The organism is Treponema primitia ZAS-1 (assembly GCF_000297095.1).
Taxonomy (GTDB): Bacteria; Spirochaetota; Spirochaetia; order Treponematales; family Breznakiellaceae; genus Termitinema; species Termitinema primitia_A.
The window spans coordinates 115344-161727 of sequence record NZ_AEEA01000019.1; the positions used below are offsets into that span (position 1 = coordinate 115344).

The window sequence follows — 46384 nt, forward strand, 5'->3', positions numbered from 1 at the left end:
CAATGCTGACATAGGGAAAAAGCCGTGGATATACCTCTTGATACCGCATGACGAAGTAAAAGATAATATGACCTTGATAAGCTTTAGAAGGTCAAAATAAAGGCAAAGAAAAACCAGGGATATGCATTGAAAAAAGAGATCGAATCGAACCGCATAAACTTGGAAAGGAAGTATTCAGCATGAACATGGTCCCGCATGAAGAATTCCAGAAACTTCTCTCAGAAATAAGCAAATTGCAGGATACATTGGCCTATCTATATTTTGAAAAGGATGAATTGCAATTCCAGACATGCAAAAATATCGAGATGGAATACATGCTTAAAATCGGTGTTCTGGAATACAATCTTTATGAAATAGAAACACAGATTTTGCGTATAAGACGCAAATTAGAATTGATCCGTCAAAAAATAAACCGCCAGGAAACATTTATTATTGAAGCAATAGAAAAGCAGTTGGATGTCGAGTATGAGGAGTATACCAAAAAGCTCAAAGCCCAATATGAAATTTTCCAAAATGCGCTCACCCGTAAAGAAAGCGGTTTTCTTGATAAGGATAAGGCCAAAGAAGTAAAAAAATTGTATGGTGTTATAGTCAAAAAACTCCATCCCGATTTATTGCCTGAACCTGACAATGCAAAGAACGAACTTTTCCTTAAAGCGGTGGAAGCCTATAAAAACGGGGATTATGAAACCCTTTCCGCAATCAGTCTCATGGTAGACAAACCGGACCCGCAATCCACAAACCCCAGCACCATGGAAGAACTGAAAAAGAAACACTCCTCCTTGCAGGAGCGGATTATCAATATCACGGCCATTATTGCGGATATAAAAAGGTCTTTTCCCTATGATCAGATTGATTTCCTAAATTCTCCTGAACTGGTTGAGCAGAGAAAAAACGAACTGACTGAAAAAATCAATGAGTATAATACTGCCTACGGCCAATACGAACAAAAATTAAATGAATTAACAGGGGGTACTACCCAATGAATGATATCATTAAACTCGATGAAACAAATATTGCAAGCATCCTTCATAGCGGGGGTATACTCCAAGCAGCCGGAAAGCCCTTTGTCAAACAGATTTATTTGGTAGACGCACATATCGCCGGAACCATGTATGTTGATAACATTGATGAATTAGAACCAAATCTTGTGGTGGGTAAGAAATTAAATTTTTTCCGGGAACCGGATAACCCCCATGACAAACTCGCCATTGTAGTAAAAGATGACCAGGGCAATAAAATCGGCTACATTCCTCGTAATAAGAATGAGGTTTTAGCCAGACTTATGGATGCCGGAAAATTGATTTATGGAACCATCCATACAAAGGAATATCAAGATGATTGGCTTAATGTTTCCATGCAAATTTATTTGGATGATTAGGAAGTGGTAAAAATCCGGAAGAATGAAAGGAAGGTATTACTCAATTGACAAAAATAGGCGGTGAAAGAATTGAACTTCTCGATCCGGTATATTAGACCGGTGTAATCAAACCGATATACGAACTACCTTTACAACAGGTGTAGGACGGGAATTGAACCCGCATAAACTGGACCCGCAATCCAGTGCGTTGACTTGTGGAATGGTTTTATTTATAATAAAAAAATGGTCGCCAGGAAACGGAATGCCGATATCAATTCATTTTCTACTCAGATTAAAGGAGATTGGAAATACTTTAATTCATCGGACTATAATTATCGTTTCAATCTTAAAAACGGCTATTTTGCCCGTTGGGGTAAATTATTAGATGATGATCCTTCATATTCCTGTTTTGGTCCTGAAATTGCGGATATAGAGATAAGTACTATTTGTGGAGGTATAGTCAGTTCTGATGATGTTAATGGTATTCATTGTCCATACTGTTATAAATCCAATACAGATAAGGGTAAGAATATGGCCTTCGGCTTCTTCAAGAAGATAATCGAAAGGATAAATACAAATAATCAGCTTACACAGGTTGCTTTTAGTTTAGGCGCTACAGGAGAAGAGAATCCGGATCTTTGGAATATGTGCGTATGGCTGCGAGATCAGAACATTATTCCTAACGGTACAGTTGCCAATGTTACTGAAGAGACCGCCAAAAAAATAGCTGCCCATTTTGGCGCCTGCGCGGTGAGCAATCATTTTTTAACCGCTGTAAATGGTAACAATCTTTGTTATGATAATATAGAACGCCTCTCTGATGCCGGCATGAAACAGGTAAATATCCATTATGTTATTGCCCGCGAAAGTTTAGAAAATGCCTTTCAAGTACTTCAGGATATTAAAGTTGACAAACGTCTTAAAGGGTTAAATGCCCTGGTCTTTTTATCTCTTAAACCAAAAGGAAGAGCTTTAAATAATGATTTTCATCAGATTGACCCTGATAAATTCATCGATTTGATACGAACCGCTTTGTCCATGAATATCAGCATAGGCTTTGATTCCTGCGCCTTTCCAATATTTGCTGAAGCTATAGAGGACTTGCCTAACAGAACAAAGCTGCTTATGATGGCTGAAGGCTGTGAATCCTTCGGGCGCTTTTCATTGTACATAAATGTTGACGGTCGCTGTTTTCCTTGTTCATTTTGTGAAAATGAAGCGAGCTGGGGGAAAGGTTTTGATTTACTGGCAACTGATTTCATGGAAGATATTTGGAATAGCCGCGAATTTGGAGAGGGCCGAAAGATACTGTTAAAGAACAATGGAACTTGTCCGGTATTTAAAATCTAATAAGGCGGGGGTATGATATGAAAGTTAGAACGGGTTTTATTTCCAATTCTTCATCTTGTAGTTTTATTATTAATCGAAATTCTGTACCCAAAGAAAAAGTTGAACTAATAAAACAATATGTAAATTGTGGAGACCTTGATAAATGCAGGGAAAGCTCAACAAGATGTATAGGCTGCAGGGATGATTTCTGGGAGTATAATGATCAATGCTGGGGAATTGAAATAAACGATGAAACCATCTCCTGTCAAACCAGCATGGCTAATTTTGATTTATATTCTTATATTACCCGTGTTTTGGAAATAAATCCCCGTGATATTATTGTGCAGGAAGATGAAGGAATTAATTTATGGGATTACCACTCAGGTAGTACTTTTGAAGAAGCGAAAAAGCGCAGGGACGAACAATTGAATAGAATGCGTGAGTTTATAGCAAGTCTTAAAACGAAAGAAGGCGCTGAATGAAATTCCGCAATGGTTTTGTGAGTAATAGCAGCAGTTCATCATTTATAATTTGCTCAAAAAACAAAGACAAAGAATTTATAAGAAACCGGCTGGCAGAACTTTTTCAGTTTAGCAAAGCGTCACCCGGCAAAGTATTTACCGATGATGACGATGTGGATTTTCTGTCACATATAATGGCAGATGAATATCTTGATCCCCATGGAGATGCAGAAATTGAACGATACTATTCGTGGAATGAATACGCTCACCATTTACACGAGGAGTATTTTTTTGGGCCTGAAGAAGATTTTGATAGATACCTAAAAGACTATGCCGACATTGAAACTCTTTTTAAAGAAGGCTTTATCGTTTTTGAGGGTTCTATGCCTGATTATGGAATGGGAGGTTCAGCCATGCAGTATTTTCTACGCTTTAGAAAATACTGCCGTATTGAAAACGATTTTGGATTTATTCAATGTGATGGGGGGGATGCCCCTGGTATTGCTAAAGCTTTAAAAGAACGGGAAGAAAGGAATCGTTAAACAAAAGCGCTCCTGGGTATGTACCCTTCGTCCCGAATCATACAACTGCGGCATAGTTTGCTATTTCCGATAAGCCCTCCTTTTTCCAGCTTTGGTTTATTTCGCTGAACTCGTCGGCGATACCGGCAAACAGATCCGTCAGGACCGGATCAAAGTGGGTTCCCCTGCCGTTCATAATAATATTTACGGCTTCTTCATGGGTAAGCGGCGCTTTATAGGGCCTTGTGGAAATAAGTGCGTCATATACATCTGCTATTGCCATAAGCCGGCCCTGCAGCGGGATGTTCTCTCCCGATAAGCCGTAAGGGTATCCGGTTCCGTTCCATTTCTCATGGTGGGTTCCGGCAAAGATCTTGGCGTGCTTGAGGAAACTGCTTTCCGGGGTATGCCGCTCAATTTCATCAATGATCTTTACCCCAAACACGGTGTGGTTTTTCATCATGTTGAATTCCTCATCGGTCAGCTTTCCGGGTTTGAGCAAAATATCATCCTTGATGTGGATCTTACCCAAATCATGTAATTGGGAAGACCGGAGCAGAAAATCCCGGTTCCAGGATTGAATTTCCTCAAGGTACATCTTCTGCCCGATCAGAGAGTCAAGGAGAATTTCCAGATACCTCCGGGTACGCTCCACATGGCCTCCGGTGATCTCATCCCGGCTTTCCACCAAATCCGCCACCGTTTTTAAAACCGAGTTCTGCATATCCAGAACCATTTTAGTGAGGTTACTGTTATAGAACATGAGTTCCTTCTTCTGGAATTCTACCAAAAGATGGAGTTCAATCCGTTTAAGCAGCAAGGGAGGGGACAGGGGCTTGGAGATATAGTCGATGGCCCCCAGATTCAAACCTTCCAGTTCGCTTCCGGTATCGTTCTTGCCGGTAAGAAAAATAACCGGTATATTCGCAGTAACAGTGTCGTCCTTGAGTTTTTTTATTACTGCATAACCGTCCATCTCGGGCATATCAATATCCAGCAGTATTAAATCCGGGGATACCCTTTTAAGGAGTATAAAAAGTTTTTCGCCTGAAGGAACGGTAAAGATATTGTACTTTTCTCCCAATGTAAAACTGCCCAGAGTTAAGGTGGTGATATTGTCATCCACTAAAACAATTTTTTTCGTGAGTTGTCCATTTTGTTTTGGGTTCTCCCGGCCCCAATAGTATAAATCTTTCATGCGACTTTAAACTTCTCCACCTCAGCTACAAGGGTGTTGATTTGCTCTCGGTTATCTACACTGATTTCATTGACCCGGTGTACGGCCACGTTAATCTGGTTTGCACCTGCGGCCATCTCACTCATCCCGTTGGAGATTTCCTGGGTTACCCGTCCAAGATTTTCGCTTTCGGTTATAACTTCCTTGCTGCCTTCGAGCATTTCCATAGAACCGCTCTTCACCATCAGGGTAATTTCGTTCAGCTGGCCGACTGCTTCCAGGATCTGCCGGCTTCCGGTTTGCTGTTCTTCCATGGCGTCCTTGATGTTTGAAGTCTGATCCGATACGGTTTTGACTTCCATATCAATAGTTTCAAATTTGTTTAACGCCATATTCGTAGAACCGACGATCTTTTCGATTCCTTCCTTTATCTTTACAAGAACTTCGGATATGGTCTTTGACTGTGTAAAGGAAGATTCGGCAAGTTTGCGGATCTCATCGGCTACCACCGCAAAACCTTTTCCCGCAGCGCCTGCATGGGCAGCCTCAATGGCGGCGTTCATGGAAAGAAGATTAGTCTGGGCCGATATGTCCTTCATTACCGCGTTAATCTGCAAGAGGCCCATGGATTCCTTGGCAATTTCCTGTATGTCCATGGAAACGGTCTGTACCGCGTTCCTGCCCAGCTGTGACGATTCGGCAAGATGCTGAACATTTTCTGCGTTCCTGATCAGGGTTTGGGTAACACTTGAGATGTTGGCAAGCATTTCCTCAATGGCCGAAGAAGACTGTGATACGCTGGCGGACTGGTCCTCCACGTGGTTATTCAGCTTGTCAATGTTCGTTGTTACCTGGCTCATGGTAGTACCGGTCTGGATAACACTGGCGGACTGATTAATGACCTGCCCCTTAATACTCTCGATATTGGAAGTAATCTGGTTAACCGCCGCCGCAGTCTCGGTCATATTGGAAGCGAGTTCCGTACCGATGGTGGAAAGGGCGGAAGTCTGGTTTTTAATGGTAATTACCAGATTTTTTATCTTGTCCAGGGTCAGGTTAAAAAAATGAGCCATGGCGCCGATTTCATCGTTGCTTACCACATTGAGCCGTTTGGTAAGATCCCCTTCACCTTCGGAAATATCCTTAAGCATGTCGGAAATCCTTACAATGGGCTTTGTTACGCTTGAGGCCACAAAGTAGATGATCACCGCCGATACTACCATAAAAATCACCGCGATAAGAATGGTAAAAATAGTCATCTGCCGTATATCGGCCAGTATGGTCTCTTCAGAAACTGACATCATGATGGTCCAAGGATTGGCGGAAGTACCGATAGCTATCGGATAGAGGACCATGCGCAGATTCATTTTTAACACCGGGGAGAATTCCCGCAGGTGGGTTATTTCCCCGTTTTGTATTGCTTCGTAGGCCAGGTCGATTTCGTTGGCGTAAAGAGCAGCGTCGGCTTCGTGCATATCCTTGCCAACCCGTTCCGGCACAATGCTTGCCAGGACAGTCCCGTTTTTGCTGTATACCGACATGACATCAATCTCATTGTTATTTTTGATAATATTTTCTACATAACCCTGCAATCCGTCGATGATAACATTGATGCCTACTACCCCAACTACTTCATTTGACCCCTGGGCAATAACGGGCACAGAGATATTAAAGGTATAGGCGGTCTTTCCGTTCACGATCTGGGCTTCAGGTTCGTAAACTTCTTCGGCGGCTATCATGGTTACGGATCGATAATTCTTCCAGGTTTTATACTCGATCTCTCCTGAAGCGCGGCTGTACCATGCGGCGTACTGGCCCTTGTCGGTATATCCGGTCTGTCCGGCAAATTCGGCGTCCATGCCGTCCAGGGCATCGGGCTTCCACACGGAGTAAATACCGATAAAGTTGGGATTCGCCTCCAGAATGGCTTTCATGGTTTCATTGTATCTGGTGCGCCGTACCGATATATCCACCGACTTGTAATCCCCCATGACATTTGCCAGGGTCTTCGCGGTTTGGAGGTAGATTTCCTCCCGGCGCTGTATGTCCTTTGCCTGCTCCGCAGCCAGGCGTTCGGTACTCTTGAGAGCCGTCACCATCTGGGTAGCTGTGGCCTTGTTAAGCAGAACGATAGATATGGTGGCTACGACAGCTACCAAAACGGCGATGACGATTATACTTAACCTGATTTTAAGTTTCATAATTCTCCTCCGATAAAATTCGTTAATTTGCCAAGGACCCCATGGGTCCTCTTTTCAAAAAAGTTATTTTCATGACCGGACTTATTATATTTGGCAAAAAGAACTTTAAAATGAAGTCCCCTTTCCCTTACTATAATAATTTTTTTAAATATCAAAATATTGCTGTTCATTTTCACTCCCTTTGAACCGGTAATGGTTCCCCTGAAATTGCTTTATGACGCTTACCTCCTTCATGAAACTCATTACTTGATTTCTATCCCAAATGCAGAAGCTGCACAGCGGTACGTTTTTATCATTTTTTGAAAAAACGAAAAAAAGGTTTTTTTGATATGAACGTACCGGATGATTTAAATGAAGCTGATATGATCGTATCATGGTGGAAATCCTGTTTTTAAAGGGGGTATAGCTGATTTTGCGTAGTTTTGATATACTTTTAAGTATGGTGAGTAAATCCGGAAAGCTCGGCCATCGGCAAAGGGGATATTATACTACTTATCCTATAGATTTACTAGTATATATAAGCTTTTTTACCCTGGTCATTTTTTTTCTGTCAGGCTGTCAAAATCCCGATCGGCCCAGCCCAAAAAATCCGGTAAGCCTTACCGTATGGCATACCTATGTACGGCCCATGGACTTCGGTTTTAAGACGTTGGTGGACGAGTTCAACGATACTGTCGGCAAACGGGAGGGGATTTTTATCACCGTTACCTCCACCGCAGATGCGCCGAATCTGAATGAAAAATTGTTTGCGGCAATTGAGGGTGATCCCGGCGCACCGGAAATCCCCGATATGGCAGTGGTGTATCCTCCGATAGCGGCTGCCCTTGCCAAAAAGGGGCTTGTAATGGATTTTGCTTCCCAATTCAGCGCTGATGAAATTGCCCGCTATGTAAACGATTTTGTGCAGGAAGGAACTATAAACGACACACTCTACCTGCTGCCCATTTTAAAATCCACCGAAGTCCTGTACCTCAATAAAACCATATTTGACCGGTTTGCCGCCGAGGTTCCCGGTATTAGCCTCCTGCAGCTTGAAACCTTTGAAGGTATTGTCGAAGTGGCGGAAAAATACTATCAATGGTCGGGAGGTAAAACCTTTTATTTTCCCGACCTTTTATTTAATTATACGATGATCGGCATGGAACAGATGGGTGAACATTTTGTGCAGAACAGGAAACTCAGGGTAAGCTCCCCGGCTTTCGAGCGGATCTGGAATATTTATTACGAGAGCGCCGTCAGGGGATACGCTGCAATTTTTAACAGCTTTGGTAACTATTTAGCCATGACCGGTGAAGTGGTCTGCGTTACCGGTACCTCTGCGGCGGCCATCTATTATCCCGATTCTATTACCTACAAGGATAATACCAAGGAAGCGTCGGAATTTATCGTATTACCCTTTCCCGTTTTTAAAGGCGGGGAAAAAGTCGCGGCCCAGCGGGGCGCCGGTATGTGTGTCATAAAGTCCACCCCGGCAAAGGAATATGCCGCCGCCCTGTTCCTGAAATGGTTTACTGCGCCGGAGCAGAACCTCAGGCTTACCGCGTCTACCGGGTATATCCCAGTAACGAAGCAGGCCTTTAAGGATGTCATGGAAAATGGCCTCCGGACTATTGAAAATGCCATGGTAAAAAAGGCCTTCCTGACCGCTCTGGCCATGCAAAAGGAATATCGGTTTTACGTCCCCCCGGTATTTGACGGCTTTGACGTACTGCAGAGCCAATATATAGAAGAAATTCAAAAAATTGCAAAAGTCGCCCGGGAAGAAAGAATACAGAAAGGCATAAGCAGCGATGCGCGGGGAACTGCGTTGCAAGTGGCGCGGAACAAGCAGGATCTTGCCGCGTTTATTGCCGTCTTTGGGAATTAAAATATGCAAGAATTCTCCGCCGAACGTCCGAAGCCCAAAAGTTCTCCTCCGGAAATACAAAATGAACCGGAAATAAAAAAGGAAAGGGCGGCTTTTAGGCAGCGCTTTTTTCTGTCCCTTATTCCTATTGCGTTCTATACTCTGGGTTTAGTGGTATTCATAATCCTGCTTTTAAACGGGGTAATAAATTACGGCAGTAAAGAAGTGAAAGAGCAAATCTTCCGGGAGCGCCACCGTATTGCCCTGGATCTGGAACGGCGATTGGGAGATGTTGTCGTGGATTCCATACAGTTTTCCCAAACCCTTGCGCGGAATATTGAAAATCATCTGCGGTTTTCGGAACTTAGCATGGCTGAGTTGTCCTATCATCCTGATATTCTTGAAATAATAGCCGATGACGAGCTTGACCTGGTTCTTTTTGCCCTGGACAAGGCAAAGGTGTCGGGGGTGTTCGTAGTACTTGATACAACCGTTAATCCCTATATTGAGGGGGCGGATATCTCCCATTCCGGCTTCTTTATACGGAACACGGAACCGGTTGTACCAAGCAGCTCTTATAAATTGTTTCTCCGGGGTTTTGCGGATCTTGCATATCAGAAAAATCTTTCCATGCTGTCAAATTGGAGGCTGGAATTTACTATTACGTCAGACAGGGACTTCTATACGGCGCCCAAGGCAAGCTACCAGGAGAATCCTTCCCTGCCCCTCGCCCGTTCCTATTATTGGACCTTTAACGGTCTCTTTGGCGAGTATCGAGAAGAAGAACCTACCATACTCTGCAGCATTCCTATCATCAGTTCACAGGGAGAGTTCCTGGGTGTATGCGGGTTCGAAGTAAGTACCATGAATTTCAGGGCTATCCATAATTCCATTACCGATCCCTATCCGCGGCTCCTCGGTATATTCGGCCCACACAATGGAAAAGAATTTGAAGGCGGGCAGTACTTTCTCTCCGGAAGCAAAGGCGACCGGCAGTTTACGGATTTTGTTTTTTTGGATAATGTCGAAACCGTCAAACTCTATCCCGGTAATTCCCCCTATACGGACAAGATGATGGCCGTGGCGCTGGGTATGCCCAAACAGGATTATAACCGGATGCTTTTTTCCCATAACGGTATTCTTTTGGTAATTCTCCTTCTCCTGGGCGGCGGGATATTCATCCTTTCATTATTGCTTAACCGCTACTACCGGAAATCCTATAGCGAGCAGCTTGCAAAACTCCAGGGGCAACTCGTCCGTGTACCCCCCGATTTTGACAAATTCGGCCTTTCCAAACGGGAAAAAGAAATTTGTACCCTTCTGCTGAAGGGCTATACCATCAAAGAGATAGGCGCTGAGCTTTTCATTGCCTTTGCCACCGTGAATAACCACTGCCAGAATATTTACCGGAAGCTGGATATCAATAGTCGCCAGGAATTGTTTTTGAAATTTGGATCTTAACTGAAGCAGGAGGTATTTTATGAAACCCAAGCTGATAGTCCAAGAAAATTACAAACAGTTGATATTTGTTATTCTTGCATTCCTGGCAATGGTCCTCATCAGTTCCTTTTTTGCCGCCGGGATAGTAGAAAAATATATGGCCACCACTGCGGAGGGCATACTGAGTACCGCAGAAACCATAATCGAATCGGAATTCAAGGAAGCGGAAGTTTCGGTGCTCAATACCGCCTTTTCGGTCCGCAGCCGGCTGCAGGCAGGCCAGTCCCCCGAGGAAATAGGACAATACCTCATCGAACTGACCGATTGGCTTAAAACACCCCTGGGGGATACGGATTTTATAAGCCTTTACGGGCTTTTCGACGGGAAATTTGTGGACGGCAGCCGGTGGATACCGCCGGAAGATTACCGGCCCGGGGAGCGGCCCTGGGTTATTGCAGCCAAAGCGAATGAGGGCAGCGTGACCTTTACTGTTCCGTATCCGGATGCCAGGGACGGCACGGTCATTATCAGCGCTTCAATAGCCCTACGGGGAACGGACGGGAAAGATTACGGGGTTGTCTCCTACGACATGGTACTCAATAGTATCTCCGAATATGTCAAGGGCCTTCACTTTTCCAAGAGCGGCTACGGTATGCTCATGGGCCCTGACTTTGTATTTATCGCCCACCCCGACGAGTTCTATTTGGGCAGGAAAATGCAGGAACTGAGCGAAGGGCATGCGGCAATTGTGGACACCCTTCAGACAGGCGGTCGGATTTCCAGGGTAAACCTGACGAACAATCAGGGGGTTAAGGTTGTTGCCCTTTATCAAAAAATGAAAAACGGCTGGTATATCGGCATTGCAGATCCAATGGAAAGTTATTACCGGGATGTCAATTTTATGATTCTGGTACTGTCCATTGTGGGCGCCATCCTTATGGCGATATTGTGCTACATCCTTATCAAATTAAGCATGGCAAAGATCCGTTCCGACGAGGAAAATAAAAGCAAAACTTCCTTCCTCGCCCGTATGAGCCATGAAATACGCACCCCCATGAATTCTATTTTGGGTATGTCGGAAATTATACTGCGCAAGAATATTTCCGGTGAAATTTTTGAATACATTTCCATTATACGCCAGTCGGGGAATACCCTGCTTTCCATCATCAACGATATCCTTGATTTTTCTAAAATAGAATCCGGTCATGTTCAGATAGAATCAAAGGATTATTCCTTTGCCGCCCTCATAAACGATGTGGTCAACGTAATCCGGGTGCGCATGGTGGACAAGCCTTTGGATTTTTTTGTAACCCTGGACAGCAATATCCCGGCGGTACTTCAGGGTGATGAAGCGCGGATCAGGCAGATACTGATCAATCTGCTCAACAATGCGGTGAAGTATACCCGGCAAGGTCATATCGCCCTGGATGTGGGAATGAAACGGATTGGCCCCCACAAAATAGATCTTGTGTTCCGGATCAGCGATACCGGTATCGGTATAAAAGCGGAGGATATGAAGGATCTGTTCAACGATTTTATCCGGGTAGATGTGGATCGCAATCAGGGTATCGAAGGAACCGGGCTGGGTCTTACCATTGCCAATAACCTGTGTTTGGCCATGGAAGGGGGGATCACCGTATCCAGTGAATACGGCAAGGGTTCGGTCTTTACCGCTACGATAGTTCAGATATTTTCTGATGACCGGCGTATTGCCTGGGTGGATAATCCTGAAAGTAAAAAGATTCTGGTATTTGAAGAACGTCCTCTTCATGGTGACTCTCTGAAAAGCGCCATGGAAAATCTCGCCCTCAATCCTGTGTATGCATCGGATCTTGCTGCTTTTAATAAAGAATTGGGGGAGGGTGATTATGCATTTGCCTTTGTCTCCTCCCGCTATGCCATGGACTGTATCCCAATCTGGGGCAAGCGGGGTAATTCTATGCAGCTGATCATTATGACGGAACTGGGGGAAATAGCGGTCTACCGGGAGACAGGCAGTATTCTTATGCCTATCTATTCGGTTATCCTTGCGAATGTTCTGAACGGTGTTGTTACCAAGGGTTATTCTTCCTATGACGGAGATGCCCATTTTACCTTCCCATGGTCGAAAATATTGATTGTGGATGACATTCCTACTAACCTTCGGGTGGCCGCAGAATTAATGGCCCCGTACCAAATGCAGATTGATACCTGCCAAAACGGCGCCGATGCAGTACGGATGGTAAAAGATAAGCGCTACGATCTGGTTTTTATGGATCACATGATGCCCGGCATGGACGGGATCGAAGCGGTGTCGCTTATCAGAAAAATCAACGCCGCTGATAACTACTATCAGAATTTACCGGTTGTCATGCTTACGGCCAATGCGGTATTCGGCCAGCGGGAGATTTTTCTGGAAAATGGCATCAATGATTTTCTTGCAAAACCTATTGAAGTTCAAAAATTAAATGCCATTTTGAAGCGGTGGATCCCCGAATCAAAACGCAGGGAAGCCAATATCCTCGCCGCAAGTCAGGATAACGAAAAAGCGGCGTCCATGGATATACCCGGGGTTCTTGTCGCCCGAGGGCTTGCAAATACCGGCGGTACTTTTGCTGTCTACCTTGATATCCTTGCTGTTTTTTGCCGGGACGCTCTGGAGCGATCCGATGAGATAAAGGAAGCTGTGGAGAAAAAGGATTACCGTTCCTATACCACCCTGGTTCATGCCCTGAAAAGCGCCGGCCGCAGCATTGGCGCCTACGACTTTGGAGACAGCGCGGCTGCTCTGGAGGAGCTGGGTAAAGCGCAACTTGCGGCGGGAATAGCAGAAAGGACGCCTCAATTTCTGGAAGACCTAAAGACCCTTACCGTCAATATTTCCGAATTTATTGCCAAGGCTTCCGCTGCAGTGGAAACCCTCAAGGAGATTGATATTTCAGCCCTTCATTTTGAAGCCCTGAAAGAAGCCCTGGTAAACATGGATATTGAAACGGTCAATAAAATCATGCTGGAATACAGTGTTATGCCCCTGGATTCCCATACCAAGGATCTGGTTAACAAAATTAAAGAGGATATCCTGCTCTTTGAATACGACAAGGCTGTGGAGAAGATCCAGGCGATGTTTAAGGAGGAAAATAAAAATTATACTAAAATTTATAGTAAAAATTTACAGTTAATTCTTTATAATACAATGAAATATATATAATCTTTAATTATAAATTTTTTAAATATTTTTTGATATTTTTCATTAAAGGACTATAATGTAGGTAATGAAAAATTCCCTTGAATATATCGCATTTAAACGTACATGGACCGTAAACGAGCGGATTGCCAACCTCTTGGGTCAATGTTATGCCTATATCCAAGCAATTACCAATACCCCCATCCGTCCGGATTATTTCCGAAAATTGCTGTTAGTTTCCCTTCGCCGGGGCGCCCTTGCAACTACTGCCATTGAGGGTAATACGCTGTCCGAAAAGGATCTGGACCAGATTGAGGCCGGCAATGATTTGCCGCCCAGTAGGCAGTACTTGCAGAGGGAGGTCCAGAATATTCTGAACGCCTTTAATTTATTGCTTGCGGAATTAGGACATGATAAAAAAGCGGAGATGATCACCGTCACCTTGATAAAAAGGTTTCACGAGATGGTTGGCAAAGATTTGGGCGATAGTTATGGAGACCCAGGGCATTTCCGCAGGAAAAATGTTACGGTTGGCAATTATCGTCCGCCCAACTTTGAACAGGTGGAAGAACTGATACAAATATTTTGCGACTGGCTTTTCAAAGAGTTTCATTATGCCAGCGGCCAAAATTTTGATGAGACCATAATACAAGCTATTGTTTCCCATATTTATATGGTTTGGATACATCCCTTCCTGGATGGAAATGGAAGAACCGCCCGGCTTCTGGAATTTTATCTCCTCCTCCGGGCCGGGGTTCCCAACATCGCATCCCATATTCTTTCAAATCATTATAACAATACACGGGATGATTATTATCGTCAGCTTCAAAACGCCTCGGAGACCGGAGATTTAACCGGTTTTATACAGTACGCCCTGGAAGGATTCAGAGATGGTTTGGAACACGATGTTTTAAAGGTTATCCATGATGATCAAATAGATATGACCTGGAAAAATTATGTCCACGATATCACAGAGGATCTGCAAAAAACCGAGGGGAAAAATGAGAAGATTATTAAACGTATAAGACAACTTGCATATTATCTTCCTGCAAATATTTTTTTGACTATAAATCAAATAAAGGATGTGGATATTCATATTAATCAGGTATATGGAGGTCTAACCAGGCCAACTTTGAAAAGCGATCTGGAACTTCTGGTAACGCATAAGTTACTTATAGAGGCGAATGGTAAATATTGCAGTAATAAAGAAGCCCTGCATATGTTTATGCCGGAGACGAGTGCCGGGATAACGAAGCATTATTAATGGACGTAATTTATAAAAATATGGGTTAAATCATAGTACTTTATGAATATACCCTGTATGTTTTTTAATACGATTTCAGTACCCATGGCCTTCCGAATAGATTTCACCTTTTTTGTAACTCCTTACCACATAACAAAATAGATAATTTTTCCTATGTATTAACCAACATGGCACGGTACTTGCTAGTATTATAGTATGGAAGGGATGAATCTTACTAAAAATAGTTTTAGCATTTCTCGTTTAATTGGGTTTGATATGGAGACTTCTGAGCTCCAGGAAATAAAGACTGAGCTTGTCCGGAAATCCATGCATTTTCTTATTGCCCTTAGCCCCAGTATGGCATCCCTAAACCGGCCCCTCACGGCGGCGATCCTCATGGTGGGGACCCTGTTCTATGCCGTTATGGAGACCCTCCGGCTTGCCGGTATTGAGGTTCCCCTGGTGTCTTCCCTTACCAGTATGGCTTCCCGGCCGCGGGACCGGGATCGTTTTGTGCTTGGACCGGTTACCCTGGGCTTAGGCGCCTTGCTTGCGCTGCTTCTGTACCCCTCCCCGGCGGCGTCCATTGGCATTTATGCCCTGGCTTTTGGCGATGGCTTTGCCAGCCTTATCGGTAAAACCTTCGGCAAGCATCGCCCCGATTTTATGTTGGGTAAGAGTATCGAAGGGTCTCTGGCTTGTTTTGGTGCGGTGTTTGTTACCGCCTATGGCGTTTCCCGCAGCTTTAAGGTGGCCTTTATAGCCGCCATGACCGCGACCCTGGTGGAAGCCCTCCCTCTAAAGGATTATGACAATATTGCCCTGCCCATAAGCGTTGGTTTTGTGGTGCAGATGTTCATCCTATAAGAAAAGCGTAAATCAGCATAAATTCTCAATTTTCCTTTGACATAAACTTGTCTGATGGGTACAGTCGACATATGAACCAATACTTCATTGAAGGCGGTGTTCCCATCAGCGGGACTATCCGGGCCAGCGGTAATAAGAACGCCGCCTTGCCCTGTATTGCCGCCGCCCTCCTTTCCGACGAGCCGGTGATACTCCGGAATATTCCCGATATCGAAGATGTCCAGGTGATGCTTTCCATATACCGGTCCTTTGGCGGGGCCGTGGAAGTCTTGGGGCCGAATGCCTACCGGATGAAGCTGGAGAATATTAGTTCCTCCGAGGTGCCCCTGGAGTATGCGCGGAAAATCCGGGCGTCCATCCTTTTTGCGGGGCCCCTTTTGGCAAGGACCGGGAAGGTGGTGCTGCCGCCGCCCGGGGGAGATGTTATTGGCCGCAGACGGCTGGATACCCACTTTCTGACGCTTACCGAATTGGGCGCCCAGGTGGAAATTAACGATGCCTTTAACTTTACCGCCACGGAGCTTCGTGGGGCGGATATTTTTCTGGACGAAGCTTCGGTAACTGCCACGGAAAATGCCGTCATGGCTGCGGTTCTGGCCAAGGGGGAGACCATCCTGACCAACGCCGCCAGCGAGCCCCACGTCCAGGACCTTTGCCGTATGCTCAGCGCCATGGGCGCCCGGATCGACGGCATAGGCTCCAATATCCTCAGAATAAACGGTGTAACAAAGCTTTCGGGCTGCGACTTTGAGATTGGCGCGGACTTTATGGAGGTGGGTTCCTTCATCGGCCTTGCGGCGGTTACCGGGGGGGAGCTCTCCATCGAAGGTCCCCGTTTCCAGGATCTGCGGCCCGCAAAGATTGCCTTTGGCAAGCTGGGGATAGTCTGGGAACATGAGGGAACTACCCTCCATGTTTCCAAAAACCAGGAGATGGCGGTGAACTGCGACCTGGGTGGGATGATTCCCAAGATAGACGATGCGCCCTGGCCGGGTTTTCCCCCGGATCTAACCAGCATTATTACGGTGGTGGCAACCCAGGTTACCGGTACGGTTCTGGTTCACGAGAAGATGTTTGAATCCCGGATGTTTTTTGTGGATAAGCTCATCGGCATGGGCGCACGGATTGTGCTCTGCGATCCCCACCGGGCGGTTATCTCCGGACCTGCAAAGCTGGCGGGGTCGGAACTGCAGAGCCCGGATGTGCGGGCCGGGATGGCCATGGTTATCGCGGCCATGTGCGCCGAGGGTCGGAGCGTTATCCGCAATGTTTATCAGATAGAGCGGGGTTACGAAAACTTAGTGGCGCGGCTTTCTTCCCTGGGCGCCAGGATCCGGGGGGTCGAGGACTGAGCGGACTAAATTTTTTCGTTCAGGGATCTATTTTGATGGGGATATAGTCAGGATCCAGCGCCTGGTGGATAAAACCTGCCTCCCTCAAGGCCTGTTCCCCCTGGGCCAGGGATTCCAATTCCTGCCCCAGCAGCTTAATATCCCCGAACCTGGAACGCCGGGCGATTAAACTTTCCGCCAGGAGATCCGGGTTCAGCCGCTCCGTCATGGAAAGGGCGATCCTACAGAAGATTTCCATTTTGGGAAGAGCCGGGGAACTCCTGGGGAAAATATACGTGGCACTGCGGATTACCCGTTCGGAAATAAGTTCCGCCCTCTGGCTTTTACCCGGCACAGCTTCCGGAACCGGCGGAACCTCTCCGGCGGATTCCCGGTGAAATAGCAGCCCCGGTTCGGCAGGCCTGACGGACTGGGAAACGATTATGGTCCCCAGGGCACAATAGGCAGTTAAACCTGGTATGCCCTCATCAAAATCAATTTTTCCGGGCGCCTCAAAATAGCGCGCTATTTTTCTGTTTATACAAAACTGACCGATTAATTGCTGTATTAAACACCCTACAAAAGAGCCAATCAGGATTCCGGTTATCCCTCCAACGGCTCCGACAATCGCCCCCAGGAGGGGGCCTATCCAATTTTTTACAGACGAAAATTTCATTGTACTATCCATGTTGGGATGCTAAAAATATCAGGGACATGATGAAACAGAGCAATGCCCCGGCGACAGCGATTATGATGGCGGCGGAAAATCCCAGGGAAAGGAGCATCCAGAGCTCCAGGATATTGGAAATTCCCCGGATTAAATCTATCATCCAGTTGAAGACCAGCGGGATAATTACCAGCATGGGGAACCCCAGGTACCGGGGCTTCGTTTTTGCCCGGAAGCGCCAGCCTATGATGATAGCCAGAATGGAAAGGTATAAAAGGCTTATCGGATCGGAAATACGGCGCATAATTTCCGCTTGGAATACCTGCGGGATATACCCATAGTTTCCAAAATCCCTGCCCATGGCTAGGATATCCACCAGGAAGAGGCTGTCCACCCTGCGGCGGGCTTTGGAAAGCCGCAGGAAATGTTCGTAGGTGGTATCCAGGGCTATCTGAGCATCCCCCAGGTCGGAATGTCCCGGACCGGTCCATAGGGGCTCCCACCGGATCGTTTCATCGTACCGGCTAAGGGCTCGCAGCAGGATAAGCAGCCTGGGCTTTCCCTGGACCGTCATGGGGATAAGCTTGGCATACCGGGCTTCCATCTCGTATAGGGGCTGGTTGTTTCCGTCAAAGGCAACAATCTCAAGACCGATGGCGTAGGAAAAATCCGGGTAGGTCATGAGGGAGTCGGCCCGCATTACGACCCGACCCCCGGGAGTTCCTGCGGACGACTGACCAAGCGCCTGGGCCGTGGGTACCAAGGGGATGGAGAATACCGCTCCGGTGAGGTTTTCCCCTATGCCCGCCTCTATTTCATCAATAAAGAAGGCAACCCCGGTGGTTCCCTGCTCGCTCATATCGAGGAATTTAGCCACATCCGGATCTTCCGGGCTTAGTTCAGCAAGCTCCCTGAAAATATAATAAGCCCGGATCCAGTCACTGGAAACCATGGCCTCGTACCCTTTCCGCTTAAGATGGTACAGGGAATAGTTTTGGGCTTCACGAATGCCGGGCTCCATGGAAGAGACGGCGTTCCAGGCAAGACTTGCCGTCCGGGCAGCTTCCTGGGCTTCAATACTCCCCGCCCTGGCTAATTGGGATGCCAGGGTGGCAAGCCAGTGGGCGTCATAGTACCGTTCTTCGGCTAAGGCCGCTTTGGCCAAGTTCAGGGCCTCCGAGGCATCCCGAAGCGCCTTCCGTAGTTCAGCCAACTCGCCTTCCCGGTTTGCGGACCCTGGTCCCGAAGCCGGCCGGATACCACTTCCCAAGGCGCCTCCGGAAAACCGGACCGTCTCTATCCCTACGGTGACCGTTGCCCTAGCCTGGTCCATAACGGAACTCAGGGGCCATATATTTTCACAGATTGCGAGAAAATGGGATGCTTCCTCCCAATTTCTTTGTGCGGCGGCTATTTCTGTCCTCTCCTTAGCCATTTTGAATAGTTCGCCCTTAAAGCGCATATTCGATTGGTATTCCTGGGCAAGGGGAAAGGCGATAAAGAACAAAAGCCCGTAGCATGCGGCGGCGATTATAGCAGCAAGGATAGCCCCCTGAATATTTTCGATAAATTTTGGAGAGAACCGGGGGAAATTCTCGTCTATATCCGTTTTAAATCCAAAGGGAATAACCAGGGATGCCATGGTCAAAGCCGGAAAGAGACCGATAAAATCCAGGACACCCTGCGTAAAACGCCACGGCAGGGAAAAGTACTCCAGGGGGATCGCCCCGCCGGGGAAAATAAAGCGGTAGGCCACCACAACGACAAAGGAAACCACGATATAGATGATAAAAATTCCTACTTTGTTTCCGGCGAATTTCCCCGCAGAGGAAACAAGACTCTCCCGGTTTATCATGGGCGCCCCTCCCGCCGCTTCTTCCGGCGCGGCTCATGGCCCCTCCCGATCCGGCCACGGACCAGGCTGCCCAGGAATGTATACAGAAGGATAAGCAGCGCGAGTCCGATAAAAATAACAGGACTTATTATGGAGGCGTCTATCCGCTTGTCAAAAAAATTGAGGATAAAGTCCTGGACGATCCGGGAATCGACGAAGGTTTGAAACGCCAGGATGCCTCGAAATACCAGGGCGCCGGAAAAGAGATTCGCCAGGGGCCAGGAACTGAGATCCAGCACAAAGCGGAGGGACACCAGCAAAAAGATAAGGGCGCCCCCATAAATAGCGAAGGGAATGAGCCCCTTACCTAGTCTGGTTTCAAACTGATTCGCCACCAGGGCTGAATCAACGAGAAAACCATTCATCAGGTAGGATTCCTCATCCCTGAAGGGGGCCGGTGGCAGGGCTATGATGGTATTATTAGGCCCCGAAGGTACCTCCTGGTAAATCAAAGGGCGCCCGGGGATTGATACCATCCGGGGACTTCCCGCTTCACCGGGATCCCCCAGGACCACCATTACCGTATCCCCCTGGGAAAGAATAAGCCCTGGGGCGCCCAGGGTTTTCAGCTTTTCGCCGGATCGGCTTGATGAAAACAGAGGTAATTGGAGAGTATTATCGGATTTAAGATGGAGGAGACCCAGGGATACCCCCAGGGCAGCGCCGCCGGCCAGAATAAAGAGGCAAAAAATAGCCGCGGGCATGGGAATAGCCTGACGGGCGGTATAACTAAGGCTTATCAGGATAGAAATATATAGGATCAGGGGCACTATTTTCTGGAGGGCGGAAAGAAATTCCCGCAATTCCACCGGGGAGCCGATAGGAATGGTCCGTGCGGCATCTAAGGTAAGCTGCATGTACCTGAGAACCCCACCAAGAATAAGGGCTACGATAAAAGTGAGGCTAAAAAAGAGCACCAACCGTGCTATGTTTTTCATTACCTCTAGCCTAGCATGAGAAATCCCGGTTTGCAACATGGGGGAAAAGCCTTCCGGGCACTTATCCTATACACAGTTTATGCACAGAGGAACACTTGGTGATTTTGCATGGGTTTTTAGGCGGGTGGGGAAAATTTAGATAACTCTAAACGGAAAAAACATTAAATATAGTAAATAAAATATATAATTCCTTGTATTGTATAGAATTATAAATCAAACTATAAATCCCGGATACATAGGAAAACCGGCGGTGTATAAAAACTGATACACCATCTTTATAATTCCCAGGGTATCAACAATTTATCCACAGGTATTTAACACAATACGGATTAGTATTATTCGAGAACTTCTCGGAGATTTATTCGGTTTTTTCCGGTAAAGCTTTCATTTTTTCTTTTAGCTCCAGGAGCATCAGATCCGCAGTATCATCCGACTTTTCCAGTTCGGCAAACTTCTTTTCCAGGTCGTTATTGGCGGAAAGATCCTCCAGCTCCTTAGCTGCATCCGCCTGGGCTTCCAGTTGGTCCACCTTCTGGGCTATACGGTCAAAGGCGTCAAAGGCGGTTCGATTACCGGTTACGCTGGACATGGTGCTCTGGATCTTCTGCTGGGCTTCCGCGCGCTTGGCCCGGGCTATAAGTAAGTTCTTTTTCCGCTGGGCCTCGTCAATTTTGCTCTGCAGTTCCTTCAGGGATATTTTAAGCTTATCCACCGCCGCTTTCTGGGCTTCCCACTGTTTACGGTACTCCGCCGAAGCGTTTTCGTATTCCTGCTTACGGAGCAGGGCTTCCCGGGCCAGGTCGTCCTTGCCCGCCCGAACCGCCAACATGGCCTTCTTTTCCCATTCCTGGGCCAGGCCTTCCTGGTTTGCGGTTTCTCGCTCAAGCTTTTTTTCGTCCGCAATGGCCATGGCCACCGCTTTCTTTGATTCAATGAGCTGGGTATTCATATCGATCAGAAGCTGGTTGAGCATTTTTTCCGGGTTTTCGGCCTTATTTATTAGATCATTCACATTTGAAGAAACAAGGGTTTTTAATCTTGAAAAAATTCCCATAGTATCTGACCTCCCGCCAAATTATCGGTATTGAGCAAGCAACGGATAATGCTGAATCAGGGCAAGACTAAAGGCGTCAAGGGAAGCCCGGAATTCAGTATAATCCATGGTATCGTATTCCAATGTATCAATTAAAACTATTTTGTTCTCCTCCAGGGCATAGGCGCCATGCACTAAATCGCTGGCGTTGAGCTCCAGGAGCTTGGTGAACAGTTCGAGACGGTTTTCCTTGGGGGCGTCCATTACCACCACCCTAAAAACTACCAGGGGTTCGTTCAGGGCTACCGCCACCCCTTCCATACCGTGTTCCTCATCATCAATAAGCCAGACATTTTTGCCAATTTCCTGATAGGTAAACATGAGGTCGATAAGGTACTGTTCGATCTTATTCTCTCCGCGGGAAACTTCGTTATAAGTTGCCATGGGATCTCCGATGGGTAAAATATGAATCAGGTCTAACCGAGGAATACCTGTCCCGAATTATCAATAGCCAGGATGGTTTTACATTCGGAACATCGGAAACGGCCAGGTTTCAACGCCTTAAGTTTTTTGGAACAAATGGGGCAGGAGAAAACCTTTGGGAAGAGTGAAAGCTGCTCTCCGGGTACGCCGCTGCGGAAGAAATTAACCGAATCATCAAGGTTATCCTTAATATTGAAAAACTGGGAGAACCCCAACAATTGGAATACTTCGTACACCTTGGGCTGGATTTCCAGCAGAACCAGATCACCGCCCCTGGGCTTTACGGACTTGAGGAAGGCGGTAAAAGACCCGATACCGGTGGAGGAAACATAGTTAAGCCCCCCGCACTGGAACACCAGACGGATAAATCCCGCATCAATGGCCTTGGCCACCCGCTTTTGGAAATAATTTGAATTATACGTATCGATATAGCCGGAGAGGTACAGAACAAGGCACCCTTCAACCTCAGATATTTTTTGTAGTTTTATCTTGAGGCTTTCGTCCTTTTCGTCATCGAACCCGGATACGATCTCGTTGTTAGTCATGACGCTCCCTTCGCCCAAAATCAACTCCCTATAACTTCGTTGACATAACCCACCGGATATTCCGGCATCGGCCCTTAACACTCTAATATATCATATTAGCTCGTTATGGCTTTGTCAAACCTCGTTATTCATTTAAGATTTCCTATCAATATATAGCATATTACAATACCGGTTCATCGTCAACCGCTAAAATTGGGGCAATTTCTACGCTTCCCTATCTCCGAAAAAAACGGATAAAATAACCCATGAATCTCTCGGATCTGGTGATAATTCTCTGCCGCCCCTCAGAACCGGGAAATGTGGGGGCAGTTTGCCGGGCTATGAAGAACATGGGCCTTACCCGGCTGCGTCTTGTAGCCCCGGCGCCTGGCGCTAAAACATCCTGGGATGACACTGTGCTGCTGGCCCGGGCGGTTCATGCGGAGCAGGTCTGGGAGGATGCGGAAACCTTCGACACCCTGGCCGCCGCCGTGGAGGACCTTTCCCTGGTAATCGGAACCACCCGGCGCCGTGGTCACCATCGGAAAGCGGTAACCCAGACCCCGGAGGAATGCGCCGCCTTCCTGAAATGCCACCCCGGCCCGGCAGCCCTGGTTTTTGGCAACGAGCGTACCGGCCTTGAGGATGCGGAACTCAACCTTTGCAATCTGGCCTCCCACATCCCTGTGGACGATGCCTTCCCTTCGCTGAACCTTTCCCATGCGGTCCAGATTTATGCCTACCAGCTCTTCCGTACCCTGGACCCCCGCCCTTCCCCGGTGGCAGGAACCTGGGTACCCTTAGACCGGATCAGCCAGGATGCCTTGGTCAAGTCGATAAGCGATTCCCTAGCCGGCCTGGGCTTTTACAAACAGCGGGGCCGGGAAGAACAGGAGCGGTTCCTCCGGGACGTTTTTGCCCGGGCGGGACTGACCGCCGATGAGGGGCGGTATCTGGGGAATATCTTTGCAAAAGCGGCGAGACTTAGTTCTTCTTAAACACCCGGTAAATCAAAAGCAGTATTTTATAGTAAAAATAAGGGAACAGGCGGAGAAAACGGAGGGGGTGCTGGAAACAGTAACCGAACCATTCAAGGCCCCGGTCAAAAACCGCGCGGGAGGGGCGCTTTTTACGTTCCGCAAAGACATCGAAGATATCGCTGCACCAGAGCCGCAGGCCGGAGTTGAGAAGGTTGGTGTTTCGGGCAATCCACCGTTCTCCGCCGTGGACCCCCTTGCCGATGAGCAGCAGCGAGGGGGAGGCTTTTCGTATGGCTTCCAGTATGGTGTTTTCGTCCTGGCGCTTGAAGTTGCCCACAAAGCGGCCGACTATCCGGAGTTTCGGGAAGGTTTGGCGTATGTTTTTTTCGGTTTTTTTGAGGATCCGTGGTTTTGCCCCTAAAAGGTAGACCGATAGTTCCCGGTTTTCCAGGATAGTCAGAAGGCTGATGATAAAATCAAAGGGCATATACCGTACCGGAGATTTACCGGTTAAGAACCGGGAACCGCCGATTAAACTTTTCGAAATGGGGAGGATCAGGGCGGCTTTTTGTACAAAGTCCCGGTATTCGTTAGCCCCCCGTGCCCGCAGCAGATCCCAGAGGGACAGGAGGACGATGTGTTTGCCCTTAATACGCCCATCCTTCTCCGGGGCGAGCAGCTCATAAACCTTTTCGGTTAATGCTTCCTGGGGCACTATATCTAGGGGAACCTTTAGGACGTTAATCCGCTCTATCGGTGCGGTGTTGTCAGAGTCCACGTTGTACTCTCCAAAAGAATGATCCGAACCGCCGCTGCCGCATAGAGAGCGGCGGTCTCGGTCCTCAAAACGGTATTTCCTATAACCAAGGCTTTGAATCCCGCCGTCAAAAACCGGGAAACCTCTTCCGGGGAAAATCCTCCTTCAGGGCCTATTGCGAGGACAACCAGATCAGGATTAATACTAAGATAACCATGGAATCCGCTCTGTGCAAGGGGTACGGCGGGACCTATAGGGTCCTGATGGAGGATGATCCCCAGCGGGCGTAGGGCCCGTTTTTTTACGGTTTCCCAGTAATCCAACAAAGCCTCCATCGTACAGGGGGGAGCAATTTCCGTAGCGGTGGAGGAACCGCTCTGCTGCCGGGCTTCCTTAATAATCCGGCGCCACCGTTCCACCCGTCCTGCCCCCTCGGCCTGGGGTATGGAATAATCGGAGCTAAAGGGACGGATTTCGGCAATGCCGCCCTCGACAGCCTGGCGGACTATGAGATCCAGCTTGGCGCCCTTGGGCAGAGCCTGGAACAAAATTATGGGGGGCAGGGATGTTTCGCCGATCGGCGTCCGGTTGATCTGCTCTCCGGGGTGACATTCCCCGGTAAGGCAGTTATCAGACACAGACTGCACCAGGACCCGGACTTCGCTGCTAAGGCTTTCGGCGCCGACTGGGAGAAGGGCATTAAAAACCGCCCCCTCCTTTAAGCGGCGGACCCGGACCAGATAATGAAAATCCTTGCCGGTTAGCCGCACTATCCCCTGGGAATCCGGAAGGGAGGGTAGGATGAACAGTTTCACTCTTATGAGGCCAGGGCGGTATCATCCTCCAGAGCCGCCTCGTTCTGCAATTCCCGCAGGGTCTTGGTGGTCTGCATCAGCTGACCGTAATTTCCGTTCCGCAGAATGTTTACCGCCTCTTGGAGCTGTACGTCATATTCCAGATCGTAAACCGGGGCAATGGCGGTACGGTTCTGCTCATTCCGGATAAGCCGGCGGAGCAGGGAAAGATCGATTTTGTATTCGCCGCTCAATTCCCGGGCAAAGGCGTTTACCGCTTCGGAGCCGGCATTGGGATTTGCATCCACAAAGGCGGGGATCCGGTTATCGTTAATAAGGCTGTTCAGTTTTTCCGCTTCATCATCGGAAAATTCCGGGAATAGTACCTCCCTATCCGGGGGTATGCCGATTTTATCGATGTTTACATCGCTGGGGGTATAGTACCGGGCGGTGGTTATCCGGAACCCCGCTTTGTCCAGGGGATACACCTGCTGCACCGAGCCCTTTCCGTAGGACTTTTCGCCCACCAGAAAGGCCCGGCCCCGGTCCTTCAGCGCCCCCGCCACAATTTCCGACGCCGAGGCAGAACCGCGGTTGATAAGGACGATAACGGGAATATTTGACGGGACCACCGTACCCCGGCGGGCGGTAAACACCTGGTTCTCCGAAGAAATCCGGGATTTAGTGGATACCACCACTCCGCCTTCCAGAAAGAGATCGCTGATGCCCACCGCAGAAGTGAGGAGCCCTCCGTAATTATTTCGCAGATCCAGGATAAAACTGGTATAGTTCTTACTCTTTAAATCGTCCAGGGCTTCCCTGGTTCTATCCACACTCATCGGGGTAAAGGTGAGAAGTTTGAGATATCCAATGTTTCCTATCATGTCATGCTTAACCGTGGGGACCTCAATAATAGCTCTGGTGAGGGTAACGGGAAATTCAAGCTTTTCTCCCCGGCGAATCAGGAGCTTTACATCCAGCCCGGGGGTTCCCCGGAGGCGGTTTAAGACTTCGTCCATGGACAGGGCATCCGTGGATTCATCGTTTATTTCGACGATAAGGTCGCCGGGGTTAATCCCTGCCCGCCATCCGGGAGTATCCTCCATGGGGGAGGCCACCTCCACATAGGGGGGTCTGCCATCGGGTCTGGCCGCAGTTGGTTTGGTTATATACAAGCCCACCCCGCCGAAATTTCCCTGGGTAGTATCGTTTAGATCGGACATTTCCGATTCCGGCAAAAAGGCTGTGTAGGGATCTCCCAGGGCTTTAAACATACCGGACATAGCCCCCTCATACAGGATCTTTGGATCGACATCCTCTACATACCGTTTTTGAATAAAGTCAAAAACATTCTGAATAATAGAAGTATACTTTTTGGAATCCTGTTCATTGCCCTGGGCGTACATACGGGGTACGGAGGCAAATATAAATATCACACTGAGGATCAGGATAGCAGCAAGCCATACCATCGGCACAGTCTTGGGTGCCGCCGGCACAGTCTTGGGTGCCGGCGGGTAGGGCAGCTTTTTCTTAATATCATCCATAACAATACATCCTTTTTGTATTTCCTTCAGTATTTATCGGCGTTTTTGCCGTTGAATATGCTGAATACTTAATTGTAGGAAACCTGGGAGCTTTGTCAATTACCAGAGTCCCAGCAGTTTCATCCGTTTCGCGGTTTTTCGCATATCATATTCAAGTCGTTTGAACTGCCACAGCCCGGATTCGGTGTCGAAGAAGGCGTACCGGGCTGCGGCGTGGTGATATTTTAGAAAATGATGGGCATCCGCCTGGTCCCGGGGGAAACCGATGCTTCCCGGGTTGAGCAGTACCCGCAGGTTTTCCCGGCCCGTTTCGATGGTAGAATCCGGTTTCCCATACCCTATTTGATAGGATACGGTCCCCTGGGGTTCCCGGGATGCAAGAAAAAACGAAGGGAGATGGGTGTGCCCAAAAAAACAGCGGGTAAAATCGCCCTGGGCAAAGGCGGCTTCGGCATCGGTCTGGGAAAAAACATAGCCCCAGATGGGATTTTCCGGACTGCCGTGGGACAGAAGCAGATCCTCGTAGGTGGTTTTAAGGGGAAGTTTGGAAAGATAGGCGCTATCCTCCGGTGAAAGCTGGGGCCGGGTCCATTCCAGGGCGATCCGGGCATGATCCGCAAAGTAGGAAAGGTCCGTAACACCCCCAGCGGCGAGATCGTGGTTTCCCCCTAAAACAACGGTACAGTGTTCGGCGGCCCGGGCGATACACTCCCTTGGATCCGGTCCGTAACCTACCAAGTCCCCCAGGCAAAGAACCGCATCCCGGTCCGCCCGGGTCTTATGCAGAACCGCATCAAAGGCAGCCAAATTGGCATGTATATCCGAAACAACCAATATTCGCATTTTATAATTATTTTAGTATAATATAGTTGTAAACGTAAGTAGGAAGGACATGGAAGAAAAAAAATCAGGACATCTGGCCGATATGTTTTCGGATAGGTTTTCCGATGTTTGGAAACTCCTATCTGAGACCACCGTTTTTTTGAGCAGAACCAAAGAATTTGACTCCTATGAAAGTCAGCTCCGTGCCTGGCGTTCCGAGCTGCAATCCTCCGGCAAGAATCCCGATGTAGCCCAAAGGATCCGTTCCGATCTGACGGGGCTCCGGAAAAGCCTCCGTCTCCAGGGCTATGATCTGAGCATGGGAAAGCAGAGCCTCGTTATTGACGGATTCCGAAACGATGCCTGTCTTGGCGAAGGGTTCCGGCGGGTGGTCATATTTATCACGGACAACAATATTTTTTCCCTTGCGGGGGATGATAACCATATTGCCCTGGCGGAATATCTTGAAGCGCAGGTACAGGCTCAGATTAACGCCCACAAGCAGCCGATTCGAATTCTGGACAGGCATTATCTATGGTATCGCCGTCAGGGGCAGGACCTTATTCTTTCAGGGTCGGATACGGAAACTAAGGAAGACTTTGAGCGGTTTGCTGCAATGTGTGATGCCAATAGTCTGCTGTTTTTGAGCGGACTTAAGGGTCTGCGGTAAGGGGTATATCATCGTAGCGGCCGGAGTTGTTCCAGTAGGTCAGTCCGTTTGAACCGGCGTCCCGGACCCCCTCAACCTGGCGGCGGACATAGTCGGTGTTGTAATACTGCCTATCGTAGGAAACGTTAAGAAAAAAAGCCTGCACATAGGGCCGGACGATGATCTGTCCCCGGCCTATACGTTCGGTGCGCTGGGTACCCTGGAAGTAGATCCGGTAGGGCCGGAGTTCCGCCGGAGCCTGGGCTAAAAAGTCCTGTTCAAAGTGGCTGGGGTAGTACATGGGGCAGATAACGTCCACGTACGGCGCCAGGAGCTCCACCTCCTGGCCGGTACGGGCGCCGGTACGGTACCAGCCGTTGGCGCCGTAGATGTCGATGGATATGGGGGCGTCCACCCGGGAATGGATGTGCCGCATAAACGAGAGGATGGCGCTTTCCATGTCCATGCCGCTTTCCCGCCAGCGATACTGTGCGTCGGCGAGGTTTGCCCCATCGGTGGGGAACCGGATATAGTCAAACTGGATTTCGTCAAAGCCCCGCTGGTGGAGTTCTGCGGAAATGGCGGCGGTGTATTCCCACACTTCTTCTGAGTAGGGATCCACCCAGCGTTCATCGTAGTAGGTTCGCTTAATTTCGTAAGCCGGATCGTCTGCGCTCAGTATTTCTGCTTCATAGGCGGAATCCTTGTCCACGCCGGTTCCCTTGGCTTGTCTCGAATCGTAATAGCCTACCCAGGGCTTCCCCCTGCGGCTGTCCCACACGGCGTACTTGCCCCCTTCCTTCCGGGCCAGTTCCGGGTCCTTAAACACCACAATGCGGGCAACGGTATATATACCCCGGTTCTTCATGTTTTTTAAAAGTGCGTCGATATCCACCGGCCGGAAGACCCTGCCTTTTTCAGGAATGGCGGGATTGTTCGGACTGAACCTGAGACGGCCGTAGTCGTCCTTCATATCGATTACCACCATATTAAGACCGCTTTCTTCTATCACCTTGAGATAGGGGGCGAGGCTTCTACTTTCCATGGAATGATTCACCGGAAGGTACAATCCCTGCCTGCCCCTGGCGGTGTTCCGCGGGGGTGAACTGATCAGGGTATTTTCGGGAACCCGTATTGGATCCTCCGGGGCGTTTACCGCATCCAGCAGCCAAAGCTCCGACAGGGTAACCGGTTCAGTATCGGTGAAGGCATCGCTGCCCCAGGAGATAAAGCATGAAGGTTTGATCCCCCAGGCTGCGGGGATGGACCGTATAAAGGCACGGAGATCCTGCCTGGTTCGGCCCGCTGCGGGAAGCGTTGCTGCGGGTGATGCCAGGGGGTAGTTCAGTTCCACTATGGCCCCTTCCCGGACAAAGCGTATCCCCGCGCCGGTGATGTCCAGGGAATCTACGGTGCCGAAATCGGCGGCGTCCGACCAGACAGGGGTAAACCGTTTCTGTCCCCAATCAAGCTGGTAGATCCTGCGGCGAAAGGTCTGGGAAGCGTAGATTTTCTGCGTTCCCCCCACGGTTGCCACCGCAATGTCCGATACCTCGTCGGGGTTTGCGGTGGTTTCCAGCCGCTCAATCCCCTGGTTAAGCTCCACCCATTGATTATTGCGGCTGTCCGGAAGGAGGTAATGTACCCCATAGGTACTGTGGGAGAGAAAAACCGTAAGCGCCGGTACTGATGCTGTTGGCAGTGTTGCTATGGCCACCGCCTTTATCCCATTGGTTCTGTAGGGCGGCGACCCCAGGCTTTCCCAGTTCCGGCCGGCGTCCCGGGAAAGGAACACCGTGTCCTTGGTGGCGCACACCATAATATCCGGGTTTTCCGGAAGGGCCCGGAGATCCTTTATTTCCTGGACCTGGTAGGTAAAGGTTTTTATCCCCCGGCTATAGTTTTTTATCGTTTTTACCGGCAGCCCCCTGTTCCGGGGCTCCCATCGGAGCAGATCCGTCGAAACCAGTATCCCCTGATCCCCCAGGATGGCCCAGTATCCGGCAGTGTTGAGTATTTTTCGTACGGCGCCTCCGGACCAAAGGGGCCGTACCATACCCAGCCGATCCACCCCGTAAAGCCCCTTGTCGGTTCCCATGATCGTAGGCCAGGTAGTCTGGACAGACATCCCGGTTTGGGCGCCGGCGCCGGTGGGCAGGAGCAGAGCCAAACAGGAAAATAGTATAAAAGCCCTTAGGAACCGGCCTTTACAGGTACCTTTTTGGTTCACCGTTATCTACCAGTGCATAGAGTTCAATATAAATCTTGGCGGTACTGGTGGCGATTTTTGCCAACAATACTTCCTCAATCTGGAAGAGGCCCACCTCGCTGGACATCTGTATTTCAATGCGTATCGGCTTTTCCTTGCCCGGGAAAATCCGGACATCCTCAATGGAATTGGCCGATAACTGGTGAATATCCCCGGGCCGGGGACCGCCGGCCACAATCAGGGGAATTCGGGCCCGGCCCTTGGTCATGTCACAGCCGTCCGCAATCTGAACAACCCCCGCCTCCAGGGAATGGATGGTCCTGCTCCCCATGTGGCCGGATATACCCTCCAGAGCCAGGGACCGGACCGTTACCATTTTTTGCAGACTCCCCGTATAGACCTTCCTGAGGAGCCGGTCCAGAATGGGGTAGGCCAGATAAATGCTGTGCAGCTCATGATCCTGGCGGCCAATGGTCATGCCCAGGTCGTGGAGTATGCCCGCAAGGAACACCGCGGTAAGGCTATCGTCAAAATTACCGCAGTCCTCCTTCTCTAAATTGGTCTTGATCCCCGCATCCCGGAGGAGCCCCATCATAATCAGGGCGTTCAGCGCCACGGTACGCATATGAACCGGGCCATGGTCGTTGAAATTCAGCCGCATAATGGAAACCGTATTGGCATATTCCTGCATAGCCTGAACCTCATCGTCCTCAAGGACGAGCTTAACCGCCTCCACCGTCTTCCCGCCGAGGCCGAAACTCTTAACGGTTTCGAGGATTTTGGCATCAAGGGCTAGTTCTTTCTGTGATCTCATACCTATAAAATACGATTATATGAGGTTTAGGTCCAGTAGGAAGGCCAATGTTATTGATAAATTGTTGAAGTCCCCGTAGAAGTGCTTTGTGAAGTTGTATTTGTTTGGAAAAATTGATTGGACAGATTAAAGAGCGATAATGATATGATTGGTTTAATGAGCTTGCATTTCATTAAACCAATTTCTGAATTCGTTCTAGTGACCAGTACCGATTTTCCCGTAAAACCTGCTCTGTTCCATTTTTAGCAAAAATTACGTCCGGCTCACCGGTATTATCAATGATATAGCATTCATCGCAAAGATTAAGCAGTTTTGGTATATTTGCTAGGGATTTATAATAACGGCTGCGGATTTTCCCCACCGGTACATCATGACCACCGCTCTTAATCCTGCTTTTAACCCGGAAAATGTTGAGAGCTGGATCGGCGGTAAGAACATAGATACTTTCAATAAAATATCCCACCTTCTTAGCTCGTTCCAACAACTCAAGATTCCGCTCGGTTGAAAGGACGGTCTCAAATGTAAAATCCTTTGTTTCTTTTAAACATAATTCTCGGAGTTTTTCCGCTTCTTCTGCAGCTTTAAGATCGCTGCAAGCCCGATGTTTCTTGATTTCATCGGCATTTATATATAAACCGATAGTTTCCCTGTTTTGGGTTATTGTGCTTTTTCCGGATCCATTCGGCCCGGCAAAACAGAGTATCTTTGGTTTATTTACTAATACGGTACTGTTTTCTGCCATCGGGGTATTCCAGATAGGGTTGTTTTTTCACCGAATCGTATAGGGCAATGGGAACCCCCTTCCCCTTCATTTCACTAACCGTTTCCTGTACCGCCCTTTTGGCGTTCTGTTCAAGGACATCCGCTTTTTTGCTAATTTCAGAAGGTTTTTCCAAAGTAAGGGGGAAGGGGATTCTCTTCTGGGCAGCCACTTGGGTTAGATAAATAGTAATCCCGGCACTCATATTCAGCCCGAGGTTGCGGAAAACCTCATCGGCCTGTTTTTTAATTTTTTCATCAATCCGTATACTTAATCTTGGTTCAGCCATATTTTAAATGTAACCCATTGGCTACCCATTGTCAATACATTGGATCTTTGCTTGTTTTTAAGGGTCTGACGGTTATAATCCCAATGAAATCCTTGAATACGAGGAGGGACTAGCCGCCATGGGCAGTCCTCCTCCTGCGGATCGCTAAACCGGGACAAAACACCGCCCTGGTTTTTCGGCCAGGGCGGTAAGTTCGTACTGCTAAGTTACACCCCTTGTCTGTTCCGCCTAATCAGATCCAGGGTGGTCTGCACCGTTGCGCTCTGGTATCCCTTCAGCGGCAGGATCCGCTCGTGGATGGCGTCGATGATCCAGTTGATCTGGGGGAAGTAGAGTTCCTCCATTTCCGCCGCCGGTGTAATCCAGTTGCGGCTTCCCACCACCGCCACCGGCGCGTCCAGGTAATCAAAGGCCATGGTCTGGATGTTCGAAGCCACCGTGTGGAGGTAGGAACCCCGTTCCGCAGCATCACTGGTCAGCAGCAGTTTTCCTGTTTTTTTGACGGACTCGATGATCTTTTCGTAGTTCAGGGGATTGATAAAGCGGAGATCGATGATTTCCGCTTCCAGACCAAAATCCGCCTGAAGTTTTTTTGCCACATCCATGGCCTTGTACAGGGTCGCCCCCAAGGTAACGATGGTAAGATCCTTCCCCTGCCTTCGTATGGCTGGCTCTCCTTCGGGTACTTCGTAATAGCCTTCCGGGACGCCGCTCTTTTCAAACTGTTCGCTCACATCGTAGAGGAGCTGGCTTTCAAAGAAGATCACCGGGTCGGTTCCCCGGAGCGCTAAGTTGAGCATGCCCTTGGCATCGTAGGGAGTGGCGGGGAAGTAAGCCTTGAGCCCCGGGATATGAGCCACCAGACCTGCCCAGTCCTGGCTGTGCTGGGCGCCGTACTTGTTGCCCACCGAAACCCGGATTACCAGGGGCATTTTGAGAAGCCCCGCGGACATGGACTGCCACTTGGATGCCTGGTTGAAGATTTCATCCCCGGCCCGGCCGAGGAAGTCGCAGTACATCAGTTCTACTACCGCTCGGCCGCCGGAAAGGGCGTAGCCAACCCCGGATCCTACGATGGCGCCTTCGGAAATAGGGCTGTTGAAGAACCGGTTGTAGGGCAGTAATTCTGTGAGCCCCCGGTATACCGCAAAAGCGCCTCCCCAGTCCCGGTTATCTTCACCCCAGGCCGCCATGGTGGGGTCCGTGGCAAAGCGGTGGGCCATGGCCTCGAAAAGACCGTCCCGGTACTGGTAAACCTTGTTCTTGGAAACCGGTTTGCCCTCCGCATCAAAGCCGTACCGGGATTTACCCGCCAGGGCCTTGACCCGGGCATTATCCGCCAGGGGCTGAGAAAGGTCACTCTTTCGGTCATCCAGTTTTTCAACCTTGCCGTTGGAGAACATTACCGATTCGATAAAGGCCCCGCCTAAGCGGGGGGAGACATCATTATTGGTGGCAAGCTTGACCGCATCCAGGAGCTTGGCGCTCACATGGGTACGGAGATTTTCCAGTTCAGCCTTGTCGGCGATTTTATTTTCAATAAGGTAGGCGCCGTAGGATTCGATGGAATCCGCTTCCTGCCAGAGTTTCACCTCCTCGGGGGTGCGGTAACTGGAGGCGTCCGAGGGGGAGTGGCCGGAGACACGGTAGGTCATGGTGTCCAGGAGTACCGGACCCTTGCCCGCCAGGAGTATCGCTTTTTTCCGGGTAATGGCATCCGCCACCGCCAATGGATTGTAGCCGTCCACCCGTTCGGAGTGCATGTTCTCGGGGTTCACCCCAGCGCCGACCCGGGCCATGATCCCGTAGCCCATGGTTTCCCCAACGGTCTGGCCGCCCATACCGTAGAAGTTGTCAAAGAAATTGAACAGTATCGGCGGCGCGCCGCCGGCATCCTTTGGCCAGAGGGTATTGTACTGATCCATGGCTGCCATCATCATTGCTTCCCAGACCGGGCCGCAGCCCATGGAGGCGTCACCAATGTTGGCGATAACGATACCAGGCTTTTTGTTGATCCGCTTGTACAGCGCCGACCCGGTGGCGATATCCGCCGAACCGCCGACAATAGCGTTGTTGGGCATGGAACCGAAGGGGGTAAAGAAGGCGTGCATGGACCCCCCGAGCCCGCGGTTGAACCCGGCTTTGCGGGCAAAAATTTCCGCTAAGGTACCGTAGAGGACAAAGTTTTCCGCCAGGTCCTTTACATTCTTGTAACTGGCCTTTTCCGCCGCAGCCAGGGTCTCCCCGCCCAGGAAACCCTTCATGATTTCCTCAAGCTTTTTCTCATCCAATTGCCAAATCGCGGAATAACACTTGGCCAGAATTTCTCCGTGGCTCCGGTGGCTGCCGAAGATGTAGTCGTCGGTAGTAAGATTAACGCACTGCCCCACGGAAGAAGCTTCCTGTCCCAGGGAAAGGTGAGCCGGCCCCTTGTGGTTATACTCAATGCCGTTCCAGGTTCCCTGGGTCTTAAAGGTGTTGAGCATGGTTTCAAATTCCCGGATGGTCACCATATCGTACCAAATCCGCTTAAGCTTATCCTTTCCGTAAAGATCGATTTCTTTCTTGATATCGCCCTTATACTGATTAACCGGAATATCCTTGAGTTTGAGAATATCCGGTTTCCGTACTGCTTTTGGATCCACCACTTGTGATTTAGGCATTTTCTGTTCTCCTTAGTTTAATTGTTTTTATAGCTCCCACACCGCATCACGGATCAGTTCGCTGACCGTGGGGTGAGGGAAGATGATCTGCTTCACGTCTTCGATCCGCAGTTCCTGTTCTATTAAAGCAGCGCCGCCCCAGATAAATTCCGAAGCATAGGCGCCAACGGCATGGATCCCCAGGATACAACCGGAAGCGGCATCGGCGATTACCTTTACTGCTCCCTGCCCGGTGAACGTGTTTTCCGCAGCAAAACGGCCGGAAACCCGCATGGGCAATGACGCCTTGCGGATGGCGATTCCCTTGGCTGCCGCTTCCTGCTCGGTCATCCCTACCCCGGCGGCTTCGGTAACCCCATAAACCGCCCAGGGTACGGCGTTGTAGCGCATTCGGTTGGAAGTCCCGGGGGCGCTGCTGTCCAGGTTCGTCAGTATATCCGCCACCGCTACCTCCGCCATGCGATAGGCCGAATGGGCCAGGAGGCTCTTCCCGGTTACGTCCCCGGCGGCCCAGACACCCGGTACGTTGGTCCGCATCCGGTCGTCCACGTTGACCCCCTTGGGTGTCAGGTCCAGCCCCGCAGCTTCGGCGCCCCAGGTATTGAGCACCGGCCGACGGCCTACTGCTACGAGCACTAAATCTGCTTCCACGGATTCAGGCGCCTTGCCCTTGGGCGTAAAGTGAACCGTGGCGCCATCGATCTTTTCAACCTTGCAGCCCAGTTTAAAATTAACGCCCTTCATAGCCCGGCGGAGCAGGGGCGCCTGTTCCTTGTCCATAAAGGGGATGATCTCATCCATCATTTCTATGACCGTAACTTCCGATCCAAAACTGGAAAAGAGGCCGGCGAATTCTACCCCGATAACCCCACCCCCAATGACGGCGAGCCGTTTGGGCACGGTAGTTACGCCGAGGAGCCCGGTGGAATCCACCACCCGGGAATTGTCCTTTGAACCCGGTATGGGAGGGATAGCAGGAACGGAGCCTGCGGAAACCAGGATAGTCCGCCCCTCATGCTCTTCGGTTCCGCCGCCGCTCAGGGTTACTTTTACTTTTCCCGGCGCGCCTCCCCTGGGCGGGGTAAGAATTTCCCCCCGTCCGTTGGCCACATCCACGCCGAAACGTTTCATCTGCCCCGCAATCCCTTCCCGCATTTTTACTGAAACATCTTCTTTCCATTTTTGGATGATCCCCCAGTCAAAGGAAACATCCGCAGCGGTAACGCCGAATTTTCCCGCCTCCTTTGCGTGGACGTAGAGCTTAGCCGAGTTGAGCAGAGTCTTGGTGGGGATGCACCCCACATTCAGGCAGGTCCCTCCAAGGTGTTGTTCTTCTATCAATAGGACCTTTTTTTTAAGGTGTCCCAGCCGTTCTGCCGCGAGGTATCCCCCGGGGCCGGCGCCGATAATTATGGTATCGTACATTGTTAACTCCCCTTATATCGCCAGGGTGAGGTCGATGTTCGCCACCGCCTCTCCCAGTGCTTTTAGAAATTTCGCCGCCGGAGCGCCGTCCACCACCTGATGGTTGATGGTCAGGCTGAATCCGATATGGGGCAGGAACTGAACCCCGCAGCTGCCTTCTTCATCAGCCTCCACGGGCTTAAGTTCGATATTGCAGACCCCCAGGATGCCCACCTCAGGTGCGTTGAGTACCGGTGTAAAGTTGGAAACCCCCAGGCTGCCCAGGTTGGTTACCGTAAAGGTGGATCCCGAAAGTTCATCGGGCTTGACCCCGCTGCCCTGGCAGGCCGCGGCTAGCCGTTTCGCCTCGCCGGAAATCTGCTGCAAGGACAGGAGATTGGCGTTCCGGATTACCGGCACCATGAGTCCCCGGGGTGTATCCACCGCCACCCCCAGATGTACCCGTTCAAAGGTTTTCAGGGTGTCCCCGATTTTGAGGGCGTTCATGAAGGGATACCGCGGCAGGGTTCGTGACACCGCGTAGAGGATCAGGTCGTTAACGGTGATCTTGGAAAGCCCTAAGCTTTCCCCGGAGCCCTTCATCCGGGCCCGCAGTTCCTGGAGCCGAACCGCCGGGGCGCTTCCGCTTAAGGTGAACTGGGCGCTTTCCGCCAGGGACTGGTGCATACGATCCGCGATAAGCTTACGTATTCCCTTGATGGGCGTCTCGGTGATGGCCCCTTCGCCTGCGTTGACAGCCGCGGCTGCAGAAACCGGCGCCGCAGCAATGCTGCCCGCTCCGCCTGCCGTACCGGGCGCTGTAAGGTCCGCCGCAGTAACTCTGCCGCCAAGCCCTGACCCTGACGCCGGTACTGTTCCGCCCCCTGCCGCTAACGCAGCCTTGGCCGCAGCGCTAAGGGCAGGTCTGGTTTGCAGGGCCGCCTGTATATCCCGTTCAATAATCCGCCCGTCCGGGCCTGTTCCGGCAATGCCGGCCGTAGGAAGGCCTTCCTTATCCGCCAAGTGTCGCGCCCGGGGGGAAATAGCTCCCTCAGATATAGCGCCCCCTCCCTGGCCCGCCACATTTGGTGTGGCCGCCGAAACGGGAACAACCGCCGCAGCAGCGGGAACCGTGGTATCGGCGGGAGCGGCAGTGGAGGCCGCTGCATTTGCGCCGCCTACTGCGGCAGCCCAATCTTCCCCGGGCTTACCGATCACCGCAATGGGTTCCAGCACGGGAACATCGTCTCCGTCTGCCCGGACTAGTTTGAGCACCGTTCCGGTTTCCCCTGCGGGGACCTCGAAGGTGGCCTTATCGGTTTCCACCACGCAGGCCACGGAATCGGCATCCACCGAATCTCCTTCCTTTACCTTCCATTCCACAAGGATACAGGATTCCACCGTATTGCCCTGACGGGGCATAATCAACACATGCGCCATACACGCTCCTTATATAGTTTAATTTCTCACCGGTAATTCTAAGTTTTTTATTCCCGAGGGCTCGCGCCGAACCGCAATCCCTGCTTCGGCCAAATCCCGTGTCGCCCCATCACCAAGCCCGTCATCGGTGATGATGAGGTCCAAGTCCGACAGGGGCAGTACGGTTGAGAAGCCGAGTTTCCCGTATTTACTGGAATCCGCCACCAGCACCGTGGTTTCCGCATGGGCCTTCATGGCCTTAACGATCTCCGCCCCCTCCATCAGGTGGGTGGTGATCCCCCGTTCCAGGGTGAAGCCGTCGGTTCCCACAAAGGCAAGCCGTACGTTCAGCCGGGCAATAGTTTGGAGGGCAATGGGCCCCACCAGGGATTCCGTGGGCCGCCGGAATTCGCCGCCGGTCATGGTAATCTGGAGATTAGGATTCATCCGGGCATAGGAAAAAACCAGGGTTGAGTTGGTCACGATATGAATGTCCCGTTTTCCCATCAGATACCGGGCAATCAGGGCGGTGGTTGTCCCCGCCTCAATCATGATCACATCCCCGTCCTGTACCAGGGCGGCTGCGGCTTTGGCTATGGCGTTTTTCTGCTCCGGCCGCTCCCGCTGCCGCTCCATGATATCCCGGTGTATTGCCGGCGCAGCCCCGCCCCGGGTCCGGTTGAGCCAGCCCTTGTCCTCCAGCTCCTTCAGGTCTCCCCGTATGGTCACCTCGGATAGGCCAAGATCCTGGGCCAGCGCGGTCACCGTCACGGCGCCGTTTTCCGAAAGCTTCCCGAGTATTGTCTTTTCCCTTTCGCTTAATTCGGATATCACTTGCCTTTCCCTTTCGGAATACTTACGAAACTATTGTGATTATATATCGATACTCAGAAAAGCGCAAGTAGGGGATAAAGAGTAACCACGTGTGGTCAGTGTGGTCCGTGGGTGAATTCAGAATTCCTGAAATATCCGCCAAATTTTTTATATATCGATTGTGGGTCAAAATTGCACTCTCAGCCGATAATCATAGGTATGCGTCTTAAGAGTATGGTGCTTACGGGGATTATTGTTCTTCTTGGAATAGCCCAGGCCTCCGGGCAGGATCTGTCCGTAAATATTGAGGATCTGCGGATCGAACAGCGGGTGGACGGCGGATTCCATCTATTTATACGAAAGAAACCCGGTATTAATTCGGTTCTGCTAACCGAATCTACCAAAGACCCTTCCCTTAATGAAGACAATTACGCCTACCGCGCCGCAGCATGGAACCCCATAAACGGTGACGAGCCCCGCATACTGAACGGCGTCCCCATACCCCGGGAAACCGGAATCTGGTCTATTGTCGATTCAAGCCCGGAGCCGGACTCCCAGTTTGGCCAGGCTTTCCGGCTCTATATCCCCTACCTTCTCTATTATGGTTATGAATCGACCCGTCATGGGGAGGTCTATGTAGTGGACGGTACCTACCTTAATATACGCGCCTTTGCCCTGCCCTACGGTGATTACCGGGATCGCTTTCGGGACAATCCCTTTGTGGTGCGGGTTACCCAGCAGCCCCTGGCCGGCCCCCCGGAGGGGAACTATATGAAGGATACGGTGGATTCCTTTGCGGAAATCGTTGACGGCAGGGGAGAACTTGTCTATTCAAAGGGTCCGGATGACTTGGTGGAGAAGATTGGAGAAATCCTGGAAGATGAAAAGGGCAAAAAGGTGGATCTGGTCATCTGTCTGGACACCACGGGAAGTATGCGGGACGATATCGATTCTATTCGGGAACTCCTCATCCCCCGGCTGGAGGAACTCATTGCCGAATTTGACGGATTCCGGATCGGTATGGTTCTTTACAAGGATTATAATGAATTATACCTCACCCAGGTCGTCCCCTTTACCGATGATTTCGGGAAATTCCGGACCGCCCTAAACGCCATCCGGGTTGGGGGCGGCCGGGATATTCCCGAAGCGGTCCACGAGGCGCTCTACGAAGGGTCGATTAAATTCCCCTGGGATGCGGAAACAAAAATGATAATCCTCATTGGCGACGCGCCCCCCCATCCACGGCAGCGGGGTAAGATCTCTAAGGACATGGTGATTAAGGCCATGGATGATAGGGGTCTAAAGCTCAACGCAATTATTCTACCCCAGTAACTCCCGGATTTTGTCCGCCACGGCGCTGCCCAGTTTGGTGTGATCCTCCCGGCTATAGTGGAGGCCATCCCGGGGGTTCAGGGTAAACTTGAGGGGGGCGCAATCGATAAAGGCGCAGCCCCGGGATGCCGCTATCTGTTTGTAAAGACAGGAGAATTCCAGGCTTTTTTCGTATGCCTGGGGGCCAAACTCGTGACCGAATATATATTTGCCTATATCGGGACTTACCGGAGCGGGGGCTATCACCAGGACCTGGGGTACCGGATAACCATAGTATTCCTGCTGAGCGGTGAGGACAAGTTTATCAAGTCCCCGGCTTATCTTCCGGGCGCTCAGGTTAAACATCTGTTTCAGTTCATTTGCCCCAAGCTGTAGTATCACCAGATCCAGAGGCGCATTTGCGTCCAGGGTCTCCTCCAAACTTGCAAGGCCGAGCCTATGGGGCTGGTAGGGGTCTTCCCACATCAAGGTACGGGCGTTCAGGGTATTTTCGATGATGTGGTATTCACTTCCAAGAAGTTTCTGCGCCAGCCCTGGCCAACGGACCTCGTAGGGCATACGTTTAGCGATACCGGTTGACAGATCGTAGGACTCGGCGTCCCAGCCCCAGGAATTTGAATCTCCAAAACAGAGTATGTGTTTCATAGCTCCTCCTAACAATATTATTTAGAAGCACAGTTCTGCGGCGCCTGTGGATCGGATCCGGAGAACCGTAACCGAATTGGCGCCAAAAACAGCTTCCATTTTCAATTTGTATGCATCCATACGGTCCAGGGGGATATAAACCTGGATGGCCCCCGCAAAACCACCCCCATGGACCCGGCAGGCGCCTAATCCCGCGGCTTCGGTTTCAATAAAGTTCCGGGTTAAAGCCAGGGCTGTGGAGACACCCTGTTCTTCAGGATGTTTGGGGGAGTAGATATTCTGCAGCAGTTCCCAGGAGGAGTCCCCGGACCGGTTGACCAGATCCAGGAAATCGATGATGGCCCGTTTTTCCAGGGCGGCAAGCATGGCATCCACCCGCCGGTTTTCGCTGAAGAAGTGTATAGCCCGCAGCAGGGATCGATCACCGGCGGCCTTCCGGATTTCCGGGGCCTTGGCCAGGACCTGCTCCAACGTAAGTTCCCGCAGGACCTCCTTGCCGAAGAATCCCGCTACGGCCTTCATTTCCGCAGGAATAGCGGCGTAATCCGGGGTCAGGTCCGCGTGGCTGCCGTGGGTATCCACCACACAGAGGGCGTACCCCGCAGAAGCGAGATCGAAGTTTATCTGTTTTACCTTTGGATGGGGAGGATCCTCAAAGTCGATGGCCACCGCCCCGCCGGAGGCGCAGGCAGTCTGGTCCATGAGACCGCAGGGTTTTCCAAAATAGGTGTTTTCCGCTATCTGCCCAATCTGGGCCAGTTCCAGGGCGGATCGTTTTCCCCCGTCATAGAGGCTGTCAAAAATGCGTCCAAAGAGAACCTCCACCGCTGCGGAGGATGAGAGCCCCGAACCGGGCAATACCGTGGATGCGGCATTGGCGCTAAAGCCCCCAACATCCACCCCCCTCCGGGTTAATTCCGCCGCGATACCCCGGACCAGGGATTCGGTACTTCCCCTTTCTTCCGGCTTGCTTGCCAGGTCTGACGTACCATCGGCCTTTGCCAGATTCACCGACACATCGGGGTAGCCTGTGGAGCGGAAGAAAACCTTTTTATCCTGCCGCCTCGCCACAATAGCCACCGAATCCAGCTGTATGGAAGCGGCCAGCACCTTTCCCCGGTTGTGATCCGTATGATTGCCCCCCAGCTCGGTACGGCCGGCGGCGGTAAAAACCCTAAGATCCTCCCCCTGGGCTTCCGGAAGTATCCCTTCGATAAGACCAGCATAACGGCGCCGTGCGGTTTCCGCCTGGCCCGGGCCATAGAGATCCTCAAAAATACCCGCAGCTTTGGCGGTTTGAATAGCTTCAAGCAGTACTTTCCCGGTCATAAAAAAACCCCCATTCCCGGTGATTATACCGGAATGGGGGTAAAAATTGTAATATGGAAATTAGTTAAAGTTCCAGGAGCGCATCCAAATCCAGTTCATCCTCATCATCGGTATCTTGAACTGCGGCCGGGCTTACATTCGCAGGGGTCTGCGGAGCCGGAGCAGGCGCCGCACTTGCGGGAGTCCGGGCTGGCTGGGGCGTACGGCCTGGTACGGTGGTTTCCCGAACCGCTGCGGGAGGCGGAGCTTCAACCGGGGCCTCGTAAGCAGCCTCGGGGGCATTTTCCCGGGATGCCACATAACGCCCCCGGAGTTCCCTGGTTCTTGGCCGATCATCGGTTTTCTCATCCAGTCTTACATATAGATAGGGAATCTCCCCTTTAAAATCCACCTTATAGGTTTCGCTGCCGTATTCGGTAAATTCACCGTATTGCCGGTCTTCTCTGAATGCCAGGTAAAAGCGGCTATCCGCCGGATTTTCCCTGAAGGTCAGGGTATGTTCATCCACATCATCAAAACAAATTTTAAGTGCCCGGGGCCCTCCGGGAATAGTGGGACCCGTATCGGGTATCAGTACTCCTCCCGTATCTTTTGGAATGATAATTTTTTCCTGGGCGTTAATTTCTTCAATTATACCTTCGCCGCCCTGGTATATTTCGATATCGATCTGCATACCCTTACCATGTTCCAGGGTAATACCGGATGAAATAAAGTATTGGAGATCCCGTGTCTCATAGGCGCTTTTGCCTATCAGTTCCAAAATACCCCGGGTAATTGGCCGCGCGGGGATTTCCGGCGGTGGCGGCGGCGCAGGGCGGGCTTCCCGGGTAACAGGCGCTTCCCTCCTTACCGGAGGCGGCGGAGCCGGAGCAGGCTCAGGAGGCGGTGGGGTTTTGCACCCAGCCAGGGCCCCGGCGAGAAAAATCCCTAACGCTAAAAATATGGCTGTACTTTTATAAGTCATTTGTTAAGATTATCGGAAAATATGATGGGCAGATTAGGTCAATTAACCAGCATTTCCAATAAAATTTGTTTTACCGCTGCTATTATGCTTGAACTTAACTTCCCGAGTTTTTTAACAATTCGTGCCAGCGGAAACCGTCCAATATTTTGTTTTATATTGAATAATCCCCGTAAAAGATGGATATTAATATATAGATACATTTTGTGCCGCCTCTAAGGAGCGTTTGATGAGTGATACCCAGTCCGAAGGACCCGGAAGCGATAAGAAGAAACCCAAGAATTCGGGCCCCCAGTTTCCCTTCGGGGGTCCTAAGCTGCCGGATCCAAAGCGTTTTGGCGGATGGCGGTTTTCCATCGTATACATCCTCATCCTGGTTGTGGCGATGAGTCTTTTTAACTATGTGTTTCTGAATAAGGTTAACCCCACGGTCGATTTTTCGGAGTTTAAGAACAAGATCGTCGCCGGGGAAATTAAGCGGGTGGAACTGACCGATTCCTACTTTACCGGGTATACCACCCTCCAGCGGCTAACCCCGTCTTCTACCCCCAGCCTCAGACCTTCCTACGGGGCGCCCTCTGAGCCGGTCTACCGGACGGTTCCCATCAATGACCCTGAACTTGTCAAGCTCATGGATGAAAAAGGGGTCTCCTACTATGCGGTTTCCCGGGAGGGAAGCACGGTGCTTAATATCATCTTTAGCTGGGTCCTGCCTATCGCATTTTTCTTCTTTATCTGGCGTTTCCTGATGAAGCGGCTGGGTAATATGGGGGGCAATGTTCTTTCCGTAGGCAATTCCCGGGCGGTGATCGTGGCCGAGGGGGATATTGCGACCCGGTTCCCCGACGTAGCCGGTGTGGACGAGGCTAAGGATGAACTGGTGGAGGTGGTGGACTTCCTGAAAAACCCAAAGAAGTACACCGACATAGGCGGCAAGATACCCAAGGGGGTGCTTTTAGTGGGGCCCCCGGGAACCGGGAAGACCTTATTGGCCAGGGCGGTAGCCGGAGAGGCGGGGGTATCCTTCTTCCGTATGAGCGGCGCCGACTTTGTGGAGATGTTCGTAGGTGTCGGGGCGGCCCGGGTGCGGGACCTCTTCAAGCAGGCCCGGGAAAAGGCGCCCTGTATCATTTTTATTGATGAATTGGACGCCATCGGCAAGAGCCGGATCAACAATATCGGCGGGGGCAATGATGAGCGGGAGCAGACCCTGAACCAGCTCCTGGTGGAGATGGACGGCTTTGACGCCACCAGCGGCCTTATCATCCTGGCGGCCACCAACCGCCCGGACGTGCTGGACCCGGCGCTGCTCCGGCCCGGCCGCTTTGACCGCCAGGTCCTGGTGGATAGGCCGGACCTGAAGGGCCGGGAAGCTATCATCCGTATCCATTCCAAAGCGGTAAAGCTCGACGCCGCGGTGGATCTTGCCGCCATTGCCCGGGTTACGTCCGGTTTTTCCGGGGCGGATCTTGCCAATATCGTGAACGAGGCGGCCCTGCTTGCCGTACGGGGAGGCCGGAAGCTGGTGGAGCAGCAGGACTTTAACGAAGCCATCGAAAAGACCGTGGCGGGGCTCCAGAAAAAGACCCGGGTGCTGAAACCGGCGGAGCGCAAACTCACCGCATACCACGAGGCCGGCCACGCGCTGGTTGCCGCCTTTACCCCCGGTTCTGATCCGGTGCAGAAAATTTCGATCATTCCCCGGGGTTATGCCCTGGGTTATACCCTGCAAATGCCGATTGAGGATCGGTATACCATCACCCAGTCGGATCTGCTGGGGCGGATCGACGTGCTCCTTGGCGGCCGGGTTGCGGAAGCTATGGTGTCCGGTGAGTTTTCCACCGGCGCCTCCAATGATCTAACCAAGGCTACGGACATAGCCCGGAAGATGATAACCGATTACGGTATGTCGAACCGCTTTAAAAACGTGGCCCTTACCACCCGTGGAATGCGTATGCCCGGCGATGCGCCCCAGGAACCCACGTTCCACCGGGAATATTCCGAGGCAACCCAACAATATATTGATGAGGAAATCGCCAAAATCGTAGAGGAACGTTACACCGGGGTAATGGCGACCCTGGGCCGGAACCGAAGCGTGCTGGATACGGTGGCCACCCAACTCCTGGAAAAGGAAACCCTGGACGAGAAGGAATTCAAGGCTCTGGTCGGAGAATCTCAATCCTCTCCGGTAGAATCCTGAAGGTAGCGGCCCTTAAGATCTTTCACCATCGTCACATAAGCATCGGCCATATCATCCAGGCGCTCCGCCAGGGCTGTTGCTGCCTGATCGGGTATCGTTCCTTCGGGCATTAAAAACTGGTAGGGTTCCAGCTTCAGTGCCTTTGACAGCTTGACGAGAGTCTGTGGGGAAAGCCATTTTTTACCGTTTTCCAGGTCATTGATAAAATTATGGGTCAACCCGGCCTTCACCGCCAATTGTAATTGGGACAGTTTTTGTTTGGCCCGGAAACGCTTTAAGTTTTTACCCAAGGTAGCCCGAATTTCGGCTTCAAAGATATCGTCCGCCATCACGAGAATTTCTGCTTTAATCGATGTTGTTGCAAATAGCCGTTGGATACATGGTGTCGCTAATAGCTTGGTGACAATGCCTTTGGAAAAGAACCTAATTAGCGGTCTTGACGGATAAATTGTTCAGGATCAATATTTCCGGCCGGTATTCAAAATGCATGGTATCAAAAAAGAGCCATTTTCCGCCCCAGATGAAGCCGTAGTCCTCAAAGGCTTTAATCACCGCCTCCGGAGGACTGGACCGCCTCTCGTAGGGTACGGCCCACCAGGCGGGAAAATTTTGCGCAGTCCAGAGCCAGTAGGTTTGCAGTCCCCCATGGGATGCGGGGAGCAGATCAATCGCTGTGCCATAGGCGTGGAAGCTTCTGCTTTGGGTATCGGCGATGCTCCGCCAGTTCCACCCCGCCAGGGAATCAAGCCGGTTCATCCATTGCCATACCGGGGCATTGGTTTTCGCCGCATCCAGAATCCGTTCCTCCACCAAGGCCAGCTCTTCCATAATTGAGTAATGGACCATCACGCTTCTGCCCAGGAAACGGATAGTTTTTACCCGGTCGTAGGACTCTTCCCTGGTGGACGCCCGCCAGAGGGCATCATAAAAATGCTGGGATCGCTTAGGGGGATTTGCCGCCCGCCGTTGGGCGGAATCCTTAAACCGCTCCGTCTCTTCCGGGGTTGGGTCCCGCCATGGGGGTAACTCCGCAGGGTAATTGTAGAAGGGCTGGGGATCATACTCGGCATATCGGTCCCGGAGATTTTCCGGGAGCAGCCGCCCCTGGGCATAGTAGAACCAGTTCCCGCCAAGCTGCACCGCCCAATCGCCCGTATCCGCTGCCGAGCTTCTGCGGAATTCCGCCGCGCCGATGCGCCCCGGATAAGCCGTAGCCAGGGCCTTCATGACCGTTTCCCCCCGGTTCGGTAACGCCGAAGGCGCAGTCTGCGCAAAGCCTCTCCCGGCCAAACAGAGTAAAGCAACTATGATGTAAAACAAGGACATATCCGGATACTATCACAGCCCCCGGATTTTGTGATATACTCCCTAAAACTATTGCGACACTAGCTCACCCGGATAGAGCATCAGCCTTCTAAGCTGAGGGTAGTGGGTTCGAGTCCCGCGTGTCGCGAACGATAGTGAGCAACACGCGGGACTCGAAGGGTGCGAGCGCCGACCGGAGGGAGGAAGAGGCGGCAGG

The 46384-nt window shown here is 50.7% G+C and carries 42 protein-coding genes and 1 tRNA gene (1 of these 43 running past the window's edge); 17 read left to right on the plus strand and 26 right to left on the minus strand.

Features of this window, described 5'->3' with window-relative positions:
* The 6 genes from TPRIMZ1_RS0102590 to TPRIMZ1_RS0102615 form a co-directional block, all read left to right on the plus strand.
* Positions 1-100 carry the 3' end of a DEAD/DEAH box helicase gene (locus TPRIMZ1_RS0102590; protein WP_010254259.1) on the plus strand. 2570 nt of this gene lie to the left of the window's left edge, so the window shows 100 of its 2670 coding nt (coding positions 2571-2670); its start codon lies beyond the left edge, outside the window; the stop codon is at positions 98-100.
* 79 nt (positions 101-179) lie between these two features.
* On the plus strand, positions 180-986 hold the full coding sequence (locus TPRIMZ1_RS0102595) for a hypothetical protein (RefSeq protein WP_010254262.1): 807 nt from the start codon (positions 180-182) through the stop codon (positions 984-986).
* Complete coding sequence (locus tag TPRIMZ1_RS0102600) at positions 983-1381, plus strand: HIRAN domain-containing protein (protein WP_010254266.1); 399 nt, start codon at positions 983-985, stop codon at positions 1379-1381. Before TPRIMZ1_RS0102595 ends, TPRIMZ1_RS0102600 begins: the two co-directional genes overlap by 4 nt.
* Before the next feature lie 222 nt (positions 1382-1603).
* On the plus strand, positions 1604-2710 hold the full coding sequence (locus tag TPRIMZ1_RS18300) for an SPASM domain-containing protein (RefSeq protein WP_010254272.1): 1107 nt from the start codon (positions 1604-1606) through the stop codon (positions 2708-2710).
* 17 nt (positions 2711-2727) lie between these two features.
* Positions 2728-3171, plus strand: a complete 444-nt coding sequence (locus tag TPRIMZ1_RS0102610) for a hypothetical protein (RefSeq protein ID WP_010254275.1) — start codon at positions 2728-2730, stop codon at positions 3169-3171.
* Positions 3168-3692 carry a hypothetical protein gene (locus tag TPRIMZ1_RS0102615; RefSeq protein ID WP_010254279.1) on the plus strand — a complete coding sequence of 175 codons (525 nt, stop codon included), beginning with the start codon at positions 3168-3170 and terminating at the stop codon, positions 3690-3692. Before TPRIMZ1_RS0102610 ends, TPRIMZ1_RS0102615 begins: the two co-directional genes overlap by 4 nt.
* Positions 3693-3729: 37 nt before the next feature.
* Here the strand turns inward: TPRIMZ1_RS0102615 and TPRIMZ1_RS0102620 are convergent, their stop codons facing one another.
* From TPRIMZ1_RS0102620 to TPRIMZ1_RS20670, 3 genes are read right to left on the minus strand one after another with little or no spacing between them, the layout of a single operon-like run.
* On the minus strand, positions 3730-4869 hold the full coding sequence (locus TPRIMZ1_RS0102620) for an HD domain-containing phosphohydrolase (RefSeq protein WP_010254286.1): 1140 nt from the start codon (positions 4867-4869) through the stop codon (positions 3730-3732).
* Positions 4866-7049, minus strand: a complete 2184-nt coding sequence (locus TPRIMZ1_RS0102625) for a methyl-accepting chemotaxis protein (protein WP_010254288.1) — start codon at positions 7047-7049, stop codon at positions 4866-4868. The genes TPRIMZ1_RS0102620 and TPRIMZ1_RS0102625 overlap by 4 nt, the downstream gene beginning before the upstream one ends.
* Positions 7046-7219 (minus strand): hypothetical protein, encoded by a 174-nt coding sequence (locus tag TPRIMZ1_RS20670; RefSeq protein WP_010254291.1) that lies wholly within the window; start codon positions 7217-7219, stop codon positions 7046-7048. The genes TPRIMZ1_RS0102625 and TPRIMZ1_RS20670 overlap by 4 nt, the downstream gene beginning before the upstream one ends.
* Positions 7220-7461: 242 nt before the next feature.
* Between TPRIMZ1_RS20670 and TPRIMZ1_RS0102635 the strand changes: the two genes are divergently transcribed.
* The 6 genes from TPRIMZ1_RS0102635 (at position 7462) to murA (ending at position 16960) form a co-directional block, all read left to right on the plus strand.
* A complete protein-coding gene (locus TPRIMZ1_RS0102635) occupies positions 7462-8916 on the plus strand; it encodes an extracellular solute-binding protein (protein WP_010254299.1) in 1455 nt (484 codons plus the stop codon).
* 204 nt (positions 8917-9120) lie between these two features.
* Positions 9121-10356 (plus strand): helix-turn-helix transcriptional regulator, encoded by a 1236-nt coding sequence (locus TPRIMZ1_RS0102640; protein ID WP_232616725.1) that lies wholly within the window; start codon positions 9121-9123, stop codon positions 10354-10356.
* A 19-nt stretch (positions 10357-10375) separates the two neighbouring features.
* Entirely contained in the window at positions 10376-13522 is a 3147-nt protein-coding gene (locus TPRIMZ1_RS0102645; RefSeq protein ID WP_010254305.1) for a response regulator, read from the plus strand.
* Between the two features lie 64 nt (positions 13523-13586).
* The gene (locus tag TPRIMZ1_RS18305; protein WP_010254307.1) at positions 13587-14762 is read left to right on the plus strand and encodes a Fic family protein; all 1176 of its coding nucleotides are present in this window, start codon (positions 13587-13589) and stop codon (positions 14760-14762) included.
* A 255-nt stretch (positions 14763-15017) separates the two neighbouring features.
* Positions 15018-15608, plus strand: a complete 591-nt coding sequence (locus TPRIMZ1_RS0102660) for a diacylglycerol/polyprenol kinase family protein (protein WP_038077677.1) — start codon at positions 15018-15020, stop codon at positions 15606-15608.
* A gap of 71 nt (positions 15609-15679) precedes the next feature.
* The gene (gene murA / locus TPRIMZ1_RS0102665; RefSeq protein WP_010254318.1) at positions 15680-16960 is read left to right on the plus strand and encodes a UDP-N-acetylglucosamine 1-carboxyvinyltransferase; all 1281 of its coding nucleotides are present in this window, start codon (positions 15680-15682) and stop codon (positions 16958-16960) included.
* A gap of 19 nt (positions 16961-16979) precedes the next feature.
* On the opposite strand, the gene TPRIMZ1_RS0102670 is transcribed toward murA, so the two are convergent.
* From TPRIMZ1_RS0102670 to TPRIMZ1_RS0102695, 6 genes are all read right to left on the minus strand, one after another.
* The gene (locus tag TPRIMZ1_RS0102670) at positions 16980-17615 is read right to left on the minus strand and encodes a hypothetical protein (RefSeq protein WP_010254322.1); all 636 of its coding nucleotides are present in this window, start codon (positions 17613-17615) and stop codon (positions 16980-16982) included.
* A 4-nt stretch (positions 17616-17619) separates the two neighbouring features.
* Positions 17620-19461, minus strand: a complete 1842-nt coding sequence (locus TPRIMZ1_RS0102675; protein WP_010254326.1) for a hypothetical protein — start codon at positions 19459-19461, stop codon at positions 17620-17622.
* The gene (locus TPRIMZ1_RS0102680) at positions 19458-20438 is read right to left on the minus strand and encodes a hypothetical protein (protein ID WP_010254330.1); all 981 of its coding nucleotides are present in this window, start codon (positions 20436-20438) and stop codon (positions 19458-19460) included. The genes TPRIMZ1_RS0102675 and TPRIMZ1_RS0102680 overlap by 4 nt, the downstream gene beginning before the upstream one ends.
* A 358-nt stretch (positions 20439-20796) precedes the next feature.
* Complete coding sequence (locus TPRIMZ1_RS0102685) at positions 20797-21492, minus strand: PspA/IM30 family protein (RefSeq protein WP_010254335.1); 696 nt, start codon at positions 21490-21492, stop codon at positions 20797-20799.
* Positions 21493-21513: 21 nt separating this feature from the next.
* Positions 21514-21915 (minus strand): YbjN domain-containing protein, encoded by a 402-nt coding sequence (locus TPRIMZ1_RS0102690; RefSeq protein WP_010254338.1) that lies wholly within the window; start codon positions 21913-21915, stop codon positions 21514-21516.
* 32 nt (positions 21916-21947) lie between these two features.
* Positions 21948-22499, minus strand: a complete 552-nt coding sequence (locus TPRIMZ1_RS0102695) for an STAS domain-containing protein (protein ID WP_010254341.1) — start codon at positions 22497-22499, stop codon at positions 21948-21950.
* A gap of 245 nt (positions 22500-22744) precedes the next feature.
* Between TPRIMZ1_RS0102695 and TPRIMZ1_RS0102700 the strand changes: the two genes are divergently transcribed.
* Positions 22745-23476 (plus strand): RNA methyltransferase, encoded by a 732-nt coding sequence (locus tag TPRIMZ1_RS0102700; protein ID WP_010254348.1) that lies wholly within the window; start codon positions 22745-22747, stop codon positions 23474-23476.
* On the opposite strand, the gene TPRIMZ1_RS0102705 is transcribed toward TPRIMZ1_RS0102700, so the two are convergent.
* The 4 genes from TPRIMZ1_RS0102705 to TPRIMZ1_RS0102720 form a co-directional block, all read right to left on the minus strand.
* Positions 23463-24236, minus strand: coding sequence for a WecB/TagA/CpsF family glycosyltransferase (locus TPRIMZ1_RS0102705; RefSeq protein ID WP_010254351.1), 774 nt, complete (start codon positions 24234-24236; stop codon positions 23463-23465). The genes TPRIMZ1_RS0102700 and TPRIMZ1_RS0102705 overlap by 14 nt on opposite strands.
* On the minus strand, positions 24209-25030 hold the full coding sequence (locus tag TPRIMZ1_RS0102710) for an RsmE family RNA methyltransferase (protein ID WP_010254355.1): 822 nt from the start codon (positions 25028-25030) through the stop codon (positions 24209-24211). The genes TPRIMZ1_RS0102705 and TPRIMZ1_RS0102710 overlap by 28 nt, the downstream gene beginning before the upstream one ends.
* A 2-nt stretch (positions 25031-25032) precedes the next feature.
* The gene (locus TPRIMZ1_RS0102715; RefSeq protein ID WP_010254358.1) at positions 25033-26553 is read right to left on the minus strand and encodes a S41 family peptidase; all 1521 of its coding nucleotides are present in this window, start codon (positions 26551-26553) and stop codon (positions 25033-25035) included.
* A gap of 99 nt (positions 26554-26652) precedes the next feature.
* Positions 26653-27396, minus strand: a complete 744-nt coding sequence (locus TPRIMZ1_RS0102720) for a metallophosphoesterase family protein (RefSeq protein WP_010254361.1) — start codon at positions 27394-27396, stop codon at positions 26653-26655.
* 49 nt (positions 27397-27445) lie between these two features.
* Here TPRIMZ1_RS0102720 and TPRIMZ1_RS0102725 point away from each other — a divergent pair, with 49 nt between their 5' ends.
* Positions 27446-28045, plus strand: coding sequence for a hypothetical protein (locus tag TPRIMZ1_RS0102725; RefSeq protein WP_010254364.1), 600 nt, complete (start codon positions 27446-27448; stop codon positions 28043-28045).
* Here the strand turns inward: TPRIMZ1_RS0102725 and TPRIMZ1_RS0102730 are convergent.
* The 8 genes from TPRIMZ1_RS0102730 to TPRIMZ1_RS0102765 form a co-directional block, all read right to left on the minus strand.
* Positions 28029-30254 carry a putative glycoside hydrolase gene (locus tag TPRIMZ1_RS0102730; protein WP_010254365.1) on the minus strand — a complete coding sequence of 742 codons (2226 nt, stop codon included), beginning with the start codon at positions 30252-30254 and terminating at the stop codon, positions 28029-28031. The genes TPRIMZ1_RS0102725 and TPRIMZ1_RS0102730 overlap by 17 nt on opposite strands.
* A complete protein-coding gene (locus tag TPRIMZ1_RS0102735; RefSeq protein ID WP_010254367.1) occupies positions 30232-31047 on the minus strand; it encodes an HD domain-containing protein in 816 nt (271 codons plus the stop codon). Before TPRIMZ1_RS0102735 ends, TPRIMZ1_RS0102730 begins: the two co-directional genes overlap by 23 nt.
* A 172-nt stretch (positions 31048-31219) precedes the next feature.
* Complete coding sequence (locus TPRIMZ1_RS0102740) at positions 31220-31789, minus strand: zeta toxin family protein (protein WP_010254370.1); 570 nt, start codon at positions 31787-31789, stop codon at positions 31220-31222.
* Positions 31758-32096 (minus strand): type II toxin-antitoxin system RelB/DinJ family antitoxin, encoded by a 339-nt coding sequence (locus tag TPRIMZ1_RS18310; RefSeq protein WP_010254378.1) that lies wholly within the window; start codon positions 32094-32096, stop codon positions 31758-31760. Before TPRIMZ1_RS18310 ends, TPRIMZ1_RS0102740 begins: the two co-directional genes overlap by 32 nt.
* 206 nt (positions 32097-32302) lie before the next feature.
* Positions 32303-34759 carry an alpha-ketoacid dehydrogenase subunit alpha/beta gene (locus TPRIMZ1_RS0102750; RefSeq protein WP_010254379.1) on the minus strand — a complete coding sequence of 819 codons (2457 nt, stop codon included), beginning with the start codon at positions 34757-34759 and terminating at the stop codon, positions 32303-32305.
* A 27-nt stretch (positions 34760-34786) separates the two neighbouring features.
* Positions 34787-36184 carry a dihydrolipoyl dehydrogenase gene (gene lpdA / locus TPRIMZ1_RS0102755; RefSeq protein WP_010254380.1) on the minus strand — a complete coding sequence of 466 codons (1398 nt, stop codon included), beginning with the start codon at positions 36182-36184 and terminating at the stop codon, positions 34787-34789.
* Between the two features lie 12 nt (positions 36185-36196).
* Positions 36197-37603 carry a dihydrolipoamide acetyltransferase family protein gene (locus TPRIMZ1_RS0102760; protein ID WP_010254381.1) on the minus strand — a complete coding sequence of 469 codons (1407 nt, stop codon included), beginning with the start codon at positions 37601-37603 and terminating at the stop codon, positions 36197-36199.
* Positions 37604-37621: 18 nt separating this feature from the next.
* Positions 37622-38416, minus strand: coding sequence for a DeoR/GlpR family DNA-binding transcription regulator (locus tag TPRIMZ1_RS0102765; RefSeq protein ID WP_010254383.1), 795 nt, complete (start codon positions 38414-38416; stop codon positions 37622-37624).
* A gap of 198 nt (positions 38417-38614) precedes the next feature.
* Here TPRIMZ1_RS0102765 and TPRIMZ1_RS0102770 point away from each other — a divergent pair, with 198 nt between their 5' ends.
* Positions 38615-39727, plus strand: coding sequence for a vWA domain-containing protein (locus tag TPRIMZ1_RS0102770; RefSeq protein ID WP_026043479.1), 1113 nt, complete (start codon positions 38615-38617; stop codon positions 39725-39727).
* Here TPRIMZ1_RS0102770 and TPRIMZ1_RS0102775 read toward each other — a convergent pair.
* From TPRIMZ1_RS0102775 to TPRIMZ1_RS0102785, 3 genes are all read right to left on the minus strand, one after another.
* The gene (locus TPRIMZ1_RS0102775) at positions 39716-40372 is read right to left on the minus strand and encodes a GDSL-type esterase/lipase family protein (RefSeq protein WP_010254388.1); all 657 of its coding nucleotides are present in this window, start codon (positions 40370-40372) and stop codon (positions 39716-39718) included. The two genes, TPRIMZ1_RS0102770 and TPRIMZ1_RS0102775, sit on opposite strands and share 12 nt — an antisense overlap.
* 21 nt (positions 40373-40393) lie before the next feature.
* The gene (locus tag TPRIMZ1_RS0102780) at positions 40394-41701 is read right to left on the minus strand and encodes a galactokinase (RefSeq protein ID WP_010254390.1); all 1308 of its coding nucleotides are present in this window, start codon (positions 41699-41701) and stop codon (positions 40394-40396) included.
* 64 nt (positions 41702-41765) lie between these two features.
* Positions 41766-42665 carry a hypothetical protein gene (locus tag TPRIMZ1_RS0102785; RefSeq protein ID WP_081503609.1) on the minus strand — a complete coding sequence of 300 codons (900 nt, stop codon included), beginning with the start codon at positions 42663-42665 and terminating at the stop codon, positions 41766-41768.
* A gap of 226 nt (positions 42666-42891) precedes the next feature.
* Here TPRIMZ1_RS0102785 and ftsH point away from each other — a divergent pair, with 226 nt between their 5' ends.
* Positions 42892-44862, plus strand: coding sequence for an ATP-dependent zinc metalloprotease FtsH (gene ftsH / locus TPRIMZ1_RS0102795; protein ID WP_010254393.1), 1971 nt, complete (start codon positions 42892-42894; stop codon positions 44860-44862).
* Here the strand turns inward: ftsH and TPRIMZ1_RS0102800 are convergent.
* Positions 44838-45191: a helix-turn-helix domain-containing protein gene (locus tag TPRIMZ1_RS0102800; RefSeq protein WP_010254396.1), complete on the minus strand. Its 354-nt coding sequence runs from the start codon at positions 45189-45191 to the stop codon at positions 44838-44840. The two genes, ftsH and TPRIMZ1_RS0102800, sit on opposite strands and share 25 nt — an antisense overlap.
* A gap of 94 nt (positions 45192-45285) precedes the next feature.
* Entirely contained in the window at positions 45286-46182 is an 897-nt protein-coding gene (locus TPRIMZ1_RS0102805) for a M15 family metallopeptidase (RefSeq protein ID WP_232616726.1), read from the minus strand.
* Positions 46183-46241: 59 nt separating this feature from the next.
* On the opposite strand from TPRIMZ1_RS0102805, the gene TPRIMZ1_RS0102810 reads away from it, so the two are divergent.
* Positions 46242-46315 (plus strand) — tRNA-Arg (locus tag TPRIMZ1_RS0102810).
* Positions 46316-46384 lie beyond the last annotated feature (69 nt).

Coding starts and splice junctions, on each gene's coding strand:
- TPRIMZ1_RS20670 (WP_010254291.1), bottom strand. CDS start 7,219: ATGAACAGCAATATTTTGATATTTAAAAAAATTATTATAGTAAGGGAA.
- TPRIMZ1_RS0102675 (WP_010254326.1), bottom strand. CDS start 19,461: ATGATAAACCGGGAGAGTCTTGTTTCCTCTGCGGGGAAATTCGCCGGA.
- TPRIMZ1_RS0102715 (WP_010254358.1), bottom strand. CDS start 26,553: ATGGATGATATTAAGAAAAAGCTGCCCTACCCGCCGGCACCCAAGACT.
- TPRIMZ1_RS0102725 (WP_010254364.1), top strand. CDS start 27,446: ATGGAAGAAAAAAAATCAGGACATCTGGCCGATATGTTTTCGGATAGG.
- ftsH (WP_010254393.1), top strand. CDS start 42,892: ATGAGTGATACCCAGTCCGAAGGACCCGGAAGCGATAAGAAGAAACCC.
- TPRIMZ1_RS18310 (WP_010254378.1), bottom strand. CDS start 32,096: ATGGCTGAACCAAGATTAAGTATACGGATTGATGAAAAAATTAAAAAA.
- TPRIMZ1_RS0102620 (WP_010254286.1), bottom strand. CDS start 4,869: ATGAAAGATTTATACTATTGGGGCCGGGAGAACCCAAAACAAAATGGA.
- TPRIMZ1_RS0102690 (WP_010254338.1), bottom strand. CDS start 21,915: ATGGCAACTTATAACGAAGTTTCCCGCGGAGAGAATAAGATCGAACAG.
- TPRIMZ1_RS0102780 (WP_010254390.1), bottom strand. CDS start 41,701: ATGACCGGGAAAGTACTGCTTGAAGCTATTCAAACCGCCAAAGCTGCG.
- TPRIMZ1_RS0102670 (WP_010254322.1), bottom strand. CDS start 17,615: ATGAAATTTTCGTCTGTAAAAAATTGGATAGGCCCCCTCCTGGGGGCG.
- TPRIMZ1_RS0102595 (WP_010254262.1), top strand. CDS start 180: ATGAACATGGTCCCGCATGAAGAATTCCAGAAACTTCTCTCAGAAATA.
- TPRIMZ1_RS0102680 (WP_010254330.1), bottom strand. CDS start 20,438: ATGAAAAACATAGCACGGTTGGTGCTCTTTTTTAGCCTCACTTTTATC.
- lpdA (WP_010254380.1), bottom strand. CDS start 36,184: ATGTACGATACCATAATTATCGGCGCCGGCCCCGGGGGATACCTCGCG.
- TPRIMZ1_RS0102600 (WP_010254266.1), top strand. CDS start 983: ATGAATGATATCATTAAACTCGATGAAACAAATATTGCAAGCATCCTT.
- TPRIMZ1_RS0102625 (WP_010254288.1), bottom strand. CDS start 7,049: ATGAAACTTAAAATCAGGTTAAGTATAATCGTCATCGCCGTTTTGGTA.
- TPRIMZ1_RS0102775 (WP_010254388.1), bottom strand. CDS start 40,372: ATGAAACACATACTCTGTTTTGGAGATTCAAATTCCTGGGGCTGGGAC.
- TPRIMZ1_RS0102700 (WP_010254348.1), top strand. CDS start 22,745: ATGAATCTCTCGGATCTGGTGATAATTCTCTGCCGCCCCTCAGAACCG.
- TPRIMZ1_RS0102695 (WP_010254341.1), bottom strand. CDS start 22,499: ATGACTAACAACGAGATCGTATCCGGGTTCGATGACGAAAAGGACGAA.
- TPRIMZ1_RS0102785 (WP_081503609.1), bottom strand. CDS start 42,665: ATGACTTATAAAAGTACAGCCATATTTTTAGCGTTAGGGATTTTTCTC.
- TPRIMZ1_RS0102750 (WP_010254379.1), bottom strand. CDS start 34,759: ATGCCTAAATCACAAGTGGTGGATCCAAAAGCAGTACGGAAACCGGAT.
- TPRIMZ1_RS0102770 (WP_026043479.1), top strand. CDS start 38,615: ATGCGTCTTAAGAGTATGGTGCTTACGGGGATTATTGTTCTTCTTGGA.
- TPRIMZ1_RS0102645 (WP_010254305.1), top strand. CDS start 10,376: ATGAAACCCAAGCTGATAGTCCAAGAAAATTACAAACAGTTGATATTT.
- murA (WP_010254318.1), top strand. CDS start 15,680: ATGAACCAATACTTCATTGAAGGCGGTGTTCCCATCAGCGGGACTATC.
- TPRIMZ1_RS0102610 (WP_010254275.1), top strand. CDS start 2,728: ATGAAAGTTAGAACGGGTTTTATTTCCAATTCTTCATCTTGTAGTTTT.
- TPRIMZ1_RS0102615 (WP_010254279.1), top strand. CDS start 3,168: ATGAAATTCCGCAATGGTTTTGTGAGTAATAGCAGCAGTTCATCATTT.
- TPRIMZ1_RS18300 (WP_010254272.1), top strand. CDS start 1,604: ATGGTCGCCAGGAAACGGAATGCCGATATCAATTCATTTTCTACTCAG.
- TPRIMZ1_RS0102720 (WP_010254361.1), bottom strand. CDS start 27,396: ATGCGAATATTGGTTGTTTCGGATATACATGCCAATTTGGCTGCCTTT.
- TPRIMZ1_RS18305 (WP_010254307.1), top strand. CDS start 13,587: ATGAAAAATTCCCTTGAATATATCGCATTTAAACGTACATGGACCGTA.
- TPRIMZ1_RS0102740 (WP_010254370.1), bottom strand. CDS start 31,789: ATGGCAGAAAACAGTACCGTATTAGTAAATAAACCAAAGATACTCTGT.
- TPRIMZ1_RS0102800 (WP_010254396.1), bottom strand. CDS start 45,191: ATGGCGGACGATATCTTTGAAGCCGAAATTCGGGCTACCTTGGGTAAA.
- TPRIMZ1_RS0102685 (WP_010254335.1), bottom strand. CDS start 21,492: ATGGGAATTTTTTCAAGATTAAAAACCCTTGTTTCTTCAAATGTGAAT.
- TPRIMZ1_RS0102660 (WP_038077677.1), top strand. CDS start 15,018: ATGGAGACTTCTGAGCTCCAGGAAATAAAGACTGAGCTTGTCCGGAAA.
- TPRIMZ1_RS0102735 (WP_010254367.1), bottom strand. CDS start 31,047: ATGAGATCACAGAAAGAACTAGCCCTTGATGCCAAAATCCTCGAAACC.
- TPRIMZ1_RS0102760 (WP_010254381.1), bottom strand. CDS start 37,603: ATGGCGCATGTGTTGATTATGCCCCGTCAGGGCAATACGGTGGAATCC.